The following is a 57,671-nucleotide window of genomic DNA, read 5'->3' as shown; positions in this document are numbered from 1 at the left end:
ACCAAACATCCGGTGATTGATATTATGGAAGAACAAAAAAATATTACCCACATGGGCGGAACCATGAGGCTTGGAGCCTGGGATTGTAATCTTGCTGAAGAATCAATCATCAAAGAAGTTTACGGGAAAGATGAAATTAAAGAAAGGCATCGCCACCGCTATGAGTACAACAACAAATACCGGGAACAGCTGGAAAAAGCGGGAATGGCAGCAACGGGCATTAATCCGGAAACCGGCCTTGTGGAAGTAATTGAACTAAAAGAACATCCCTGGTTTGTGGGCGTACAATATCATCCCGAGTATAAAAGTACGGTGGCCAGCCCGCACCCTTTATTTGTGGCATTTGTAAAAGCCGCACACGAACATTCAAAAATTAAAAGTGCCAAGTTGGCACAAAAATCATAATTGGTCATTTTTTTGACTAAAGCCAAGCTATAGCAAATTAGAATGGAAGAAAAGAAAATAGATATTCAATCCATCATTGGATTTTTACTTATTGGCGGAATCCTGTTGTGGATGTTGTACAACAATTCTGCGGAAGAAGCACAAATTGAAGAAAAACAGGAGTCAGAACAGGTAGAAGTAAACCCGGCGGAAAACACCCCTGCTCCTGAAGAAGAAGAAATTACCTATACCGGGCAGGATTCCACAGCCCTGGCAGCTGCACAGCAGCGTTTAGGCGCTTTTGGTTATTCCGCTACCCTGCCCTCGGCTTCTAAGAATACCACCACTATTTCCAATGATGTCCTAGAAATAAAGGTGGATAACAAAGGGGGGTATATTTCTGAAGCAAGGTTAAAGAATTTTAAAACCTTCGATTCCATCCCCGTTTACCTTATTAAAGACGGAAATGCATCCTTCAACCTTAATTTCACGACCACAGACGGCCGCAGCCTCAATACCAAAAACCTCTTTTTTGAACCGGAACTTTCCAAAAGCGGGGAAAACCAGGTATTATCTATGAAGCTTAAAGTTTCAGAAAACGAATATCTGGAATATCGTTATGTACTCAGGCCAGGCGATTATATGATGGGCTTCAGTATAAAATCTCAGGGATTAAGTGATGTTTTTGACAGCAATCAACAAATTAACCTGGACTGGAAATTAAAAGGTTACAGGCACTCCAAAAGTATTACCTATGAAAATCGGTATACACAGCTTAATTACGGTTACGAGGGCGATAATGACGGTGACCTTGGACGTGGATCCCTTGAGGAAGATGAAGAAGATAATGTTGACTGGGTGGCTTATAAACAGCACTTCTTTACTTCTATACTTTTAACGGATACTCCTTTTGAAACCGCAAATTTTCGTTCAGAAAATCTGGTGGAAGATGAAGAAGTGGATACGCTTTATACCAAAGCATTTGCCACCAGTGTGCCACTTCAACTCCAGGGCGGCGAGCTTACTTATAACATGAACTGGTATTACGGGCCAACAGATTATAAAATTCTTGATGATTACGGCAGGAACCTGGATGAAATTGTACCACTTGGTTGGGGAATCTTCGGCTGGATAAACAGGTATATCTTCATCCCGTTTTTCGCGTTTTTAAGCAGCTTCCTCCCAAGCTATGGGCTGGCGATTATTGTAATGACCATCGTGGTGAGAATTATACTTTCTCCGGTAACCTATAAATCTTATATGTCCCAGGCTAAAATGAGGATTTTACGCCCTGAGATTAATGAAATTAATGAGAAGTATAAGGACAACGCAATGAAAAAGCAGCAGGAAACCATGAAGCTGTACAGCAAGGCCGGGGCGAGCCCTATGAGCGGTTGCTTGCCGGCTTTAATGCAGATTCCTGTTTTTTACGCGCTCTTCCAGTTTTTCCCGAGTGCCATTCAGCTAAGGCAAAAAAGCTTTTTATGGGCAGATGACCTTTCAAGTTATGATGTGGTAGCCAATTTACCGTTCCACATTCCATTTTACGGAGATCACGTGAGCCTCTTCCCTATCCTGGCTTCCATCGCTATTTTTATTTATATGACGATGACTACCGGGCAGAATATGCAGGCCAGCCAGCAACCGGGAATGCCTAACATGAAATTTCTCATGTACCTCTCACCATTATTAATGCTTTTCTTCTTTAATAACTATGCCAGCGGGCTTTCGTTATACTACTTTGTCTCCAACCTTATTACCATTGGAATTATGCTGGTAATTAAAAATGTTATTGTAGATGATGAGAAAGTCCATGCAAAAATCCAGGCGAATAAGCAAAAACCGAAAAAGCAAAACCGTTTTACCCGCAAAATGCAGGAAATGATGGAGCAGGCAGAAGAGCAGCAAAAACGCGGCAAAAAATAATATTTTTAAGCTAATAAAGTAAAGGTGCGTGGAATAACAGCTATTTTCGCACCTTTATTTTTTTTAGGCATTTCTTCCTGAGAATACTAAAACCATAATTTTACAGTTTAATACCCAACCGCAATCTTATGAAATACCCTGTGTTCATTTTTTTAACCGTTCTGGCTTTTCAGAAATCTATCTGCCAAAAAACTCTAAATGCTTATGATGATAATGGAAACCGTCACGGGCATTGGAAGGTTTATTTTGAAGGGACGGAGCAATTAAAATTTGAAGGAAATTTTGATCATGGGCAGGAAACGGGTAAATTCAGTTTTTATAAAGAAGGTTTTCCCAAACATCCTTCTGCTATCCTAGATTTTAAAAAAGGCAATGATACTGTTGTGGCAACCTATTACTCCCAGAAAGGAGACCCCATAAGCACCGGCCAATTATTGAATAAAAAACGAGAAGGAAGTTGGGTGTATTACCACCAGGCTTCCCGGGATACCATGATGACGGAAGAATACAAAAAGGACCAGCTTAACGGCCTGCAGAAAACCTACTTTAGAAACGGCCAGCTAACCGAAAAAACCATGTACAGGGATGGCTTAAAGAATGGAGAAAGTTTTGTATATTCTGAAGGGGGGCGGTTATTGCAGGAACTTTATTTTAAAAATGGGGAACTGCATGGTCCTGCAACATATTATAATGCCAAAGGAGAGAAAATTATCGAAGGGCAATATAAAGAAGATCTCAAATCTGGAACCTGGTATTATTTTGAAAATGGGGAAGTTAAGGAAGAAAAACATTATCAACCTTAAAAAATTTTATACATTTAACCCTTAAAAACAACCTATTATGAAGAAGATATTTTTATTAGTGCTATCGCTAAGCCTTTTTATTTCCTGCAGTGATGACGATGATGCCGGAGGGAATGATGATATTCTGGGAACCTGGCATTTAGCTGAAGTTAATGGTACAGGCAACCTACCCTTTGAAGTAAATGAATGTACCACGCGGTCCAACATAACATTTAATAGTGATAATACTGCATATTCCGAATACTATGCTGAAAGCGATGACGTATGTGAATCTGATGCTGAAGAAGGCACCTGGAGCAATGAAGGACAATCAAAATACAGTTTTAGTATTCCTATCCTTGGACGCCAGCAAGGGAACGTGAATTTCACAGGTGATTCGCAATTCACTTTTGAACCTGATGTACTTCCCGGAATAAGTATCGTCTTCGAAAAGAGATAGAAAATCCTAAAAATACAAATATAAAGGTGGCTTTCGCCACCTTTTTTTATTTCGTAATTTTGCAAAACATTTTTCGACTTTAAAGAAGAATTATAAAGGAAGCAGGAGTATTGGCCGCTCACAATCTCTAAGTTTCTCCTGCGAGGTTTTTAAACCTCGTAGGTATTAATGCGAAACTTAAATAGGTTATGCCAGTATTAATATGTTGTTATCACAAACAACAACTGGTAAATTGGTAATACTTCCTAAAATTAAAATGGAAAAATAGTTATGAAAAAAGTAGTTGTCGGGCTATCCGGAGGTGTAGATTCAAGTGTATCAGCCTATCTCCTGCAGCAGCAGGGTTACGAGGTAATAGGCCTTTTTATGAAGAACTGGCATGACGATTCGGTGACTATTTCAGACGAATGCCCCTGGCTGGACGACAGCAATGATGCCATGATGGTTGCCGATAAGCTGGGCATTCCCTTCCAAACCGTAGACCTTAGCGAACAGTACAAAGAAAGGATTGTGGATTATATGTTCAACGAGTATGAAAGAGGCAGAACGCCAAATCCAGATGTTCTCTGCAACCGCGAGATCAAGTTTGATGTTTTTATGAAAATTGCCCTTTCCCTGGGTGCAGATTATGTGGCCACAGGCCATTATTGCCGCAAAGGTGAACTTCAGCAAAATGGTGAAACGATATACCAGCTTTTGGCGGGAAAAGACAATAATAAAGACCAGAGTTATTTCCTTTGCCAGTTAACCCAGGAGCAACTGGCCAAAAGCCTTTTTCCAATCGGGGAATTGCAAAAATCTGAAGTCCGTAAAATCGCTAAAGAACAAGATCTTGTTACGGCAGATAAAAAAGATTCCCAGGGATTATGTTTTATAGGAAAGGTAAGGCTTCCGGATTTTCTTCAGCAGAAATTACAGCCTAAAGAAGGAAATATTATAGAAATTGAAGCCAAAAAAGATTGTTTTTCCGCAGAAAAGAAAACCGATTTCACCTCAAAAATTGAGGAATTACAGCACCTGTCCCAAAAATACCAATATTCCGCTACAGATGGCAAAGTGGTGGGAAAACACCAGGGCGCCCATTATTTTACCAAAGGCCAACGCAAGGGGCTGGCAGTTGGTGGCACCCCGGAACCGCTTTTTGTAATTGATACCGATGTGGAAGAAAACATTATCTATACCGGCCAGGGAAAAAACCATCCCGGGATTTACAGGAAAGCGCTTTTTGTGAACAATGATGAAGTACATTGGGTAAGAAAAGATCTTGCATTGCAGGCCGATGAAGAACTGGAGGTAAAAGCCCGCATTCGTTACCGCCAGCCATTGCAGGATGCAAAATTATATCAGACTGAAAATGGGATGTATATCGTTTTTGAAGAACCCCAGGCTTCCATTACAGAAGGACAGTTTGTCGCCTGGTATAACGGAGATGAACTGCTGGGTTCCGGAGTTATTTCTTAACTTCGGGGAAATTTCAACTTTTATGTCCCGCAACCGGATAACTAAACTTTTTAATATACAATATCCCCTTATCCAGGCAGGAATGGTTTGGGCCAGCGGCTGGAAGCTGGCCAGCACCGTTAGCAATGCCGGCGGACTGGGAATTATTGGAGCCGGCTCCATGTACCCTGACGTTTTAAGGCAGCACGTAAAAAAATGCAAAGAGGCGACAAAAAAAACTTTTGCCGTAAATGTTCCCCTGCTCTATCCTAATGCAGAGGAAATAATGGAGATTATTATTGAAGAAAAGGTGCCGGTTGTATTTACTTCAGCCGGAAATCCAAAAACCTGGACCAGGCATTTGCAGGAACATGGAATAATAGTGGTTCATGTAGTGAGCAGCCTGAAATTTGCTTTAAAATCCCAGGAAGCAGGCGTTGATGCTGTGGTTGCTGAAGGTTTTGAAGCAGGTGGCCATAATGGCCGGGATGAAACCACTACTTTTACCTTAATCCCTATGGTAAGGGAAAAACTTGAAATCCCGCTGATTGCCGCGGGGGGAATTGCTACCGGCCGCGGAATGCTTGCCGCCATGGTTTTGGGAGCAGATGCCGTACAAATTGGCAGCCGGTTTGTGGCTTCTAACGAGGCTTCTTCCCACCAGAAATTCAAGGAGCTTGTGGTTAATTCGCAGGAAGGAGATACCGTGCTTACTTTAAAGGAACTGGCACCCGTGCGACTTCTAAAAAATAAGTTTTACCAGGATATCCAGGAGTTATATCTTCAAAATCCTCAAAAAGAAGATCTTATTAAGTTGCTTGGCCGTGCCCGCGCAAAAAGGGGAATGTTTGAAGGTGACCTGGAAGAAGGCGAACTTGAAATTGGACAGATTTCAGGATTGATCCATGACATAAAACCCGCTGCCGAAATTGTAAAGGAAATAATGGAAGATTTTGAAAAGGCAAAAGCTGAAGTAGCCGGTCTTTAATTGGCGTAAGCCTGGTATTTATCAAGTTCCTCTTTTACAAAATCCCGCCACTCCAATTCGGCTTCCTTTATTTTGCTGTGATTGGTTTCCTTATCAAACTGCTGCTGCATTTCCTCGAGTTTTCTTCCATACAAATTATAAAGTGCAACAAGCTCTTTCTTTACGTTTATGCCAATTTTATATTCTGAAAGCGCTTTGCGCAGCATCCTTGCATGAAGTTCCGCTATATCAAAATGCAGTTGTTCATGCGCAAGTAAAAATTCTTTTTCTTTAACAACCTTCTTCCAGGACAGTTGCGGATAGAAATAACTTTCTGCCGTATATTTTAATTCCTTATCGCTCCCATTTTCGCTATAGCTCCATGAAAAGCTAATCCCGGCATTGGTATTTGCCTTAAAAGGACTCAGTGGCGCCGGATTTCCTTTAAAATCGCTCCAAACCAAAGGCCTGTCTTTGTCCCAACTGATCTTTTCCCTTTCTTTTTGAGCAAATCCATTAATGCTGAAAATTAAACCGAATAGAAGAAGGAATAACCTGCGCATTAATGATAATGAAAGCTGATATTTTTTACAATATCAGGATGAAGGCTGTATAATACCGGGCAATTTCTGGCAGTATTTTCAAGGATTTTCTTTTGCTTTTCTTCAAAATCACCTTTAAACTCAATTACCACTTCAATTTGGGAAATCCGGCGTGGCTCGGCTGCCATGGTTTTAGTTACTGAAGCCGTAGCCCCGGTGATATCAATTTCCATAGCTTCAGCCTTAATACCCATTACGGTTAGCATACAGGTAGCCAGTGCAGTGGCAACAGTATCTGTTGGAGAAAAAGCTTCTCCTTTTCCATGATTGTCTACGGGCGCATCGGTAATCATCTTCGCACCGCTTTGCAGGTGTTCTGCCTGGGTCCTTAAACCGCCCTGGTATATTACTCTAGAAGTCATTTTCAACACTTAAAGTTAGATCGGGATTTATACGCATAATATACACGGCGTCATTATGAAAACCTCCACCTGATTTTGGCAAATAATGGAATTTATTTTCATAATATTCGGTGTAGCCTTTAAAGCGCTCAAAAGAATCATAAAGATCTTCTGAAGCAGCAAGCCTTAACAGCACATCAAGAGTAAGATCATATCCTCGCACCGCATATTGATTAGGATTCACACCATACTTCTCTGTATATTCTTCTATAAATTCTTTTGAAGCAGTATCGTTAAATTCTTTATCTACGGAAGGATAACGGAATTTTAGCCTGGCCAGATGTTCATTGGCCACATTATCATTATCATACCCGTTTCCTTTGCTGGTGGTAAGAAGGCTGATATTTTTATTTCTGGCAAGGCGGTTTAGGCCGGAAGTCACACTGCTTAATACCCCAACATTATCAGATTCCAAAATCACCCAGTTTTCCCTGTTAGGAGCTAAAGCGGCGTCCATGGCACTTTCAGAAACATATCCTTCAGAAGGATTTACAAAACGCGCATTGGGAAGAATCTGGCCCAGCCTGCTTTTTATTTCATAATTTTTGCCATCTGCTATAACCACCACATTTTTATTCTGCGCGTTCTTTTGCAGGTAATTCAGCATGGCATCCACCAGCATCTCATCTGTAGGACGGGATTGCAGCAGGTTCATATACGGCCTCATCGCTTTGTTGGAAAGCGGACTAATAACTGGAATATTTTGCGAAGCCAGCCTTGCCGCAGCAGCCTCTAAGGCAGCCTGGAAAAAGGGGCCTATAACTGCATTTACATTGCTAAAGTCATGAGTATTAATAATATTGTTTACTTCACGGGCACCATTGCTTGTATCATATTTGGTATCGTAAACTCTTAAATTTGTAGAAATGCCTAACTCTTTAGCCTCTTCCACAGCCATAAGCACTCCACTGTAGAAATCTAGAGAAATGCGAAGCACCCTATCATTTAAGATGGCATCTTTGTAAGTACCTATAGAATCACTTTCTATTTTATCCAGATTGTAAGGAAGCATAACTACCAATTCTTTGGTTTCATAATTGGCAATGGCATCTTTTAGGTGTACGCTTTTTCCGGCAGCTTCTTCAAAATTATCTATGTTCAAACCGCTGGTGTTGGTATCGGGATCTGCAGGAATTTTTAAAACCATACCGGATTTTACCCCGTCTACAAGTGCGGGATTGAGTGCGATAAGGGAATCTTTATCAATGCCGAACTTTTGCGTTAGCCTGAAGAAATTTTCCTTTGGCTTCACCTCGTAGAATTCAAAAGTTTCATCGGTAATAATTACAGAATCATCAAGCACATTTGTTCCTACTTTCAGCATCACCCCTGGCTGCAGCACGCCAACTTTTGGGTTCATTTCTTCCAGTTCCTGTACGGTAAGGCCATATTTACGAGCGATGCCATATTTAGTTTCCTTTGGAAGCACCACGTGTTCCCGCGTATTACGGGTATCCTGCGGCCGGATTTGGCTATTTGTTCCTGAAGGGCTGGCTGCAGCAGCATTATTTTGTAACGGGGGAGTTTTTGCCTTTACCGGAATTCGAATTTCTTCCCCGGTTTGAAGTTCTTTGGAATACAATTGCTTGTTATAACGCTTAATATCCTCAATCTCCACATTGTATTCCTGGGAAAGACCAAAAAGCGTTTCCTTTTTGGCAACTTTATGCGTAATAAAAGTTACCGCCTCATCATTAGCAGGAGCTTCTGTAGAAGTTAGAGGAATAACAAGTTTTGCTGAAGCATCTATCCCGTTTTTTGCATCGGGATTATACTTATAAATATCTTCTTTAGTAATGTTATAGGTACGGGCAATACTGCTTACCGTCTCCCCGGGAGCAACAGTGTGATATTTGTATTGCTGGGCCAGCGCTTCAGAAGTAAAAACCTGAAACAATAAACACAGCGCCAAAAGGTATTTCATCTTCAATATTTTTTATTGTCCAAAACAGCAACAGCTATTCCCATTCTATGGTGGCAGGCGGTTTTGAACTGATATCATAAACTACTCTGTTAACGCCCTTCACCCTGTTAATTATTGTATTGGAAGTTTTTTGCAAAAATTCATAAGGTAAATTTACCCAGTCTGCCGTCATGCCATCGGTAGATTCTACCGCACGCAAAGCCACTACCTGCTCATAAGTGCGCTCATCTCCCATCACTCCAACAGATTGCACGGGAAGCAGGATCGCTCCTGCCTGCCACACTTTATCATACAACATCCAGTCCCTCAAACCTTGTATAAAGATATGGTCTACTTCCTGTAATATCCTCACCTTTTCTTCAGTAATATCACCAAGGATCCTGATAGCAAGTCCGGGGCCGGGGAAAGGATGCCTTCCAAGCAGTTCAGGATCTATTCCCAGTTCTTTTCCCACTCTCCTCACCTCATCTTTAAACAGCATTCTAAGCGGCTCTACCACCTTCAGCTTCATAAAATCTGGCAATCCGCCTACATTATGATGGGATTTTATGGTAACTGACGGGCCGTTAACCGAAACGGATTCAATCACATCAGGATAAATAGTGCCCTGGGCGAGATAGGTAACATCTGTAATTTCATGCGCTTCATCATCAAAAACCTCAATAAACGTATTTCCTATGGCTTTCCGCTTTAATTCAGGATCGCTTATTCCTGCAAGTGCATCCAGAAACCGTGCCGAAGCATCTACTCCCTTCACGTTTAGCCCCATATCTTTATACTGATGAAGAACGCTATCGAACTCGCCCTTCCTCAGCAACCCATTATTTACAAATATGCAATAAAGATTTTTCCCGATGGCCTGATTTAACAAAACGGCAGCAACGGTGGAATCTACCCCCCCGCTCAAGCCTAATACCACTTTGGCATTCCCTATTTTTTCCTGCAGTTCTGAAACTGTTAAATCTACAAATGCTCCCGGCGTCCAGCTTTGCTCCACCCCGCTTATTTTAACGAGAAAATTTTCCAGTAGTTGCTTCCCATCAGTAGAATGGTAAACTTCAGGGTGGAACTGGATGGCAAAGGTTTCTTCTCCTTCTATACGGTAAGCCGCATTAAGAATATCGGTTGTACTGGCAAGGCGCACGGCATTTTCAGGCAAATCTCTAATCGTATCGCTATGGCTCATCCAAACCTGGGAATTCTCCAGGATATTTTCGAAAAGCGGTTCTTTGTCTTTTATTACTGAAAGATTCGCGCGGCCATATTCCCGTGTTTCAGAAGGTTCTACTTTTCCGCCATGAAAATGAGCAAAATACTGGGCACCATAACAAACTGCCAAAATTGGCAATTTCCCCCTGACGTTAGATAGATCGGGATGTGGAGCATCTTCAGCCCTTACTGAAAAAGGGCTTCCCGAAAGAATAACCGCTTTAAAACCCGAAAGATCATCGGGAACCTTATGGAAAGGATGGATTTCACAATAAATGTTTAATTCTCTAACCCGTCTCGCGATTAGCTGAGTGTATTGCGAGCCGAAATCCAGGATAAGTACGTTATTTTGCATGTGCAAAAGTAAGAATTTGAGGTAAAAATAAAACAGCAATCTGATTATTTTATACCTTTATTACGATCTACTTTCCCCGTAATTATGAAATACATTAGCGCGATTATTTTTTCTGTGGCCATTGTTTTGGCTGCTATATTTTTGGGCAACTCTTATGTAAGCAGGGCCAATCCCGATGGTACTATTTCGGTTACCGGGTCTGGCAGTGAAAATTTCACTTCAGATCTTATTGTTTGGGAAGGGCAGTTTAGCCGCATGAGCCCCAATTTGGAGCAGGCCTACAAAGAATTGAACAGTGACAAAGAAACGGTAAAACAGTATCTCATCAACAAAGGGATTAAGCCTGAAAACATTGTTTTTAATTCGGTTCAAACCAATGAACAGAGGGAAAACCAGTACCAAAACGGGAATTATGTGGGCAGCATTTTTAAAGGTTATGAACTAGTTCAAACCGTGAAAATTGAATCTGCAGACGTGGAGCTTATTGAAAATGTATCCCGTGAAATAACAGAATTGCTCAATAAAGGAGTACAGTTTAATTCTACTCCTCCTAGATATTACTACACAAAAATTGCCGATTTAAAGATTGAAATGATTTCCAAAGCTACCGAAGACGCTCGCCTGAGAGCAGAGAAAATTGCCGAGAACAGTGGCGGCAGCCTTGGGGAGTTAAAAAGAGCAGATATGGGTGTTTTCCAGATCACCGGCCAAAACAGCGGGGAAGATTACAGCTGGAGCGGTGCTTATAATACTGCTGACAAGAAAAAGACAGCTTCCATAACCATGCGGCTGGAATACGAGATAGATTAACCACCCCGGACTGCGGCCAACCGACTTTGCCATTCAATCAAAAAGCTCCTTCCCATTTAAGGGAAGGTGGATTTATCTTCGGCAGAAGATAAAGACGGAAGGGTAAATCTGGGGCAATGCAATTTCTTCAATTTAGATTCATGTTTCTTTAAAGTTCTAAATTTCTGCAAATACCTCCCCGGCCTACGGCCAACCTGCTCGACTTTGAGGCGGGCCCTCCTTTTTAAGGAGGGAAGCAAAAACAGCTCCTTCCCATTTAAGGGAAGGTGGATTTATCTTCGGCAGAAGATAAAGACGGAAGGGTAAATCTGGAGCAATGCAATTTCTTCAATTTAGATTAATTTTAAATTCTGCAAATACCACCCCGGCATACGGCCACCTATCCTTAAAAGGAGGGGAACAAAACAATCAAAAAGCTCCTTTCGTTAACCTTAAACTTTCAACTTTAAAACTCTAAACTCTTTTTTACTCCATCGTATCAAGGATTAGATCTATATCCTCTTCAGTAGTATCGGGATTGATAAAGCAAAAACGGGAAACGGTTTCATTTTTCCATTTAGTGGGAGTGACAAGAGCAAATCCGTCACTATGGTTTTTATAGGTCCAGTCTTTATATTTTTCCGGACTCCATCCTTTTCTACGGAACAAAACAACAGATAAACCCGGTGGCCTCACTAACTCTAAATTTTCCCTTTCCTTTATCTTTTTTGCGGCTATGTGCGCCAGTTCAATTCCACGTTCAATGGCCTCTTTGTATTTATTTGTTCCATGCATGGCAAGGGAAAACCAAAGAGGCATCCCACGAATCCTTCTGGTAAGCTGAATTTGATAATCTGCCGGATTAAATCCCTGCGCGCCTTCATCCTTAAAGATTTCAAGGTAAGAACCTTCCTGGGCATGGGCATTTTTTGCCAGTTCCAGGTTTTTATAGATTACCGCGCCGCAATCATAGGGTGAAAAAAGCCATTTATGAGGGTCTATGGTTATACTGTCTGCCCGCTCTATCCCTTTAAAAAGATGCCTTACCGAATTTGCCGCGAGTGCTCCCCCGCCGTAAGCGCAATCTACATGAAACCAGACATCTTCCTTTTCACAAACATCTGCAATACTGTGCAGTTCATCAATAATACCGGCATTTGTGGTACCGCCGGTCGCCACCACTGCAAAAAGCCTTTTCCGGTCTTTCTCTTCCAGTTCGTTCATGGCATTTATCAGCTCCCGGCCGGTCAGGTTTTCTTCTTTACAATCTATCATTACCACATCGGCATCAATAACTTTAGCCATCGCCTGGATAGAACTGTGGGCTCCATGAGAAGTAAGCAGCAATGCCTTTACTCCAACATTTGCCGAATTCCTTGCCCGCCATTCTTCCCTGGCCGCCACCATGGCTGATAAGTTAGCTGCTGTACCGCCACTGGTAAAAACCCCAAAAGCACCATCTGGCAGGCCGGTAAGGGAAACCAGCCACTTCATTGCCTGGTTCTCACAAAAAATTCCTCCGGCGCCTTCCATCCAGTAGGCTCCGTGAATACTGGAGGCTGAAGTAACCAGATCAAACATTATTGCAGCCCTCGTAGGCGCTGCCGGTACAAAGGCCAAATGCCGCGGATGGTCTATGGGAACAGTGGCTTTTACCAGCACATCCCGAAAAAGCTTAAAAGCGTTTTCTCCGCCTATCCCTTCAGGAGTAATAGTATGGCCAACAATTCTTAATAATTCTTCTTCTTTTTTTGGAGACCCCATCTCCGGGGTGACATTAGAGATACGGTCTATAGTGTACTTCATGACGTCCAGCGTCATTTCCACCAGGTCCATATCTATGGTATGCATTTTATTCTTATTCTTGTCCAAAAGTCAAAATTTTAAAGTTTTCGTCTAACGGATTTAAAGTTTCAGCCAGAGTAGCGATAAAGGTTTCACCGAATTCAGCGTAAAATTCTGAAAAATTTGCCTGCCGTTCCTGTAGTCCCTCATTGGGAAACAAAGCATTCTGAAGCTGTGAAATCCTGGTGACTTCATTTTTTAACTTACGCTTTTGTGCCTTCAACAGGCGCTTTTCCAGGTTTTCCAAACCTTTAATTTGCTTCACTTCCTGGGCTTTTACCGCCCCCAGAAAGGATTTATCGGTTTTTTCAGCTAAATTATACAAGTTGCGGAATTGCTCTTTTAGATGGTTCTTCTGCGGAGTAAAATCTATGTCTATATCTGAAATTTTACGCACCTTCCGGTTTATAAGTTCATGCTGTTTTAGGAATAGTTCTTTGTTGGAAATATTCAATTTTTCACGTTTCCTTTTTTGCTTCTGTGTTTGAATTAAGGCAGAATTTCTAAGCAACAACATGGGAAAAGGCACATTTTCAGCTTCAAAATAAGATTTTAATTCCAACCAGTACGCCAGCTCGCCCCCGCCTCCTATGTAGCAAAGATTGGGCAGGATAAGCTCCTGATATAAAGGTCGCATGACCACATTTGGGCTAAAACGCTCAGGATTTGCTTCCAGTTCTGCCAAAAGTTCTTCCCTGCTCCACTTAATATTTTCCCGTTCATGTACATAAAAAATCTGGTCACGCTCTATTATTCTTTCGCGGAATTCTTCGGTTAAATAAAAAAGATTTATCTCCCGCGGATTTACCTGAATATTATACCCAAAAGCGCTTAGGGCTTCTGCTGTTTCTGAAGTCTTCACATGGGAAACCTGCTTTAAAAGTTCATTTTCAGCATGTGGTGCAAATAATTGTTTCAGCCTTTTTTCCTGGGCGTCAATAATTACAAGCCCATATTCCTTAAATAGTTCATTGGCTAAAAACCGGGTGGCATCGGTTAAATTTTCATGTTCCAGGTATGCCTGCCGGAATAAGAGTTTTAAAAAATCGGCATCTTTACCCACTCCAATTTCTGCGGAAAAAAGTTTATAGACCTCCTGCAATCCTTCCGTAGAAAGATATCCCACTGCAGTTTGCCCCGCTTTTTTCTGCGCACTGTTCCATTTGAACTTTTTCCCCTTTAAATTGAAGTAATTAATTTCCTCAAAATCATGATCTTCTGTGGCCATCCAGTACACCGGCACAAAATCATTTTCGGGATACTTTTCTTTAAGCATCCGGGTGAGGTTAATGGTAGAAATTATCTTGTAGATAAAGTAGAGCGGGCCAGAAAACAAATTAAGCTGATGGCCGGTGGTTACGGTAAAGGTATTTTCCCTGCCAAGCGCTTTTATATGCTCTGCCGTTGCCTCTGAAATCTGAATGTTTTGATACTGATTCTCCAAGACTTCAAGCAAAACCTTTCGGTTTTCTTCTGGAAATGAATTTTTCTTTTCCTGAATCTGCTCTTTAAAATTTTCAATTTCAGGGTAGCGGCTGTAAAAAGCTTTTAATTCTTCTTTTTGATTGAGATAATCAAGTATCAGTTTTGAGAAGTAATTGGTTTCGGAATACGGAATACATTCTGATGGCATGCGCTGGAACAATTTTTTCGTAAAGATAAGGCCTTTTGTACAGGAATATAAAATCTCTTGAATTTAGAATTTTCTTAACTAAAATTTCAACCAGCAGGTTAGAAAATTTGCTACTTTCAAAAGATTAAAATCTGTCTTTATGCGGAATCTGATAATGCTGTTTCTGCTATTAGGCTTTCTTAGTATTTCCAGCTGCAGCTCTTCTGATGAAGATCAAAATACTACAGGCAGAACCTATGAAGATATAGAAGCCGATTTCCTTGCGCTGGAATTAAATGCCGGCATAAATGACGTTACACTTAACAACGCAAACGGAGACCCCTGGACTTTCAGAATTATAATGCCGGCCGACGCTTCAGAAACAAATAAACGGCCGCTGGTAATTACCCTGCATGGCGCTTCCGGCTGGAATCCTAACGCCCATAAAAGCACCGCCTGTTATGCTGAACCAGGTTTTGAAGCCCTAGATGCCATTATCATTAGCCCCAATGGATTAAATATGCAGTGGTGGGAGCCTTATAATCAGGATATGATACTGTCCCTTGTAAAACTGGCTTCGGAAAACTTACCTGTAGATGCTTCTAAAATCGTGGTGAACGGCTATAGTGACGGTGGCAATGCCAGCTGGTATTATGCTGAAGTCTGGGATCAATATTTTTCGGCAGGTATCCCTATGGCCAGTTCTTATAATACCTATAACACCAATGGCCAGCCCAGGAAGATCGATACTCCTCTATACGTAATTCATGGCGAAGATGATGAACTTTTCCCTCTGGAACAAACCAGGGAATGGGTGGAAGCCACCCGGGAAGCGGGAACAGATATTACCTTTGAAATTGCTCCCGGCCTGGAGCACGATGAACCGTGTGAATATGTGCCTTATTTAGAGCATGCCTCAGAGTGGCTGATGAATGAAGTGTGGAATTAATCATAAAGCGAATTTTTATACAATTTCTGAAATCACCCCCCTTTTTTTTCTATTTCCTTCTAAATTTTGTGCTCATTAAAGCATGCTGCACTATATTTACGGCAGTCATTAATCCTTTTTATCATATATGAAGAAATTATTACCCGTTTTCGCGTTCTTGCTTATTTCCCATATTTTACCGGCACAACAATCTCCAGAAGAATTTCTGGGTTACCAGTTAGGCGCCAATTTTACCCGGCATGCCGATGTTGTTAATTATTTTAAGCAGGTGGCAGAAGCTTCACCTATGGTTCAATATCAGCAATACGGAAAAACAAATGAACGCCGCCCTCTCACTTACGCCATTATCTCTTCAGAAGAAAACCTTCGCAATATTGAGGAAATAAGGGAAAAACATTTGCAAAGTGCAGGTATAAGCCAAAACTCCTCTTCCGCAGGAACAGATAAAGCCATTGTGTGGTTAAGTTACAATGTACACGGGAATGAAGCTTCCAGTACAGAAGCTGCCATGGCTACCTTATACAGTTTAATAACAGAACATAAAGACTGGCTGCAAAATACCGTGGTGATTATAGATCCCTGCGTAAATCCCGATGGGCGGGACAGGTATGTTAACTGGTACAACCAGGTAAAAGCCAATCCTTATAATCCTTTACAGGCTGCTACAGAACATCATGAGCCATGGCCTGGGGGAAGGCCCAATCATTACCTTTTTGATCTAAACAGGGACTGGGCATGGGCTACCCAGGTGGAAACCCGGGAAAGACTTAAACTATATAACCAGTGGATGCCTCATATTCATGTAGATTTTCATGAGCAGGGGATTAACGAGCCTTATTATTTTGCTCCCGCGGCAGAACCATTTCATGAAATAATAACTCCTTTTCAGAAAGAATTCCAGACGAAAATTGGAAAAAACAGCGCTAAATATTTTGATGAGAAGGGCTGGTTGTTTTTTACAAAAGAACGTTTTGATTTGCTTTATCCCAGTTACGGCGACACCTACCCTACTTATATGGGAGCAATAGGGATGACTTACGAGCAGGCAGGGAATGGCCGCGCAGGCTTAGGTATAGTTACAGATGAGGGCTATATACTCACTTTAAAAGACAGGGTAGCCCATCATTTTACCACAGGAATCTCTACTGTTGAAGTTGCTTCCCAAAATGTGGAGGAGCTCAGCGACCAGTTCAGCAATTATTTTAAAAATAATGATAATGGTGATTTCGAGTATAAAAATTATGTTCTTAACGGCAGTGAAGACCAGCTTACCGCGGTAAAAAACCTCCTGGACCGCCATGAAATAAAATATGCTTACGCCGGGCAACAGCGTATAAAGGGCTACAGTTACACCACTAACAAAAATGAAAGTTTAAATGCTTCAGAAAATGCTTTGGTGGTGAGCAGCAACCAACCTAAAGGGAAAATGGTTAAAGTCTTACTGGAGCCGGCCACTAAACTTAACGATTCCCTTACCTACGATATAACCGCATGGAGCCTTCCTTATGCTTACGGGCTGGATGCCATTGCCAGTGACCGCAGCGTTTCCACTATTTCAAAAACGGTAACGGAAAACGTGAATAATATCCCTAATCCTTCAGGAGCCGGGTATATCTCCAAATGGGGCAGTATGCAGGATGCACGGTTCCTCACAGATTTAATTAAAGCAGAAGTAAAAGTTCGTTTTTCTGAAGTACCCTTCAGCAGTGAAGGAAAACAGTTTGACCGCGGAAGTTTAATAATTACCAAAAGTGACAACCGCAGCCTGGAGAATTTTGATCAAAAAGTAGTGGAGCTTGCCAATAAACATCACAGGCAATTAACTGCGGCCAGCACCAGCTTTGCCGGCAGTGGCCCGGATTTTGGTTCTCCCGAAGTAAAACTTATAAACCAGCAACGCATTGGAGTTTTAAAAGGAGACCGTACCTCTTCTTTAAATGTTGGTGAAATCTGGCATTTCTTTGAACAGGAATTGGAATATCCAATTACCCGTTTAGATACCGACTATTTTGAAGATACAAACCTCTCTCAGTTTGATGTCCTCGTAATTCCTGAAGGATACTATGGCAGCATATTTGATGCCGTTGTGCTGAATAAAATAAAGGAATGGGTTAAAGCGGGTGGAAAACTCATCGCCATTGGCCGGGCCGCCGGTTCTTTTGCAAATAAGGATGGATTTTCCCTAAAGAGCAAAGAAGCTGCAACTTCTAAAGATACCGCTGCAACAGGAAACCTGGTTCCTTACAACCAGCGGGAAAGGGAAAGCATAAAAAACACGATTACGGGAAGTATAATTAAAACTAAAGTAGATAACACCCATCCTATGGCCTTTGGCTATAAGGATACCTATTTTAGCCTGAAGCTGGACAGCGACAGTTACCAATTGCTTGATAACGGCGGCTATAATGTGGCCTATATACAGCAACCGGAGGTAGTGGCAGGATTCGTGGGAAGTGAAGCTGAAAAAAACCTGGAAAATTCGATGGTTTTTGGAGAAGAAAGGATGGGCAGCGGCAGTATTATTTATCTTATCGATAATCCGCTTTTCAGGGATTTCTGGGAAAATGGAAAACTGTTTTTTGTAAATGCCGTTTTCTTTGTTAATAACAATAAGTTCAGATTATAACATTAAAATTATCATTGGGAAATGAGAATGTCCAAATATTTATTCATGATCTTTTTTACTTGGGGGATCAACGTTTTTGCGCAGGAGAACGGAGAAAAATTCAGCGTAAACTTTGAAACTTTTACCTTAAAGAACGGTTTAAACGTGATCCTGCATGTAGACGAATCGGACCCGGTAGTTGCCGTGGCACTTACTGCGCACGTAGGTTCTGCCCGTGAAAAGGAAGGCCGCACAGGCTTTGCTCATTTATTTGAGCATTTGCTCTTCCTGGAATCTGAAAATTTAGGAAAGGGAGGACTGGATAAGATGAGTGCCAGGATTGGCGGCTCCGGTGCAAACGGTTCCACCAGCCGGGACCGTACCAATTATTTCCAGACCGTGCCTAACGATGCCCTGGAAAAAATGATCTGGGCAGAAGCCGATAAGCTGGGATATTTTATCAATACGGTAACCGAACCTGTACTTGCCAAGGAAAAAGAAGTGGTGAAAAATGAAAAAAGGCAGCGGGTAGATAATGAACCTTACGGGCATACCATGTATGTAATAGACAAAAACCTTTATCCTGAAAGCCATCCCTACAGCTGGGAAGTGATTGGATCTTTAGAAGACCTTCAGAATGCCACTTTACAGGATGTAAAAGATTTTTACAATAGATGGTATGTACCTAATAATGTTACTCTCACCATAGCAGGAGATTTTGATAAGGCACAGGCAAAGGAATGGGTACATAAATATTTTGATGAAATTCCTTCAGGAGAAGAAATTAAGAGGCAGGAGAAACAGCCGGTAAACCTGCAGGAGACCAAAAAACTGTATTATGAAGATAATTTTGCAAACCTGCCACAGCTAACCATGGCCTGGCCTACGGTATATTCTTATGCTGAAGATGCCTATGCCCTGGATTTACTTACCACCTATCTTTCTGAAGGAAAAAACGCGCCGCTTTATCAAAGCCTGGTGGCAGACAAACAACTTACCAGCAGGGTGCGCATGTATAATTATACTTCTGAACTTGCCGGCCAGCTGATGCTTCAGGTAACCGCTTACGATGGCAAAGATTTGGATTCAGTAAAAGCCGCGATAGAAGAAACCTTCAAAAAATTTGAAGAAGAAGGCATTCCGCAGAAAGATTTAAAACGCATAAAAGCGGGCCAGGAAACCAGTTTCTATAACAGTATTTCCAGCGTGTTGGGGAAAGGATTTCAACTGGCCCAATATAAAATTTTTGCTGATGATCCTGATTACATAAATAAGGAAGTAGATAAAATTCTTGCCGTTACACAGGAAGACGTGATGCGGGTATATGAAAAATACATTAAAAACAAGCCATTTGTGGCTACCAGCTTTGTACCAAAAGGACAGGTAGCACTGGCACTGGAAGATTCTGAAGAAGCCGAAGTGGTTGAAGAAAAAATAGTAGAAGGAGCTGAAGGTGATTTTGATCTTAACAAAGACGTGGCTTACGAGAAAACTCCTTCTTCATTTGACAGAAGCGTGGAGCCTCCCTACGGAGCTAAACCTGAACTAATTGAGCCCGAAATATGGAAAACCAATTTGCCTTCCGGTTTAAAAATTCTTGGAATCAGCAATACCGAAGTGCCACTGGTGAAATTTTCCCTGGAAATTCCTGGCGGACTTCTGCTGGAAAATAAAAATAAAGTTGGTGTTTCTAACCTGCTTGCCGAAATGATGACCAAAGGAACCGCAAATAAAACTCCGCAGGAACTGGAAGAGGCTATAGAACTCTTAGGTTCAGACATACGGGTGAACGCGGGAGACGAAAAAATTACCTTAAGCGGCAGTACCCTGGCAAAAAATTATGACAAGACCATTGCCCTGCTTCAGGAAATATTACTGGAGCCAAGATGGGACGAAGAAGAATTTAAACTTGCCAAACAACAGGTGCTAAGTGAAATTCAGCAAATGCAGGCAGACCCCAACAGCATTGCCAGCAATGAATTTAGAAAGGTTATTTATGGAAAAAATAATATTCTATCCCACAATAACATGGGCACAAAAACTTCAGTAGAAAGCATTAGCCTGAATGATCTTAAGGACTATTATAACAATTATCTTTCCCCTTTAAATTCTTCCTTTCTTGTAGTGGGAGCGCTTGAGCAGCAGGAGGCAGTAGCGCCATTAAAAGGAATTGGGGCTAACTGGAAAGTAAAGAATGTATCTATTCCAGAAGTACCTGAACCTAAAATTCCTGATCAGTCCCAGGTTTATTTTTATGATATTCCCGGCGCAAAACAATCTGTCTTCCGTTTTGGAACACCTGCCCTCGCTGCAAAAGATGAAGATTTTTACCCTGCCGAAGTGATGAACTACAGGCTGGGCGGCGGTAGTTTTGCCTCCCAGCTCACCCAGGAACTCCGGGAAGGAAAAGGGTATACCTATGGAATACGCTCTGGGTTTTACGGAGATACACACAAAGGTCCGTTTATGATTTCTACCGGGGTACGTTCTAATATTACAGGGGATGCGGCCAAACTTATACAGGAAATCCTGCAAAAATATCCTGAAAATTTTGACCGCAAAGACCTGGAAGTTACCAAAGGCTATATGATTAAAAGCAACGCCAGGAAATTTGAAACACTAAATTCCAAACTGGATATGCTTAGTGATATTAACAACTACGGCCTTGCCAAAAATTATGTGAAGCAACGTGAGCAGCTTGTTGAGAACATGACGCTGCAGGACATTAGAAATCTTGCTGAAAAATATGTAGACCCAGACAGGATGTATTATGTGATTGTTGGTGATGCCGAAACGCAACTGGATAAATTAAAGAACCTGGGGTATGGGGAACCTGTACTGTTAAACCCCGGGGAAGAAGAGTAAGAAAAAAATCCTAAGAAAAGCGGGACAAAATTTATGTTCCGCTTTTCTTTTTCTAAAAATTGAAAATATTGCAGGCCAATAGCTTTTCTTCTGGAATTTAAACTTTCTTTATAAAGCTTATCGATATCTTTTTAGTAGCTTTAAAAGAAAAATTTCCAGGCATTTTGGAGCAATCAACATTGCCAAAGTACATTTCTTTTATCCTTTCCGGCACAATTATTCTGGGACTCGTCCTTTCTTATTTCATTTTTCCTTCTTTTAAAGCTTTTACAGACCATACTGTAGAAATTATTATAAATGCTGATACGCAGGAAACGCACCGCTATTTCCGGCAGTTTGGGATTTGGGGCCCCATAGCGATTATTCTCTTTATCATCATCCAGATGTTCCTGATTTTTTTCCCGTCCTGGTTGCCCATCATTATTGCGGTTATGGCTTATGGGTTTTGGTGGGGTGTTCTTATAGGAATGACAGGTGTTATGCTGGCTTCTGCAATTGGGTATTACGTGGGAACAAAATTGGAAAATGTAGTGCGTAAAATCATTGGGGAAGAAAAACTTCAAAAAATGGACTTCTGGATCACCAATTACTCCTTCGTTTCGGTTATCCTGTTCAGGATTTCTCCTTTTCTCTCGAATGATTCCATCAGTTTTATCGCGGGAATTCTGGAAATGAAATTCAGGAAATTCATGCTGGCAACTTTTACCGGTATGCTTCCACTCTCTATAGCCATCGCATATTTTTCAGAAGATATAGATACCCTGGAAGATGGCATGTACTGGATTGGAGGCGCAGGCCTGGTGGCCTATGGGATTTATATTTTTATAGATGTGAGAAAAAGAAAGAAGAAAGGGATTTCGAATTCCTGACCTTCATTTTATGGTTTTTTTATAATTCTGTAGTTGAGCTTCTCCTTGTAAAATACTTAACTTCAGGCTACAACCAAAAACCGAAGAAGATGATTTCTGTGAAGACTGACGCAAAGGATTTGGAAAAATATTACCATCCCTTAAACGATTCCGAAGATCTTGACCCGCTGCTGGAGAATATTGGGAATTCAAAATATGTTCTTTTAGGTGAAGCGAGCCACGGGACGCATGAATATTACACCTGGCGGGCCAAAATCTCGAAGCGGCTTATCGAAGAAAAAGGATTTTCTTTTATCGCTGTTGAAGGCGACTGGCCCGATTGCTACAAGATCAATAAATGGATTAAAAATTATCCAGATTCCGAAGAAGATATACAGGATGTACTTAAGGAATTTCACCGCTGGCCAACCTGGATGTGGGCAAACTGGGAAATTGCCGCGTTTGCCAAATGGCTAAAACAACATAACCGCACCCGGGAAGAAAGCAACAAAGTTGGATTCTACGGATTAGATGTTTACAGCCTCTGGGATTCTATGGAAATTATTGTGGATTACCTGGAAAAAGAAGATCCCGATACGGCAAAACTGGCAAAAAACGCTTTTCAGTGTTTTGAACCGTATAAAGCCAGGGACTCGTATGCATCGGTTTTTAAGTCGGCTAAAGAAGGCTGTAAAGATGAAGTTATAAAGCTGCTGAAAGAAGTTCGCCAAAATGCCCATAAATATGATACAGAAAAGGAAGCCGATCTTAATGCTGAAATAAACGCTCTGGTAATGGCCAATGCTGAAAAATACTACGAAGCCATGGCCGGCTTTGGAGATGATTCCTGGAACGTAAGGGACCGGCATATGGTGGAAACCTTAAACACGCTGATGGATTATCATGATGACAATGCTAAAGTAATTGTATGGGAACATAATACGCATATTGGCGATGCCCGGGCCACAGGAATGGCTTCCAGCGGTTTGTTGAACGTGGGCCAGCTGGTAAGGGAACAACATGAAAAAGATGGAGTGGTTTTGGCAGGATTCGGTTCCTATAAAGGTTCCGTAATGGCGGGAAGCAGCTGGGGTGCTCCCATGAAAGAAATGCGAATGCCCGAAGGAATAGAAAACAGTTTAGAAAGCCTGCTTCATCAGGCAAAACCTAAGGATAAACTGATCATTTTTAATCAAAATAAAGAGTTAGCTGAAACCTTTTCAGAAAAAATAGGCCATCGGGCCATAGGCGTAGTTTACGATCCCGGTTGGGAAAGGGGGAATTATGTGCCCTCAAAAGTTTCAGAACGTTATGACGCTTTTCTGTTTTTAGATGAAACAAAAGCTTTACATCCTCTCAAATTAAAACCAAATGGTGAACTTACCCCGGAAACTTATCCCTTCGGAATTTAAATTAAAGCAAAATAAAATTAGATAAAATTATGAGCAGTACAGAAAAGATTAGAGAAATACTCGGCAAAGACGCAGATTATTACCTGGATTATAAAAGTGAAAAAATCAGCAAAGACCGGTTGGAAATTCCCGGGCCTAATAGCGTGGATAACTTCAGGGAAAGTGACCGCAACCCGCAGGTTCTAAGAAGCCTTAACCATCTCTATAACCATGGCGCATTAGGCGGCACGGGTTACATTAACATCCTGCCAATTGACCAGGGAATAGAACATTCGGCTGCTTTTTCTTTTTACAAAAACCAGGATTATTTTGATCCTGAAAACATTGTAAAACTGGCCATTGAAGCCGGGTGTAACGGGGTTGCCTCCACTTTTGGAGCTTTGGCCCTGCATTCCAGGAAGTACGCCCATAAAATCCCTTTTATCGTTAAGATTAACCATAATGAACTGCTCACCTATCCCAATAAATACGACCAGATTCCCTACGGAACGGTAAAAGAAGCCTGGAATATGGGGGCCACAGCGATTGGCGCCACCATTTATTTTGGGTCGCCGGAAAGCAACAGGCAAATCCAGGAAATAGCCGCTGCCTTTGAAGAAGCACATCAGCTTGGAATGGCGACAATCCTTTGGTGTTATACCAGGAACAATGATTTTAAAACCGATGAAGAAGATTTCCATACTGCCGCAGATCTCACGGGGCAGGCCAATCATATTGGCGTGACCATAAAAGCCGATATCATCAAACAAAAATTGCCAACCACCAACTTTGGCTTTAAAAAGATCAAATTTGCCAAATATGATGATGAAATGTACGAAAGCCTGGCCACAGACCATCCCATAGATCTCTGCCGGCTTCAGGTGGCCAACTGTTACATGGGAAAAATAGGACTGATTAATTCCGGCGGTGGTTCTAAAGGAGAATCAGATTATAAGGAAGCGGTTAGAACTGCAGTTATCAATAAGCGTGCAGGCGGCTGCGGACTTATAATGGGAAGAAAAGCCTTTCAGCGTCCTTTGAAAGACGGAGTGGATATCCTGCAAAGCGTACAGGAAGTATATCTGAATGATGAAATTAGCATCGCCTGATTTTTGTTGAAAATAATAAACAGGTAATTACTCTATTTTCATAGTCCTTCCAGATTTTACGGGAGGACTTTTTAATGATACCATGGAAGGTTCAAGTTTGATTCAAAAGTGAATCCAGCCTTCAGCTTTTCAATTTGTTTTGTTAATAATTAATGAAAACCTACAAGAAAAAATACCTTGCAGGTGAAATTGCTAAACCGTTCTCACCTGCAATTCTTTTCTTGCGGGCTTTTCAGCAGAAAAATTTACCGGTTCCCCGTACAGGTCAAAGTCGGCAGCATCGGTAATTTTTACCTCATAAAATTCTCCTGTTTTCAGGTAAATGGAAGTCGCATCAATTAAAACTTCATTATCAACATCGGGAGAATCGGCTTCTGTCCTTCCAATAAAATAATTTCCTTCTTTGCGGTCTATCACCACTTTAAATATTTTCCCAATTTTCTGCTGGTTAAGTTCCCAGGAAATCTGCGACTGGATTTCCATAATCTCGTTCGCCCTTTGCTGCTTCACTTCCTGGGGCACATCATCTTCAAGATTATAAGCATGGGTGTTTTCTTCATGGGAATAGGTAAAACAGCCAAGCCTTTCAAAACGCATTTCCTGCACCCATTGCTTCAGCTCCTGGAAATGTGCTTCGGTTTCTCCGGGATAACCTACAATTAAAGTGGTTCTAATGGCCATTTCAGGAACAATTTCCCTAAACTTTCTAAGAAGTTTTGTCGTTTTTTCGTGGGTTGTGCCGCGGCGCATGGACTTTAGTAAATCATCTGAAATATGCTGAAGAGGAATATCCAGATAATTGCAAATTTTAGGCTCCCGCTTCATTACTTCCAGCACATCCATAGGAAAACCGGTTGGAAAAGCATAATGCAGGCGAATCCACTCAATTCCTTCCACTTTCACCAGATTTTCAAGAAGTTCAGCTAAGTTGCGTTTCTTATAAAGGTCCAGGCCGTAATAGGTAAGATCCTGGGCGATCAATATAAGTTCCTTCACCCCGTTGGCAGCAAGTTTTTTAGCTTCAGCCACAAGATGTTCTATAGGAGTAGATTTATGGCCGCCGCGCATTAAAGGAATGGCACAAAACGAACAAGGCCGGTCACAGCCTTCAGCAATTTTTAGATAAGCATAATTTTTAGGAGTAGTGGTTAAACGTTCCCCAATAAGCTCATGCTTATAATCGGCTTCCAGAGCTTTTAATAAGCCGGGTAATTCTGTAGTTCCAAAATACTGGTCTACATTGGGAATTTCCTTTTGAAGATCTGGTTTATACCTTTCGCTCAAACATCCCGTAACAAAAACCTTATCTAACTCTCCCTGTTCTTTCTTTTCAACAAATTCAAGAATAGTGTTTACCGACTGTTCTTTGGCGTTATCAATAAAACCACAGGTGTTAATTACCACAATATTCCCATCTTCTTCGTGCACCACCTCCTTATTGTTGGCTTTCAACTGCCCCATAAGCACCTCACTGTCATACACATTCTTGCTACAGCCCAGTGTTACTACATTTATCCTGTTCTTCTTAATCGACTTCGTCCTCATTGCATCCTTAATTTGGAGTGCAAAAGTAATGAAGATGAATGACATAGTCTCATGTTCCGGAATTTTTAAGAGGAATAGCCATCCCGCCTTGCCCTACAGCACAGAATTGATGAATTTTATCCTATTTTTGACGAACCAAATTTTAATAAAGCTATTATGTTTTTGGACAATCTTCGTAGCATTCAGATTAAATATTATTTTCTTGCAATTTTAGGAATTAGCGTTTTCTCCTGCAAAACAAGCCAGGGAACGGGAACGCAAACTGAAGCTGTTGCCCCTGAAGAAAATCTGCTATCAGAACAGCTGGTGATGAGCACCCTCTGGTTCCAGCATTCCCTTGAAGCCAAACAACTTTATATACGATGTTATGAACTGGCAAAGGTGAAGCTTCTTGCCAATAATACACCTGCAGAAAACGGGAAACCTAATGCCGTGGTGCTGGATATTGATGAAACTGTGCTGGATAACAGTGCTTATGAAGCGCGCCTCATAGAAAATGGCGAAAATTATGCTTCAGATACCTGGGCAAAATGGGTAAATGAAGAAAATGCACCCGCACTTCCCGGGGCGGTTGAATTTATAAATTTTGCGCAGGATAACAATGTACAGGTCTATTTGGTTTCAAACCGTATTGAAAGCACTTTGGATGCCACTTATAATAACCTTAAAAAAGTAGGGATTAACGTGGAAAAAGATCAAGTGCTTCTTAAAACCACCACTTCTAACAAAGATGCCAGAAGGGATAAGATAAATCAACATTACAAGATCATCCTTTTTATAGGAGACCAGTTAACCGATTTTTCCAGCGTATTTGACCATCCTGCGGAAGCCGAAGAACTGCTGAAAAATGATGAAAGCGGCCTCCAAAATAGATTGGAGCAGGAATTTATACTGCTTCCCAACCCCATGTATGGAACTTTTGAGCAGGCGGTATATCCTGAAGGAGATTTGACCAACGAACAAAAAAGTGAAGCCAGAAAAAAAGCCCTTGACACCAAAGGGCTGTAAATTTTTCTGGAATTTAAAAATATCCCGCGGCTAAAATTTTAGCTACGGGATATCCTGTTTTGTTGAGCTTATTATTGCTTTTCTTCTTCCTTTACTTCTTTCAGCAATTCTTTTACGGCTGCCTGTATTTGAGTGTCTTCCCATTTTAGGAAAAGCTTTATTAAGAAGCGGAATAAGATTTATTTCAGCTGCTGAAATAACGGCTGGCAAAAGTAAGGCCTTACTCCTAATTTAGTGCACCTAACATATTTTTGTCCTAATGGAACGGTTTAGCCGAAGAGCTTTAAGCAAGCTTTTACACAATTTTAGAGTTGATAATGTAAAAACAGCATCAGGTCCTTTTCAAAATATCTTATAGCACCTACCACTATAGCTCCTGTAATAATATAGATCCAGCTGTATTTTTTTCTCTTCAGAAGAAAACCTCCCCAAATGATAAAGCCCACATAGGGCAAACAGAGGATTAAATTAGCGTCCAGCCACGCGCCCTGCATCATCGCCAACAGCTTCATGATAATATAAAAGATGCTGTAAAAAAAGATAACTTTACAAAAGATCTGGCGGTAATTTTCGGCCAATAATTTACTGGTCATAATTTTCGGGAGATTTTCGGCGCCGGGAAACCTCTTCATAGGCTTTAGCCCAGTTTAGCAATTCCTGCTCTTCAAAAGGTTTTGCAAAAAAGGTAATGCCCTTTGGCGCACCATTCTCTGCATAGCCCATTGGTACGGTAATAGCCGGGTATTGTGCTACTGCCGCGTATCCTGCATGATAATTATTAATAGATACTATCCCGTCCAGGTTATACTCCTGCATGGGAGCATCAAAAAACTGCTTCCCGTTGGTTTTAAGCGTGTCCTTAATTGCGGTAAATTCTTCAGGGCTGGCAGAATCTTTCATAATCCCTTCAAATAAGGACTGGCCGTAGGGAGCCCTGGTAGAAGGTACCTGGGAATTATAATGGTACACATCTCCCACATTGCTCACTTCAAGCTCCCCGCCATAATTCCTGAAATAATCTGGCAGGTCTTTTTGCATATCCAGGTTTAGCAGGCGGGTAAAATTTGGCAAATCGATATCTTCAGCTTCAAATTCCACCACCTCAGCCCCGGCTTGTTTTAGGTCACTTACTGCACGCGCATACAGTGAATCTTTCATTAAAGCTTTTATAGCACCAAAGCGTTTTCCTTTTAAAGAAGCAGCCCCCAATTCTTTTTGATAATCTGAAATTACTTTCACATTTTTTGTTGCAGGGTCTTTAGCATCCTCCCCCGTCATTGCAGAAAGGAGAATTGCGTTATCTACAACATTTTTCGTTATTGGCCCCGGCGTGTCCAGGGTGCTGGAAATAGGAACAATCCCGCCCCGGCTTAATACCCCAATTGTTGGCTTAAGCCCTACCAGGGAATTTTGGCTGGAAGGAGAAAGTATAGAACCTGAAGTCTCTGATCCTACGGCTACCGGGGCGAAATTTGCCGCCACAGCCACCGCACTTCCCGAGCTGGAACCTCCGGTATCAAAAATTTTCCTTCCGTAAGGGTTTAAGGTTTGCCCCCCTACGGCAGAATAGCCGCTTGGGCAGTCCCCGCAAAAGAAATAAGCCCATTCGCTAAGATTTGCCTTACCAAGAATAAGCGCACCATTTTCCTTTAATTTTTTAACTATAAAAGCATCCTCAGTAGTATTGTTTTGCAGTGCCACCGCTCCGGCGGTGGTAGGCATATTTCGAGTGTCTATATTGTCCTTCAGCAAAACAGGAATACCGAATATTGGATGTTCCCTGCCTGATTTTTTTGCATCTTTCTCCCTTGCCTCCTCAAGTAAATTTGGATTTAAAGAAATTACAGAATTTAATGACAGGTCGTTATTACGGTCAAATTTCTGAATACGCTTCAGATAAAACAGCGAGAGTTCCTCATAACTAAGTTTGCCTGCCGCGATGGCCTCCTGAATTTCAGGGATACTTTTATCAAAGATTAGAGATTTTACTTCAGCATAGCGGGCATCAGGAAATTGAGAGATCGCCTCTGCAAAAGGGGCCATAAGGGAATCCTTTTGTATAAATTTTGAGTCCAGCACCTTAAATTCCATCTCTTCAGGGGCGGCCACTGTATCCTGAACCGGGGTTGCTTCCTGATTTTCCTTTTTATTATCGGCACAGGAAGTTACTGTAAGAAAAATAACGGGAAGAATGGAAAGTAAAAGCTTTTTCATCTGAAATATTTTTATGATTATTTTCTATTGATATTGTAGAGATATCCTTAACGAATAATTCTGCCGGAAGTAAAAACTGGATATTGAAGAACAGTTCTTTATACTATTTAAAGAAGGAATCTACAAATTCGTACTTATTAAAAACCTGTAAATCTTCCACTCCCTCTCCTACTCCAATATATTTTACCGGAATCTGGAACTGGTCGCTTATTCCAATTACCACACCACCTTTGGCTGTACCGTCCAGTTTGGTTACGGCAAGGGCAGTAACCTCTGTAGCCGCGGTGAATTGTTTTGCCTGTTCAAAAGCATTCTGGCCGGTAGAACCATCCAAAACTAATAGAACTTCGTGCGGGGCATCGGGTATCACCTTTTGCATCACTCTCTTTACTTTAGTGAGCTCCTTCATAAGATTAACCTTATTATGCAATCTTCCCGCGGTATCTATTAACACCACATCTGCATTTTGTTTTACGGCGCTCTGAACAGTATCAAATGCCACAGAAGCAGGGTCACTCCCCATGCTCTGTTTTACAATGGGAACATCTGTTCTTTCTGCCCAGATTTGCAGCTGGTCTATGGCCGCAGCCCTAAAAGTATCTGCAGCGCCAAGAACCACCTTTTTTCCTGCATTTTTAAACTGATGGGCCAGTTTGCCGATAGTAGTGGTTTTTCCCACCCCATTTACACCTACTACCATAATCACATGAGGCGTGGCCGTTTTGGGAATATGAATTTCTGAAGCTTCCCCGCTGTTGGTTTCTGAAAGCAAACCCGCAATTTCTTCTCTAAGAATCTTATTAAGTTCTTCTGTTCCCAGGTACCTGTCCCTGGCAACCCTTTCTTCAATCCTTTTAATAATTTTTATTGTGGTTGCCACACCAACATCGCTGCTCACCAGCACATCTTCCAGCTCATCCAGTACCTCATCATCCACCCTGGACTTCCCGGCAACAGCTTTACTCATTTTAGAAAGAAAACTGCTTTTGGACTTTTCCAGTCCTTTATCCAGGGTTTCCTTCTTTTCTTTTGAAAAAAACTTTTTAAATAAACTCATTTTATGGTAGGTTTAAAATCACAAAATTCCGGAAGTACAATCCAGAACGAGAAGTGTAAATATAAACAAAAAGAAAAAGCCGTCCAGAATAACCCGGGACGGCTTTTTTAAATTATACAAGGAAAAATTCCGATTATTTTTTATTTAAAAAATCGTTTACATCCTCAGGAGTCATGATTGCTTCCACAAAGGTATAGGCACCTGTCTTTGGAGATTTCACCATCTTTATTGCCTTGGTCAATCTTTTAGACCCTGTTTGTAATGCTGCTACTGATTTCTTTGCCATGACTCTATATTATTTAATTTCTTTATGAACCGTCATCTTTTTAAGGATAGGATTGAATTTCTTCAATTCCAGCCTGTCTGGAGTGTTCTTTTTATTCTTTGTAGTAATATATCTTGAGGTTCCAGGTTTACCTGTTGCCTTGTGCTCTGTACATTCTAATATAACCTGTACACGGTTTCCTTTCTTTGCCATTTCGTTCTGTTTTTTTACTTAGGACTTATTTCTTCATGAATCCTTTTTCTCTAGCCTCTTTAATTACAGCAGAGATGCCTTTCTTATTGATATTTTTAAGCGCTGAGGTAGAAACTTTTAAAGTTACCCATCTATCCTCTTCAGGAATAAAAAAACGTTTTTTAACCAAATTGGCATTAAATTTACGTTTGGTCTTGTTCATTGCGTGAGAAACATTATTCCCGACCATCGCTTTTTTACCCGTAAGTTCACAAACTCTTGACATTGCTCTATTCTTTAAACTCGTTATTTAAAACAGGCTGCAAATTAACGATTTTTTTACCAAACCGCCAACAGAAATTAAAAATATTTACCAGAGCCTGCTTTTAAGAGGTTTCCATAGTTAAAGCAGTACCTCAGGAGCTTTTGCGGCTTTAAATTCTGGTTAATTCCTTCAGAATCATTTCAAAAGCTTTATTCACGGTCTTTTTCACCACCTGCTCCCGGCTATTTCCAAAAATATATTTTTTAGAAAACAGCTTATCAGGAGTGGCCAGTGCAATAAAAACAGTGCCTACCTCAGCATCACTTTCCCCTTTCGTAGGGCCGGCATTTCCAGTGGTAGCAATAGCATAATCAGACTTAAACATTTCCCTGGCATTTTTAGCCATTTTCTCGGCCACCTGTGCGCTTACCACACTATGCTCTTTAATTAAGGCTGAAGGAATCTTTAAAATTTCTTCTTTGGCCTGGGTGGCATAAGAAACAATGCCGCCTTTAAAGCATTTTGAAGCGCCCGGGTTTAAGGTAAATTCGGCCGCCAGCTCTCCTCCGGTACAACTCTCTGCAGCAGAAAGAAACTGGTTGCGGGAAGTGAGGATTTTACTAATGGTAACTGCAATATCATCATCTGCAGCAACAGAATCTGCCACAATATCTTCAATAAGAGGATACAGCTTTTCAAATTCTTTTTCTATGGCTTGTTTAAGTTCGTCTTCCTTTTGTCCTTTGCCAGATAATCTAAGGCGTACATTGCCAAGGTCTGGCAAATAAGCCAGCTTTATAAAATCTGGAAGGTTATTCTCCCATTCTTCAATCCTTTTGGCAATAGCACTCTCTCCCAGTCCATAAGTGCGAATGGTTTTGTGGTAAATAAACGGACGATCAAATTCTTCCTTTAAACGCGGAATAATTTGCATTTCCATGAGCTTCTTCATTTCAAAAGGAACTCCCGGAACAGCAATGTAAACGGTTTTCTCTTTTTTTATCCACAATCCCGGAGCAGTACCAAATTTATTGTGCAGCACGGTGGCTTTAGAAGGCACCATAGCCTGTTCCCTGTTTAAATCTGAAAGCTGGGCGTTCTCAATTTTCCTAAAAAGTTCTTCAATATGCTTCAGCACCTCTTCATTGAGCTGCAAGGTATCTTCAAAAAACTCACAGAGGGAATATTTGGTAACATCGTCTTTAGTGGGGCCAAGGCCACCGGTAATAATTACCACGTTCGCACGGCTTCCTGAATCCTTCAGGGTTTGGAGGATATGCTCTTTATCATCTTCAATAGAAATAATCTGGTGCACCGCGATGCCAATCTGGTTAAGTTCCTGTGCAATATGTGCGGAATTGGTATCTACAATTTGACCAATCAGGATCTCGTCACCAATCGTAATAATTTCAGCCGTCATTATAAATTGAAATCGCGCTTTAGAGCAATGCTCGCCACATTAACTTTTTTGGTTATTAGAGCTGCTGCTTCCGGCACCTGATCTTTTAACTGTCCTTTTTTAGACCATGCCTCAATCACCTGGATCTGGTCCATTAGGTTTAATCCAAAAAGTTGCAGATTGGGTTTCATTTTATGGGCAAACTGGTATGCCAGCCCCGGATTGTCATTTTCTATAGCCTCATTCATTGCCTCCACATCTGGCGGGATTTCTTCCAAAAAGGTTTGTACCACCACCATCATAAAATCTTCATCCCCACCGGCCATTTCTTTTACTTCGTCCAGGTTATAGTTGTTCATAGGTTATTTGATTTGGATTCTAAAAATTTCTTCTTGACCAATAAAGCCGGTTAGCCTGTCATTTACTTCCACTTTTCCAACACCAGACGGAGTACCGGTAAAAATCACATCTCCAATTTTAAGCGTAAAAAAGGTGGAAACGTAAGCAATTAGCTCATCAATCTTCCATAGCATTAGGGAAGTATTGCCGCTTTGCACGGTTTTATCATTTTTCAAAAGACTAAAGTTAAAATTATTTATGTCTTTTATCTCCTTTTTATTCAACCATTTTTCTCCTATTACAGCGGCACCGTCAAATGCTTTCGCCTTTTCCCAGGGCAGCCCTTTTTCTTTTAATTTCTGCTGAAGGTCCCTGGCAGTAAAATCTATTCCCAGCCCAACTTCATCATAATATTTATGGGCGAATTTTTGCTGAATATGCTTTCCTACTTTCTTGATTTTTACCAGCACCTCCACTTCGTAATGTACCTCATTTGAAAAATCAGGAATAAAAAACGGTTGTTTTTTTAACAATATCGCTGTATCGGGCTTCTGAAAGATTACCGGCTCTTCGGGTTTTTCATTTTTTAATTCAGAGATATGTTCTGTATAATTTCTTCCAATGCAGATAATTTTCATGCTGCGGCGGTTAATTGGTTAAGGTTATTTTGAATGCCGGCGCGGGAATTTCACCTTTAAGCACCGGATTGGAATGATCTAAAATATTCATTTTTTTCCAACCATTGGTGTCTTTAAAAAAGGAATTACTGCTATTGCCCTCCTCCTCCAGCACTCCTTTAAAAACCGGCAGGTATTTTACTATCTTCAAGTCTTTATAAACTACCGTGTCTTTTTCCCGGTAAATGCGGTAGTCTTTTTCTTCAACATATTTATTTTCTTCAATAAACAAGTGTTCCACTGCTACAAAAAATCCTTCTTCAGGAATAAAAATTTCGTATTCCAGAAGCGGGATTTTAATTTGGAACCGATTAGGTTTTTTGGTAATAATAAGATCCGCTTTTAATAAATCTTCTCCGGGAAATCCATTTTCATCAACAGCGAGTATCCTTAATCTGAATTTTGCGCCCCTGCGAGAGTTTGCACCTGTAGAAAAGAAGCGTACCTCCACTTCCTTAAGAAAGCATCCTTCTTCAAACTCTTGCGGTCTCGCATAATACCTCGCGATGGTACTTGGAAACTGGCCGCCACTAAAATTCCCCAGCCCCACATATTCTTTCCCCCTGAAATCGTTTATTTTTTCAGCATGTTCTTCAGTAATATTATATAGCAGCACTTCAGACAAAACATTAATCTCCGGCTGCATCTTTATTACTTTATTCTGAAGGCCGGCAAGCGAAACCCTTTTGGTTTTAAAACCCACGTAACTAAATTTTAGCAACGTATTGCTGTTTACACCCTTCAGCAAAAAAGAAAACCTGCCCTGCCCATCTGTTGAAGTACCGCGGTGCCCTTCTTCAAGAACAATATTTACGTAGGGCAACGGCTCTGAAGTAACGGCATTCACCACCTGTCCCACAACATGGGTCTCCTGGGCCGTTGTAAGATAAAAGCACAGCATCACCAGGGCGAGAGGAAGCGGTTTCATCCTTCTTAGGAAAGCTTGTTGTTAAGCCTTCTAAGTTTAATGGCGGTAAGTACTTTTTTGGTATAGAGCGGAAATTCGGCATTCTGTATCCAGCCAAAATAGCCTGGTTCTTCTTCCAGCACTTTTTCCACCAGTTTTCCTTTATATTTTCCAAAAGAGAATATTTCCTGCCCTTTTTTGTCATAACAAATAAACCCTGCAAAATCTGCAAACCTTCTTCTGGCGCTATATCCGGCCAGCCATTTTATATCATTGGTAAGATCTTCATACCGATCCAGTTGAGATTTAAGCACTTCATAGGTGGCATGGGTATCGGCTTCAGCGGCATGGGCGTCTTCGAGATTTTTTCCGCAGTAGAACTGATAGGCTGCAGAAAGGGTGCGTTGTTCTTTTTTATGGAAAATAGTCTGTACATCTACCGCATACATATTTTTCATTTCAAAATCCACTTCTGCACGAAGCATTTCTTCTGCCAGCAAAGGAATATCGAACCTGTTAGAATTATACCCACCCAGGTCACATCCTTTTATGATCTCATAAATTTGAACTGCCAATTCTTTAAAAGTAGGTTCGTTAGCTACTTTTTCATTAGAAATCCCATGTATGGCCACCACCTCTTCAGGAATATTCATTTCAGGATTTACCAGCCAGCTCCGGCTTTCCTTATTGCCATTAGGGTAAACCTTTAAGACCGCGATTTCCACAATACGGTCTTTTACAAGGTTGGTCCCTGTGGTTTCCAGATCAAAAAAACAAATAGGTTTGGTGAGTTTTAATTCCATGAAATTATTTTTTCCAAAGATACTATAAAATAAGAAAGCCATGGATTTCTCCACGGCTATCTCATGTTCATATTGGCGGGTTAGCATGAGCTAATTTAGTCGGCAAAGACGTCCCTGGTTGGTTCAACTACAGAATTTACAACGTGAATGATCCCGTTTTTGGCATCAATATCAGATTTTACCACTTCTGCTCCCCCAACATAAATTACATTTCCACTCATTTCTGTATCTATGGTAATTTCTTCTTCTGAAGAAGTTTCTATGGCCTGTGAGCTGTTAAAATCTACAGCGTTAACCTTGCTTGGTAAAATATGCCGTTGAATAAACCTGGCTAATTGCGCTTTGTTACTGGGGTCTGTAAGCATGTTAAATTTCTCCAGCGGCATGTCCTGGAAAGCCTGATTGGTAGGGGCAAATACGGTTACCGGGCCTGTAAAATCCAGCTTCATATCGATATTGGCCATTTTAGCCAATGCTGCAAAAGTAGAAAGGTTCTTATCCATTCCCACCAGGCTAATAATGTCATAATCCTCTGTGTCTACACCTCCGAACATATTATCGTAATCCATTTCTGTAGCCGGGTAAGGCAAAGCGCCAAGGGTATTTGTAGTCCTGCCCTGTTCATAATTATCATCGGCAGATCCCGTTCCTGAAGTTCCTCCACATCCATATAGAGAGAGTCCTACAACGGTTACAAATGCAACTAAAACAGATTTTAAATAAAGCGTTTTCATATTATTTCGGTTTTTAGTGTTAACAATTTTTTTCCTGAAGCTTACGCCCTGGTTTTCTATTAACTTTAAGATACAAATTGCCGCACATCTTAACTATTTTAAAAACAGAACTTTAACACCTATAATTAAACTTTAAATCTTTTTAAGAATCTTAGCAACATTTACTTTAGTTCCTGGAAATAAAAAAGCCGCAGATGATTTCCGCGGCTTATAAATTAACTTGAAATTTTCACTTTAAATTTCCCTCTCTTTATCAAAATCTTCCAGATACTGTGCCACCCGTTGCACAAACTGGCCGCCTAGAGCACCATTTACCACACGATGATCGTAACTATGAGAAAGGAACATTTTATGGCGGATTCCTATAAAATCCCCATCGGGAGTTTCTATAACTGCCGGTACTTTTCTAATAGCGCCCAGAGCCAGGATGCCCACCTGCGGCTGATTAATAATAGGTGTTCCCATTACACTCCCAAATGTACCCACGTTGGTCACCGTATAAGTTCCTCCCTGGATCTCGTCTGGTTTTAGTTTGTTCTGCCGGGCACGTGCGGCAAGATCGTTTACCGCCTTTGCCATTCCAACAAGATTCAGCCTGTCGGCATTTTTTATTACCGGAACAATAAGGTTCCCATCCGGAAGCGCGGCGGCCATTCCTAAATTGATATTTTTCTTTTTAATGATTTTATCCCCATCCACTGAAATATTGATCATTGGAAAATCCCGGATGGTTTTTGCAACCGCTTCCATAAAAATTGGCGTAAATGTGAGTTTTTCGCCTTCCCTTTTTAAGAATGCTGCTTTATGTTTATTACGCCAGTTCCAGATGTTGGTAACATCTACCTCAATAAAGCTTTGTACGTGTGCCGATTTTTGAACGCTGTCCACCATGTGGTGGGCAATCATTTTACCCATACGGCTCATCTCTATTATTTCATCTTCACCAGACCTTACCGGGGTTTCCTGTTTTGCTACTGCAGGTTCCAAACGGGAAGTTTCCACTTTTTCTCCCTGGGGAGCCTGTTTAGGCTTTTGAGCAGCGGAAGTAGAACCATTTTCAACATAAGCCAGGATATCGTGCTTGGTGACCCGGCCATCTTTTCCTGTGCCACTGATTTTTTCAAGTTCCTCAAAACTTATGTTCTCTTCCCTGGCAATATTCTTCACCAGCGGAGAATAAAAACGGGAAGAACCTGAAAAATCTTCAGCGGACGTTTGCTTTGCATTTTCAACGCTTGCTTCTACTTCTTCCACAAAAGTTTCTTCGTCTTCCGGTTCTTCTTCAAAATCGAAAGAATCATCGCTATCAATTTCTGCTTCAGTTTCAATTATAGCAATTGTCTGCCCCACCTGCACCACATCATCTGCTTCAAAAAGTTTTTCCACAAGTTTGCCATCCACTTCACTTGGCACTTCACTGTCTACTTTATCTGTGGCAATCTCTAGCACCGGTTCATCTGCTTCTATGGTCTCTCCCACTTCTTTTAACCAGCTTGTGATAGTAGCTTCAGCAACGCTTTCCCCCATTTTGGGTAACTTCAGTTCGAATTTTGCCATATTTATAATTGAAAGATGTTTTTGATTAAATCGTTTGCGAATTTACTCAAATTATCAGTCTGTTAATATTAAAAAATCAATAAAATTCAATTTTACTGAATTTCTTCATTCTAACAGACTTAAGGAGCCTGGGGTAAAATTACAATTTCAACTGCTGAATCTAAAAAGAATAACATGTTTTTAAGTTGAAACAGCATGAACAAACCACATGGTTACTCCAGGTAATATTAGTTTTTCATTGAATTTTCAAAGGGTACACGGTTGGTAATACTTCTTCCCAGCGTAACTTCATCTGCATACTCCAGCTCATCCCCCACCGAGATTCCGCGGGCAATAGTTGAGGTTTTAACAGGCGTAGCCTGGAGCTGTTTAAAAATGTAAAAATTAGTGGTATCACCTTCAAGGGTGCTGCTAAGAGCAAAAATGATTTCTTCCACTTTGCCGGCTTTTACTTTTTCCACCAGCGGCTTAATGGTAAGCTGAGACGGCCCAATCCCGTCCATAGGGCTTATTTTTCCTCCCAAAACATGATAATGCCCTTTATATTGTCCTGTATTTTCTATAGCCATCACATCGCGAATATCTTCCACCACACAAACAATTTCACTTATCCTGCTCTGGTTAGCGCAAATTTCACATAGTTCCGTATCACTAATATTGAAACAGTTGCGGCACAGCTTTATTTCTGTCCTTAATTTCTTGAGGGCAGCCGCAAGTTGTTCGGTTTGGGCTTCGGGCTGTTTTAAAAGGTGAAGCACCAGCCTCAGGGCGGTTCTTTTTCCAATTCCGGGTAGCTGGGACATTTCATCTACCGCCTGTTCCAGTAATTTTGAAGAAAAATCCATTTTGCGAATTTAGTCAATTTTCAGTGATTTCTTTCAAGCCTCTCGTTTCTTCATTCCAAACCCAATCCCTCAACTTTTCACGCTATTTTCACTCTTCACTGTTTCCCGCAGATCATGCAAATTGACGCAGATATATTCGCTGAACTTGAACCTTCCCTCTTTCACTGTTTAACTCTTTAACTCTTTCCCGCATTTACTTCCTAAATTCGTAATTTCGCACCCATAATTCATATTTCATGCAGCCATACCAGATTTTGCTCCTTATTGCCGGATATTTTGGCGTACTTATATTAATTTCTTACTTGACCAGCCATGGCGGCAGCAATGCAGAATTCTTTAAGGCAAACCGCCAGGCGCCCTGGTATCTTGTAGCCTTCGGAATGATTGGCGCCTCGCTGAGCGGGGTTACTTTTATTTCTATTCCAGGTACTGTAGAAAGCCAGGGCTTTAGTTACTTCCAGGTGGTGCTGGGATATACTGTGGGTTATGCCGTAATTGGCCTGGTGCTGCTTCCTCTTTATTACCGGCTTAACCTTACTTCCATTTACACTTATCTGGAAAGCCGGTTTGGCAAATATTCTTATAAAACCGGGGCTTCTTTTTTCTTATTATCGCGTGTGGTAGGCTCCAGTTTCCGGCTATTTTTAGTAGCCAATGTTTTGCAACTTATCGTTTTTGATGCCATGGGCGTCCCGTTTTATGCCACGGTTTCCATCACCATTCTGCTTATCTGGCTTTACACGTTTAAAAGCGGGATCAATACCATTGTATGGACAGACACTTTGCAAACTTTGTTTATGCTCCTCGCTTTGGGAATTACTATAGTTTTTATTTCTGAAGACCTGGGCTTTTCCGCAGGAAACCTTCTGAATTATCTTGCGGAAAGCGATATGTCCAAAATGTTCTATTTTGAAGACTGGAAGAGCAGGGACTTCTTCTTTAAGCAGTTTATTTCAGGAGCCTTTATCGCAATTGTTATGACGGGGCTGGATCAGGATATGATGCAGAAAAACCTTACCTGCAGGACACTGAAGGATGCGCAGAAGAACATGTTCTGGTTTACCATTGTGCTTACTATTGTGAATTTTTTCTTTCTTGCCCTGGGAGTGCTTTTAACCAATTATGCCGATATAAACGGAATTACCGAAACCCGGGATGACCTTTTCCCCGCAATTGCCACCAGCGGGAATTTGGGAATTGGAGTAGCCATTTTCTTTATTTTAGGCCTTATTGCCGCGGCCTATTCCAGTGCAGACAGTGCCCTAACCGCGCTTACCACCTCTTTTAGCATCGATATTCTGGATATTGAAAAAAAATATTCCGAAGAAAAACAGGTGAAGATTAGGAAAATGATCCATATAGGCATTTCCCTGCTGCTTATTCTGGTGATGCTTATCTTTAAGTACGCTATTGCCGATAAGAGCGTGATCAATAAACTATTTGAATTTGCCGGCTATACCTATGGCCCCTTGCTGGGACTTTATTCCTACGGGCTTTTTACCAAGTGGCAGGTAAAGGATAAATTTGTTCCTGTAGTGGCGATTCTTTCCCCAATAATTTCTTACATAATAAGCATAAACAGCCTGGTGTGGTTTGGGTTTGAATTCGGATTTTTTATCCTTATCCTGAACGGCCTGCTGACCTTCCTCGGATTAATACTGGTTCGTGCCCAGCATAATTAATGTACAGGCCACTTCAACTTCAATATTTTCCTGTTGCAACAGTTTGTATAATTCAGGGTTTTCAGTGCCGGGATTAAAGATTACCCTGTTTGGCTGCAGGGACAGGATGTATTCGTAATATTCCGGTTGTCTCTTCGGATTAATATATAAGGTAATGGTATCTATATCTTCAAAAGGCAGCATCTCCTTTTTAATTTCCACACCGGCCACTTCTCCCTGCCTTAAACCTATGGCTACCGTAGGCTGCCCATAAGAAATAAGGCGATTTATCGCCATAAAAGAATACCTGGCAGGATTGGTTGATGCTCCTATTACTAATGTTTTTTTCTTCATAATACTAAAGTAGAATTTCTCTTCTGGTGTAACAACTTTTAAATTATAAAGTCTTTATAATAGAACCGGTTCTGCAGGATTACCCTATAAACTCTTGTGATGGTTAGTGTTAGAAGGTAATTCTGTGAGGCCTGCAACTCTTTGTAGAAATGCAGGCCTTTTTTTATACAAATTTGTGTAACATTTTATTTTTTGGCTCGTCTTTATAATAGAGAAGGTTCTTTTTTTGCATTTCATCACAACTATCTATTATGCATTACAAAGTATCTTGTTATATCATTAACCATCAAAATCAATCAGAAAATGAAACAGTTATTTTTTATTATTACGCTTTTTACAATAAGTATAAGCCACGCGTTTAATGAACCTCTCGGGAAAATTACGGGTTTGGTAATAGATGCGGAACTACAGGAGCCCATTCCCTACGCTACTATCATTATCAATGATGCGGAAGGAAAGCTGGTAACGGGAATTACCACCGGGGACAACGGGAGTTTTACCATTAATAAAGTAGACGACGGCAGTTATCAGCTAAAAGTCCAGTTTATTGGTTATAAAACCTTTACAAAAGATCTTGATATTTCTTCAGGAAACCGAAACCTGGAACTTGGGGTGATTGCTCTGGAACCGGAAGTAGCCCAGCTAAATGATGTGATGGTAGTTGCTGAACGTACCACCATAGAGCAGCGTATTGACCGGAAGGTTATAAACGTTGGGAAAGACCTCACCACTACGGGAGCAAGCGCTTCAGAAATCATGAACAATATTCCTTCTCTTAATGTAGACCAGGATGGAAATATTGCGATGCGGGGCAATTCCAACGTACGGGTTCTAATAGACGGGAAACCTACTAATATGGATCCCGCCCAGCTCCTGAAGCAAATTCCTTCCACTTCCATTAAAAGTATCGAACTAATTACCAATCCTTCTGCTAAATACAATCCTGAAGGGATGAGCGGGATCATTAATATTATTCTCTACAAAAATGCCAATGATGGTTTTAACGGCAACCTGAACACCGGCCTGACCGTAGGCGAGCATACAAGGTTTAATGGTTCCCTGGACATGAATTACAGGAAAGGAAAACTCAATTTTTACGGAAATTTTGGGACAGACCTTGGCCCAAGAGCTAATCTTGGCCGTATCTGGCTGCCGGAACAGGACCTGCTGCAGGCCTTTGATATTGATAATAAACGGGAATCGTATTTGTATAAAGTTGGAGTGGATTTTTATTTGAACGATAAGAATACTTTTTCATTCTACACCAATCAGAATTATTATGAAGGCGGGCCTGAGGGGGCGCTGCGGGTTATCTATGAAAACAATCCTGCACAAAACCTCACCCAGATCCTGGACATGAATTTTGATAATATCAACTCCACTTACAATTTTGTGTATGACAGGAAGTTTGAAAAAGAAGGCCATACTATGCAGGCAGAGGTCAATTATAACAATTTTGATGAAGAAGAAAATTCATTCTTCAGCTTTGAAGGCGCCACAGATGGATTCACCTCTTATGAAGACCTGGTAAAAGAAAATAGGGAAAATCTTATTACCAACGTAGATTATGTAAATCCGCTAAATGAAAAAACCAAGCTGGAAATGGGCCTCGAAGCACGCCTTCTTGATACCGATAATGACTATAATACCACCAACGCGAATTTCCAGGATTCAAATTATCAATACAACCGGGATATTTATTCTTTCTATACCACCTACGGCCAGAATTTCGAAAAATGGTCTTACCAGGTAGGGGCACGCCTGGAAAATTTCCAGGTAGACGCCATCTATAACGGCGATAAGGTTTTTGAAGACGATTATTTGACTATTTATCCTTCAGGTTTTCTAAGCCACACGCCAGATGAAAAAAATACGTACCAGTTAAGTTACAGCAGGCGGGTAGACCGTCCCGGATTTGGCCAGGTAAATCCCATTAGAGAAGTGAGCAGCCCAAGGCTTACCGTTACCGGGAATCCTGAACTTAGGCCGCAATTCACCAATTCCGTAGAATTTAATTACACCCGTAATTTCATCAATAAAGGAAGCATTACCGGGGGCGTCTTCTTCAGAAATATTAATGATGAAATCAACCAGGTGATCGTGGAAGATCCTAATGAACCGGGTTCCTTACTGCTGGGGTATGAAAATTTTGAAGATAATAACTCTTATGGACTTGAACTTTCGGCTAATTACAAATTTACCGACTGGTGGAGCACCAATACCAGTTTTGAAGCTTACAGCCAGCAGTTGAAAGGAGTGGTGGGAACAGAATATCTGGAAACCAACAATACTACTTTTAATTTCAGAACAAGCCATTCCTTTAAAGTTACAGATGACCTTACATTTCAAATATTCGGATTTTACCGCGGATGGGATGAAGGCCTCCAAATGAGGATGAAGCCAATATATTTTATGAACCTTGGTGGCCGTTACTCCTTTCTTGAAGACAAGGCAACCGTGAGCCTGAACTTAAATGATATCTTCAACACCCAGGAATACCAGTTTGTAGATGGAAGGCCATTCCCGCAACGCGGAAGGTTTAAAGGTGAAACCCAAACCGTTTACCTTGGATTTTCCTATCGCTTTGGAGGCGGAAAAAATAAAGCACTTAAACGGAAAAATCGTGATAATAATGAAGCCGGAGGCGGCGGCATGTTTTAACGATTTTGAGTTTCCTCCGAATGTTCAGGTTAAAAAAGAAAAAGAGCTAAAAAGGTGAAAAATATGGCTCAACGTATTCTTTAAAATACCTGTGAAGCAAAAAACAATGGATTTATAAATTTTATCAGTTTTATTTCTTTGAATTAGCCAAAGTAAAAAGCCCGAATCAAGTTGATCCGGGCTTTTTTAATTTTATTGGTCATCAGGAAAATTTATACCTCTACTCCATACATTTTCTCCCGCTGTTCCCTTATCTTCTTATCACTCATATATTCATCAAAAGAAAGGTAGCGATCAATAGCCCCGTTCGGGGTTAATTCAATTACACGGTTTGCTAAACTTTGGGCAAATTCATGGTCATGAGTGGTAAAAAGAACAGTTCCCTTAAAATTCTTCAGCGAATTATTGAAGGCGGTAATAGATTCCAGGTCCAGGTGGTTTGTGGGTTCATCCAGCATCAGCACGTTGGCCCTTAACATCATCATTCGGCTTAACATACACCTCACCTTTTCCCCTCCCGAAAGTACCCGGCAGGTTTTTAAAGCTTCTTCCCCGCTAAAAAGCATTTTACCCAAAAACCCGCGAATATAAACTTCTTCCCTTTCCTCTTCGGTTTTCGCCCATTGGCGCAACCAGTCCACAAGCGTAAGATCATTATCAAAGAATTCCGCATTATCCACGGGAAGATAGGATTGATTAGTGGTTACTCCCCAGGAATATTTTCCGGAAACCGCTTCCTGCTTTCCATTTATAATTTCATAAAATGCGGTAGTGGCCCTGGAATCTCTTGAAAAAACAACCACCTTGTCCCCTTTGGCCAGGTTTACGTTTACATTTTTAAAAAGTGTATCCCCTTCAATAGAAGCTTCTAAAGCTTCGATATTTAGGATCTGGTCTCCCGCTTCACGCTCTCGTTCAAAAATAATGGCCGGATACCTCCTGCTGGAAGGCTTTATTTCTTCAATATTTAACTTCTCGATCATCTTTTTACGGGAAGTAGCCTGCTTGGATTTTGCTACGTTTGCACTAAAACGCTGGATAAATTCCTGTAGTTCCTTTTTCTTCTCCTCGGCTTTTTTGTTCTGTTGAGACCGCTGCCTGGCGGCAAGTTGCGAAGATTCGTACCAGAAAGTATAGTTCCCGCTATAGTGATTTATTTTGCCAAAATCAATATCCGAAATATGGGTACAAACAGAATCCAGGAAGTGACGGTCGTGAGAAACCACAATCACCGTATTATCATAATTAGCCAGGAAATTCTCCAGCCAGGTTATGGCTTCATAATCCAGGTCGTTGGTAGGCTCATCCATAATAAGCACATCTGGGTTTCCAAAAAGCGCCTGCGCCAAAAGCACCCTTACTTTTTGCTGCCCGTCCAGGTCCTGCATCAGCATATAATGTAAGTCTTCTTTAATACCAAGGCTTGAAAGTAAAGAAGCGGCACTACTTTCGGCATTCCAGCCGTCCATTTCTTCGAATTCTACCTGCAGAAGGCCTACTTTTTCTCCATCGGCTTCATTAAAATCTTCTTTAGCATAAATCTCTTCCATCTCCATCTTGATCTTGAATAGTGGCTTATTACCACGTATTACCGTTTCAAGAACAGGATATTCATCGTAAAGATTATGATTTTGTTCAAGAACAGACATCCGCTTTCCCGGTTCCAGATGTACGTGCCCTGAAGTGGGATCTGATTTTCCTGCCAGGATTTTCAAAAAAGTTGATTTTCCGGCACCATTGGCGCCAATAATTCCGTAGCAGTTCCCCTGGGTAAAAGTGGTGTTCACTTCATCAAAAAGAACACGTTTCCCAAACTGGACTGAAAGATTTGAAACTGAGAGCATAAGCTAAATTTTAGATCTAAATTTTTGCAAAAATAGCCAATTATGCAGTCTTTTCTAAGAATTAACGTTTTGAAAATTCCTTTTAACGCCCGGTTAACACTACTCCCTCTTATCAGCTTCTATATTTGACCTGATCTTTTAATACCGAAAACCGAAGTCTTTTCCTTAGATGAGACACTATCTAATTCCTATTATCTCAGTAATTTTACTGGGTACAGCCTGTAACAGGTCTTCCAATTCATCCGGTAGTACCTACATAGGAGGAGAAATTGTAAATCCCAATGTAGACTATGTGGTTTTGTCCAGAAATAATAGAGATTTGGATACCCTTCCACTAGATGAGGATAACCAGTTTGGAAAACATCTGCAAGGTCTGGAAGCCGGAATTTACACCCTAAAGCATCCTCCGGAAAATCAGATATTATATCTGGAGCCAGGGGACAGCCTGCTAATATGGCTAAACACCCTTCAATTTGACCGCTCTTTAAACTTTAGCGGAAGAGGTGGCGAAAAAAGCAATTTTCTTCTGGACATGTTCCTCAATAATCAAAAAGATAATGACCTTATACTTTCAAATTTCAAGGTAAAACCTGAAAAATTCGCTCAAATTACCGATTCTATCCGCCAGGCAAGGCAGCAAAAATTTGAAAAACTTGAGCAAAAACAAAAATTTTCAGATGAATTCAAACAGATTGCTCACACGGTAATTAATTATGAATTCTATGACCTGAGAGAACGATATTCTTTTTTGATCAACAAGTATTACCACAGCCTTATAGCTGAAATTCCTGAAGATTTTCACGATTACAGAGACAGTATAAATTTTAATAATAAAGAGCTACAGCGGTATTATGTATATACCAACCTTATAGATGATTATTTGCGCTCCAAATCTATAGAAGATTGTGATACCCTTGCGCCCTCTGCAAATAATTGCTATAATCTCTCAAGCTATCGCAATATAAAAAGACGCATTATTCTAATAGATTCTCTTACTTCTCTCCGGGAGATGAAAAATGAATTCCTGGACCGTATGGCTGCCCGTGGCATTACCATGGCCAACACCCAGGAACGTGTAGATTCCATTATACAGGTATTAAAGGAGGTAAACTATGAAAACATTAATCAGGCTAAGGAATTAGCTACCATTCACCGCAATTATTTCGTAGGAACTTCTGTAAACCAGAATAAGCTTTTAAACACCTCTGGAGAGGTGACAGATTACCGGGAAATTCTTAGAAAACCTACTATTGCTTTTGTATGGTCCATACATGCACCTACACACCATATGTGGCAGCACAAGAACATACAGGAGCTGCGCAGAAAATATCCCGCCATAGATTTTATTGGAATTAATATAGACGAAGGGGAAACTTCAGAATGGCTGCGTACGCTTGAAGCCAGCAACTATAACAAAAAATTTGAATACCAGATCACCAACCGCAATATAGATAAAGAAGTTTTTAGGAAATACATCTACAAGATCTTCTTTATAGATCCTTCAGGAATAATCGTGGACGGCGATGCAAAGATCCAAAGCCCTAATTTTGAAACGGAAATTCTGGAATTCCTCAACCGTTGATTTCTAACAGCACAATTCCATTCAACCAATTTTGAAATTAATGATTTTACAAATATGCTTAGAACAGTTTAAGAAACTGAGATAAGCATTACTTAAGGCCGGAGCCAAAAAATTTTCCTGCATCCATTATTCTGTCTTTGCATTCCCGAGAGCATTTTCCATATGTTCACTTTCGGTATCCATCCACCGGTCCCAAAATGTAAAGTAGAGCCCGTAATTGGTCTTAAATTCGGTATGATGATAATGGTGATGGGTGGCGCCAATAAATTGTTTGCCAATGTTGCTTTGCAGAAAGCGCTTCGGATAAATTTCAATATCCAGATGGTTCACCACGCTGCTAAGCGTCATCAGCAAAAGATAAAATCCCAGTACATAAATATTAACAGGAACAATGAGGAGGATTATGGGAAGAATTATGGCTTCCAAAACAGATTCCCAGGGATGAAAAGAAAAAGAAGTCCATGGCGTAGGAGTAAAACTATCGTGATGTACCTTATGCACCTTTCTGAATATCTGAGGATTGTGCATCCAGCGATGTACCCAGTAATAATAAGTTTCATGAAGAAAAAGCACAATAGCAAGGCTAAGCGGCAAATACCATAATTCGTAAGCGTTAATATCAAGATAAATGGCAGTAAAACCATTTTGCCAAAGCCAGTACAGTATTGCCCCGGAAACGGCAAAAATGGCCGAAGACCATATACTCCACTTAATTTCGTTTTTTAACTGGCCTTTCCTCAGCTTCCTCCTGCTCAGGCGCTGGTATTTCTTTGGATGCTGCACATAATAATAGTAGTAGAACATTCCTGCGGCCACGAGATACCTGAACAGCACGGCAACAAAAAAGATCAATATACAAACCAGGAATAGTTCCGGCCTATTTACATCCAACAGCATCACACTTTTTTAATTCTAAGATACAAATATACTTTTCTTCCTGTAATTGTAAGCAGCGGGAGCTAATCATAAGAATTTCTAATACCACATCAGAAAAAAATATTATTAAACAAACGTTTAATTTAAACAATCGTTTAATTTTGCATAGCAATTAAAACAGAAATGGAGTTAAACGAAAAACAAATTCAGATCCTAAAGGTGGCAGAAAAGCTTTTTGCTGAAAATGGCTTCGATGGGACTTCAGTAAGGAACATTGCCAAAGAAGCCGGGGTAAACCTGGCCATGATTTCCTACTATTTTGGTTCTAAAGAAAAACTACTTAGCACGCTGCTCCTTTATAGGATGGCAGATTTCAAGATCCAGATCAATACGGTTTTAAGTGAAGACAGGGGGTTTATTGAAAAAGCTGAAGCTATTGTAGGCCTGGCCATAAAACGCATTCACCGTAACCGGCGCATGTATAAAATCGTGCACTTTGAATATTCCAATCTTAGCCGGAATGTGAATTTTAACCAATACGTAGAAAAAAAGAAAGAAAATTTTAAAGTTATCGAGGTTTTCATCAAAGAAGGCCAGGAAGCAGGTGTGTTTTCTAAAAATGTAAATATCCCGCTTATGTTTTCTACCATTACCGGCACTTATTTTAATTTTTACTATAACAAAAGGTTCTTCCAGGACATGCACAACCTGCAGGGAGAAGCCTCTATAGACGATTATATTTTCAACATTTTAACCCCACACGTACAAAGAACAATAAAAGCACTTTTAACTTATGAGGAGTAAATTCTTATTGCTTTTCGCGCTGTTTATTTTTGCTGCGGAAGGTATTAAAGCCCAGGAAAAAAAATTAGACCTGGAAGAAGCGGTAAACCTGGCACTTAACAACAGTGACGAAGCTAATGCAGCGGAAGCCAGGGTAACTACTGCTAGCCATGAACTACAAAGTATTAAAAACAATCAGTATCCAGATTTTGAAATTTCAGGGCAGTACATGTACCTTACCAATGCCGATGTAAACCTTCAGCTTTCCACCGGAAATGGAAATTCTGAAGACCCTGAAACTTCGGAAGGTGCAACTACAGAAGCGGCCACTCCGGAAATTAATCAGCTGTTGCTGGGGCAGGCCAGTATTTCTTTACCGGTATTTTCAGGCTTTAAATTGAAGAATTCTATTAAAGCCGGTAAAAATCAATTCAATGCCGCGCAATCCAATGCTGAAAATGATAAAGAACAGTTGGCGTTGCAAACCATTCAGAATTATTTAAACCTTTACAAGGCCAGGAAAACGGTAGAATTAATTGAAGAAAGCCTGAAAACCGCCCAACAGCGGGTAAAAGATTTTACCGCCATGGAGCAAAACGGCCTTTTGGCAAGAAATGACCTTTTAAAGGCCCAGCTTCAGGAATCCAACGTGCGCCTTAGTTTGCAGGAAGCCAGGAAAAATGCTGAAATTCTTAATTACAGGCTGGTCCTTAACTTAAAACTTCCTGAAGATACCAAAATTGGTATTAATGAAGAGGAAGTTGGCGTAGCAGCCCTTCAGCAAACTTCAGCAGAATTGAGCAGGAGTGACCTGGAAGCGCTGGAATTTCAGAAAGAAGCGGCCAGGGATAATATAAAAATCGCGCAGGGAAATTACTACCCTTCTATTGGGTTGACCGGCGGTTATATTGCGCTGGACCTGGAAAATGCTCTTACCGTATCCAACGCGATGAACATTGGCGTGGGTGTGTCTTATAACCTTGCCGATATTTTTAAAAATAAGAGCGAGGTTAAAGTTGCCAAAAGCAGGGCTCAGGAACTGGAATATCATCTTAATATGATGGAAGACCAGGTGAAATTGCAGGTAGAAAATGCGCAGGAAGACTATAACCTGGCCATGGAAAAACTTTCGGTTTATTCGGAATCTGAAGAGCAGGCAATGGAAAATTACAGGATCGTAAAAGACAAGTATGATAATGGGCTTCAGGACACCAACGATCTTTTAGAAGCCGATATGCAGCAACTGCAGTCTAAAATAAACCTTGCCGTGGCCCGGGCAGAAATTTCAGAAAAATACTTTGAATTGCTTAGGGCAAAAGGAATACTAATCAACAAATTCAGCAAATAACAAATCATTTTGACAAAAATGGAACAGAAGAAAAAAACAAATAAGAAATTCATTAGCATCATTGCGGTTCTGGTAGGGATTGGGCTTATTTACGGCGGATATAAGTTTATTCATTCCCTTTCTCATGAAGAGACAGACGATGCCCAGGTAGAAGCCAATATGACTGCTATTATCCCTCACGTAGGAGGTTATGTGGAGCATGTATACGTAGAAGATAACGAACAGGTAAAAGCAGGCGACACTTTATTTATAATAGATAACAGGGACTATCAGGTTAAACTTCAGCAGGCAGAGGCAAACCTTGCCGCAGCCACCAGCCAGCGTGGTGTAGCCGAAGCCAGCATTGGTTCCTACCGTGCCAACGCGGCCGCTTCCAACGCGCAGGTAGGCTCTGCTTCTGAAAGTATTGAAGCCGCAAAAATTCGTCTTTGGAGGGCTCAGAATGATTTTAAACGCTATGAAAATCTTTATAATAACCACTCTATTACCGAGCAGCAGTATGAGCAGGCTTTAGCTGAAAAACAACAGGCAGAGCGGCAGCTGGAAGTTCTTAAGAATCAGCAGCAGGCCACCGCAAGCCAGCGGAATGCTGCAAATTCGCAAACAGAAATCTCTGAAAAACAGGTTTCTGTTGCTGAAGCTAATATTAAAAGCGCACAGGCTGCCCTGGATGCCGCAAAATTAAACATGGATTATACTGTGGTTACCGCACCTATAGACGGACAGCTATCTGAAGTTGATCTACAGGAAGGCCAGTTTGTACAACCCGGGCAGGCTTTATTTTACCTGGTGAATACGAAAGAGAAATGGGTAGTTGCTAATTTTAAAGAAACCCAGCTGGAAAAGATGAATATTGGCCAAAAGGTAGGAATTGAAGTAGATGCTTATCCAGACATGGAATTTGAAGGAAAAATAAGCGCATTCTCTCCGGCAACCGGTGCAAGATTCTCTCTTTTACCTCCGGATAATGCTACAGGAAACTTTGTAAAAACAGTACAACGTCTTCCGGTAAAAATAGATTTTACCGAAACCAATGATGCGCAAAAATTGCAAAAACTGCGTTCAGGGATGAATGTAGAGGTAGATGTACATTTAAACTAAATTATGCAGCAAGAAGAAAACAACCTGGTAGAATATGGTTTCAGAAGGGTAATTATTACTATTACCGCAATTTTATGTGCTCTTCTTGAAATTATAGATACTACCATTGTAAACGTGGCGCTAAATGACATGCGCGGTAGCCTTGGCGCCACTCTTACAGATATTGCCTGGGTAATTACCGCATATGCCATTGCCAATGTTATTATTATTCCTATGACCAGCTGGCTTTCCAAGCAGTTTGGCCGGCGGAATTATTTCGCAGCTTCCATCATTATTTTTACCATCGCCTCTTTCCTCTGCGGAAATGCAACTAACATCTGGGAGCTTGTTGCCTTTAGGTTTATCCAGGGTATGGGTGGTGGCGCACTGTTGGTTACCGCCCAGACAATCATTACGGAGAGTTATCCGCTTAAAAAACGCGGGATGGCCCAGGCTATTTATGGAATGGGCGTTATTGTTGGCCCTACCCTTGGCCCTCCTTTGGGAGGATATCTGGTAGACCACTTCTCCTGGCCTTATATCTTTTATATTAATATTCCTATTGGGATCCTGGCAACTTTCCTTACCCTAATTTATGTTAGAAGTCCTAAATATGGTGAAAAATTAAAGGTAAATCAGGTAGACTGGTGGGGTATTGTCTTACTGGCAACTTTTATTGGTTCCCTACAGTTTGTGCTGGAACACGGGCAACAGGACGATTGGTTTGAAGACTCCCTGATTGTAAGCCTTAGCCTCACATCTTTATTTGGGTTAATCCTCTTTATCTGGAGGGAGCTGGTTTATAAACACCCCGTGGTAAACCTGCGGGTACTAAGGGACAGCAATCTGGCCATGGGAACGGTGATGACCTTTATCCTGGGATTTGGCTTATTTGGATCCACTTTTATTATTCCAATTTACACCCAGTCCATTTTAGGCTGGACAGCCACCGATGCCGGATTGTTGCTCATCCCAAGCTCGATTACCACCGGTTTAATGATGCCCATAATTGGAAAACTACTGGAACGCGGGGTACCCCAAAAATACCTTGCCGCAGCAGGATTTAGCATCTTCTTTATTTACAGCTACTGGATGTATAATCTTATGACGCCAGATACAGGCTCAGAATTAATGTTCTGGCCATTGGTGGTAAGAGGTGTTGGATTAGGGTTGTTATTTGTACCAATTACCACATTATCCTTATCCACCCTACAGGGAAAAGATATAGGAGAGGGTGCTGCTTTTACGGGAATGATGCGCCAGCTGGGAGGATCCTTTGGAATTGCCATTATCACCACTTTTATTTCCAGGCTTAATCAGCAGCACCGGGTTGACCTTATCCCCAATATTTCCAGCATAAATTTCCAGGTACAGGAAAGGATCGCTGGTTTAAAACAAATGTTTATAAGCAAAGGGTATAGCGCTAACGAGGCCCTTAGCCGGGCTTACGAAGTGCTAAACGGTAGTATTATGAAACAGAGCACGGTCCTCTCCTATATGGATATCTTTCTATACCTGGGAATATTGTTTTTAATTTGCGTGCCCTTTGTACTGCTTATTAAAAAAGGCGCAGGAAAAGTAGATACCTCCTCTGTACATTAAATCTCCCCCACTGTAAGTTGATAGAGCGGATTTTTCTTACGCAGGGAAATCTGCTCTTCTTTTTCTTCAGAGAATTAACGAAGGTGAAGGCTATAAGCTATAAACTGCTTAAACAGTTGCTTTAGCGCGACTATATAGTTACCTTTAACAGAAACAAGCTATGAAACGGTTTTTTCTTTTACTTTTGGTATTCTCTCTTGCCGGATGCCATTCTGCAAAAATAGTGAATACTCAAAGCCCGGGAAAAATGGAGGACCGTATCCTGAGGGACGCGGTCATTATAGGAATTACTTCCGAAACTCAGGCCGGAAGCTATTTTGAAAACCGTTTGGAAAAAACTTTGGAAAGAGAAGAGGTACATGCGGTATCGGGTTATGATTCTTTAACTTATTCCTTCCAGAACATGAGGGCAGCTGAAGAAGCACTGGAAAAAACAGGAACAGATCTTCTGGCAAAAGGCTATAAAACCGTATTGATAAGCAAAATTGAAGATGTGGAAGAAAGGCCCAACTTCTTTCAGTTCCTTGGAAATGTATGGGGAAGTAATCAGGAAGTGCCTGAAGATGCCAATATGGAAAAAAAACCGGCCCCGGTTGAGAATGATGCCGGAAGCAACAAAATTTACCATTCCAATACAGAAGTTTATGCCTTAACCGAAAATGGTAAAACGTTAATCTGGAGCTGTTCCCTAGAATTAAAGAATCCAAGGAAATTTAAGAGTAGCGTAAAAAAATATATTAAGGCACTCACGCGGGCCATGGAAAAAGATCATATTCTTCCGGAAGATTAAAATTTTATATTTTTCTCTGTTCTTTAAAAAACCCATTCCGTTTGGATACCAGTTCAAAAACCAGTATTCTGGATTTTCAATCAATCTTTGTAATATTACAGCGGGGTTTTCATTTCAGAAATAAGCTGGTTGAGATTTTCAGCAGATTTCATGAGATCTTTTTCGATTCTTACTTTTAGGCAGGATTTTCCTTTTATCTTCAATGGGAATCGCACATTTGCCAATCAGCCTTTCAAAAAAAGATCCTCCTGGAAAAATAGCCTTGTTTTCCTTGGCCGTGAGGCAATAAAGCGCTGTCTACATATTATCTGAAGAACATCGCCTTTCCGGATATTATAGAAGAACTCAGGGTAGTAAATTCCATATTTTACCAATAAGCCACTGAAAAACATTTTCTTAATAAATTAAATCATCATATGATGGCAATTATTTTTGCTAATTTTAAGCAAGGGAGTCAATAATGTTAAGTTGAATACTATTGAGGATGGTTTGGCCGAAATGGATGAAAATTAGATTTTTCAGAAGTACTATTTTTCCAGGCCATTCTGTTTCCTTTCAATCTAAAGCCAAAGCAGTATGAAAAAGATACGGATTCTTTCGCTGGACGGGGGCGGGATAAGAGGCATTCTTCCAGGCACCATAATTACTTATTTAGAAGAACAAATTCAGCAAAAAACAGGGAACAGCAATGCTGCCATTGGAGAATATTTCGATTTTCTCTCCGGTACCAGTACCGGAGGCATATTATCGCTCATCTACCTGTGTCCCGATAAGGAAAAAAATCACAAATTCAGCGCAAAAGAGGCTTTGAACCTATACCTTAAACTGGGAGGTGAAATTTTTAATGTAAGCCTGAAGAAAAAAATTGAAAGTATGGGCGGCATCTGTGATGAGAAATATGAGGCAAAAGACCTGGAGTATGCCCTGGACCAGTATTTTGGAGAAAAAGTGCTGAGTGAACTCCTAAAACCCTGCCTGGTTTCCAGTTATGATATACGAAACAGGAAAGCACATTTTTTTACCAGCCTGGATGCCAAAAGCGAACTTTACAATTATCGGCTAAAAGATGTGGCCAGGGCAACCTCTGCCGCGCCAACTTATTTTGAACCGGTAAGGATAAATTCCCTCTACGGCACCCCTCATGCCCTGGTAGATGGAGGGGTATTTGCTAATAATCCCGCTTTATGCGCTTATGCCGAAGCACGCACCATCCGCTTTTCTGAAGTCCTGAATACTGCTGAAAAACCCGATAAACCATCGGCAAAGGACATGTTGATTGTTTCTGTTGGAACGGGATCTGTAAAGCAGCCTTATCCTTACGAAGATTATAAAGATGCCGGGGTTTTAAAATGGATCAACCCGCTAATTGACATTATGATGAGCGGTAATTCTGAAACAGTAGATTATCAGTTAAAAAAAATATATGATACGCTTCCGGTTGAAGATTGTGAAGATTATTACCGCATCCAGCCGGAGTTAATACACGCAGATAGCGCTATGGACAATGCCAAACCCGAAAATTTAAAAGCTTTACATGAAGATGGACTGGCAGCCGTAGAAAAAAACAAAGAACAGCTGGATGAAATTGTGAAAAAGCTGATTGAGAATCATTAAAGGAGTTGTCCCTGATATTTCTGTAGAACTTTTTATCTTAGAAATAAATTACAGGAAGTGGCAGCTATCATTTCACTATTAATCATTATTTCCTTTTCCCTGCTTACCACCCGTATCGGCAGCCTGGCATTAATCCACACCGGCCTGTCTAAGGAAACTGCAAATTTCCAGGCACGTTCGGCTTATTTGGGAGTTGGTTTTACCACAAAAGAATCTGAAATGGTGGTAAACCACCCGGTAAGGAGAAAAATACTTACCGTACTTATTTTTCTTGGAAATGCGGGAGTTATCACCACCATATCTTCAGCTATTTTTAGTTTCATTTCCCTGGAAGATTCCGGATTCTTCTCCTGGGAGGTGCTGGTATTATTTCTAGGGCTTGGCTCCCTTATATTTTTGTCGCAAAGCAGGTGGGTGGATAAAAAGCTATCGGTTATCATCAATAAAGCATTAAAAAAATATACCAGCCTAAATGTAAAAGATTATTATAGTTTGCTCCATTTATCTGAAGATTACCGCGTAACCGAGATCAAGGCACGGGAGCACGACTGGATTACCGGAGCCCCGCTTAGCCAACTCGAATTACATACTGAAGGTTTACTTGTACTGGGAATTAAGCGTTCAAACGGGGAATATACAGGTGCGCCAACAGGAAAAACGAAAATCAACAAAGATGATGTGGCGATTATTTACGGGTCCTCTTCCCGTCTCCAGTCTTTAGACGAAAGAAAACAAGGACCCCTGGGGGATGAGGAGCATAGTAAAGCCAAGCAAGAAAACTCTGAAGTCCTTCATGAGCCTGGAGAAAGGGACTAGAAAAATTTCAGGAATTCTCTTCCCGGAGCAACTTTATTTATCTGAAAAATGATGTTTTAAGAGTACAGGATTAATGATAAGCTGTATCCATGCCCAGTTATTGGTATTATCAGTGCTCCTCCCTGCCTTGATAAGGCTCATACTTTCTGAAGCAAACATATGGGAATATCCAATATTCATTTGCACATCCTGCAGGATCTTTTGGGTATACACCGCATCCAATTCAGTTCCCAGGTATCGGTCTGCATTTTCAATTAATTCAGCATTTGAAGAAAAATAATGGCCTTTAAGAAGCAAAGAAGATTTTTCACCGGTTCTAAAAACAATCTTTCCATAAAAATCATTTAAACCAACGCTATTTGCATGATTTCCTACGTAGAAATAATCCATAAATCCATTAAACTTATGATTGGTCCCATACAAGGGGAAAAAAGAATGGTTTTCTCCTGTAGCGTTTTGGCCTGTTCCACTTAAAATTTCCATTCCCATACCAAAAAGCGTCTTTTGAGGTTTATAAGAAGCATCTAAGGCAAACTGGTAGGCGCTTAAATCCCGGGAAGGAGAGGCTTTGCCAAATTGATAATATGCGCTTCCTGAAAATTTTAAATCCTTTAGCGGAAATTCAAAATAGGTTCCCGCCGTCTGCCGGTTGTAAACCCCGTCTGCCAGTTCATTATTCTCATCCAGAAATTGCTGAAAGCCATTATTGAGGAACAATAAACTTAAAGCCGAATTTTGCCAGTTTTTGCTGAAGTGTACATATTGCATGGTTTTATAGCTAAAAAACCCTGAAATTGTATAAAGTGTGCCCAATTGCCGTTGGTTTTCCTGGCTGTAAGCAAACCCAAGATCTAGTTGAAGCCCTTCCCTGCGATATTTAAGCAAAGCGGCATCATGGAATCTCCCCTGCATTGCCCAATCCAGCCCGCCAAAAATCCGCTGATCGTCATAAGATATTACTTGCCTGCCCAATTTGGCAAACCAGTGTTCACTTAATTGCACTTTGGCCCATGCCTGGAACAAAGAAAAGGAATCATTGGCATCATAATCCAGGATTTGCCGTGTATCTCCCCAGGTACTTACGTCCTGCAGACTTAGAAAAACCTGCAGCCTTTCTGCTAAATATCCCAAATTAAGGCGTGATCGCTGTACTACAAAGGCTGCAGGATCTGCATCATCAGGAAAAAGGTTTCCAAACCCATGCCGGTATTCAAAACGGGGCCTTAGATCTACATCTATAGAAAAGCTCTGGGAATTTGCTGTTGTTACAAGAAAAAACAGGGATAGGAAATAATAGTTATTTTTCATGGTTGGAAGTTTAGATGAAGGTCAAAAATATCAAAATCTCTCAAAACTAAGTATAATTACTTAATTTTATTTTTATTTTTAAGTACTAATACGGTATATTTGAAAAACAGAAGACGGTATATATGATTCCGGTAAAAGAAGCCTTGGCATTGATAGCACAATGGACACCCCACCTAAAGATCATTGAAACCGATCTTATGGACGGAATAGATATGGTACTGGCTAAGGATGTTTATTCCCCCCTTAATATGCCTCCATTCCGGCAATCTGCCATGGATGGTTATGCAATTAAATGGAGCAACAAAGAGAATTATAAAATTATTGGAGAGTCAAAAGCCGGAGATAATAGGCAATTTCAACTTAATGAAGGAGAAGCGGTACGCATATTCACCGGGGCCATGGTTCCAAAAAATGCCGATACTGTTGTTATCCAGGAACACGTAGAAGAAGCTTCTGAAAGAATAAGTATTAAAAAAATGCCTGCCAAAAGAGCCAATATTCGGGCAGAAGGAGAGCAGATACTTAAGGGGGTAAAGGTTTTAGAGAAAGGAAGCCAGGTAAATGAGGCTTCTATAGGCCTGCTTGCCGGCCTTGGTCTTAAACAAATAAAGATTTTTAAACCTCCTGAAATTGGGCTGATGGTAACGGGAAATGAACTTGAACAGTTGGATGAGCCCCTTGCGCCTGGAAAAATATATGAAAGTAATTCCCTTATGCTAAAGGTAGCCTTGAAAAGGAACAATTTCCCGAAGGTAAAATTTTACCAGGCAAAAGATAATGCCAAAGAAACTGCCAGACTTATAAAAGAAGCTTTAGCAAATAACGATGTATTATTGATTTCAGGAGGTATTTCTGTTGGGAAATATGATTTTGTACAACAGGCACTTCTGTCTAACGGAGTAAAGGAAATTTTTTATAAAGTTAATCAGAAACCGGGAAAACCATTGTGGTTCGGGGCTAAAGGCGAAAAGAGGATTTTTGCCCTGCCAGGCAATCCTGCCTCCATGTATATATTAATATAGAACTACCCCACATTTCAATTTAAAAGTATACCACTTATTACCAACTTGAACGTCCAACCA

Annotated in this window: 50 protein-coding genes (1 of these 50 running past the window's edge); 25 read left to right on the top strand and 25 right to left on the bottom strand. The window is 40.9% G+C overall.

Annotated features, from left to right (window positions below; genetic code table 11):
* The 6 genes from pyrG to AB8M93_RS14625 all read left to right on the top strand — a co-directional run.
* On the top strand, window positions 1-405 hold the final stretch of the coding sequence (pyrG, locus tag AB8M93_RS14650; RefSeq protein WP_373058997.1) for a CTP synthase. 1,236 nt of this gene lie to the left of the window's left edge; the window shows 405 of its 1,641 coding nt (coding positions 1,237-1,641); its start codon lies off the left edge, out of view; it ends in the stop codon at window positions 403-405.
* Window positions 406-447: 42 nt separating this feature from the next.
* Window positions 448-2,310, top strand: coding sequence for a membrane protein insertase YidC (gene yidC / locus AB8M93_RS14645; protein ID WP_373058995.1), 1,863 nt, complete (start codon window positions 448-450; stop codon window positions 2,308-2,310).
* 128 nt (window positions 2,311-2,438) lie between these two features.
* Window positions 2,439-3,113, top strand: coding sequence for a toxin-antitoxin system YwqK family antitoxin (locus tag AB8M93_RS14640; RefSeq protein ID WP_373058993.1), 675 nt, complete (start codon window positions 2,439-2,441; stop codon window positions 3,111-3,113).
* 37 nt (window positions 3,114-3,150) lie between these two features.
* Window positions 3,151-3,552 carry a lipocalin-like domain-containing protein gene (locus AB8M93_RS14635; protein ID WP_373058991.1) on the top strand — a complete coding sequence of 134 codons (402 nt, stop codon included), beginning with the start codon at window positions 3,151-3,153 and terminating at the stop codon, window positions 3,550-3,552.
* Window positions 3,553-3,822: 270 nt separating this feature from the next.
* Window positions 3,823-5,013 carry a tRNA 2-thiouridine(34) synthase MnmA gene (mnmA, locus tag AB8M93_RS14630; protein ID WP_373058989.1) on the top strand — a complete coding sequence of 397 codons (1,191 nt, stop codon included), beginning with the start codon at window positions 3,823-3,825 and terminating at the stop codon, window positions 5,011-5,013.
* Window positions 5,014-5,035: 22 nt separating this feature from the next.
* Window positions 5,036-5,980, top strand: coding sequence for an NAD(P)H-dependent flavin oxidoreductase (locus tag AB8M93_RS14625; protein WP_373058987.1), 945 nt, complete (start codon window positions 5,036-5,038; stop codon window positions 5,978-5,980).
* Here AB8M93_RS14625 and AB8M93_RS14620 read toward each other — a convergent pair.
* Genes AB8M93_RS14620 through guaA form a run of 4 tightly spaced genes read right to left on the bottom strand, consistent with a single transcriptional unit; the run spans window position 5,977 to window position 10,450 of the window.
* Window positions 5,977-6,522, bottom strand: a complete 546-nt coding sequence (locus AB8M93_RS14620; RefSeq protein ID WP_373058985.1) for a DUF922 domain-containing protein — start codon at window positions 6,520-6,522, stop codon at window positions 5,977-5,979. The two genes, AB8M93_RS14625 and AB8M93_RS14620, sit on opposite strands and share 4 nt — an antisense overlap.
* On the bottom strand, window positions 6,522-6,923 hold the full coding sequence (locus AB8M93_RS14615) for an OsmC family protein (RefSeq protein WP_373058983.1): 402 nt from the start codon (window positions 6,921-6,923) through the stop codon (window positions 6,522-6,524). The genes AB8M93_RS14620 and AB8M93_RS14615 overlap by 1 nt, the downstream gene beginning before the upstream one ends.
* The gene (locus AB8M93_RS14610; protein WP_373058981.1) at window positions 6,913-8,886 is read right to left on the bottom strand and encodes a LysM peptidoglycan-binding domain-containing protein; all 1,974 of its coding nucleotides are present in this window, start codon (window positions 8,884-8,886) and stop codon (window positions 6,913-6,915) included. Before AB8M93_RS14610 ends, AB8M93_RS14615 begins: the two co-directional genes overlap by 11 nt.
* A gap of 34 nt (window positions 8,887-8,920) precedes the next feature.
* The gene (gene guaA, locus AB8M93_RS14605) at window positions 8,921-10,450 is read right to left on the bottom strand and encodes a glutamine-hydrolyzing GMP synthase (protein WP_373058979.1); all 1,530 of its coding nucleotides are present in this window, start codon (window positions 10,448-10,450) and stop codon (window positions 8,921-8,923) included.
* 84 nt (window positions 10,451-10,534) lie between these two features.
* On the opposite strand from guaA, the gene AB8M93_RS14600 reads away from it, so the two are divergent.
* Window positions 10,535-11,260: an SIMPL domain-containing protein gene (locus AB8M93_RS14600; RefSeq protein WP_373058977.1), complete on the top strand. Its 726-nt coding sequence runs from the start codon at window positions 10,535-10,537 to the stop codon at window positions 11,258-11,260.
* 465 nt (window positions 11,261-11,725) lie between these two features.
* Here AB8M93_RS14600 and AB8M93_RS14595 read toward each other — a convergent pair whose 3' ends face one another.
* Window positions 11,726-13,090 (bottom strand): pyridoxal phosphate-dependent decarboxylase family protein, encoded by a 1,365-nt coding sequence (locus AB8M93_RS14595; protein ID WP_373059138.1) that lies wholly within the window; start codon window positions 13,088-13,090, stop codon window positions 11,726-11,728.
* Between the two features lie 7 nt (window positions 13,091-13,097).
* A complete protein-coding gene (bshC, locus tag AB8M93_RS14590) occupies window positions 13,098-14,717 on the bottom strand; it encodes a bacillithiol biosynthesis cysteine-adding enzyme BshC (protein WP_373058975.1) in 1,620 nt (539 codons plus the stop codon).
* A gap of 139 nt (window positions 14,718-14,856) precedes the next feature.
* On the opposite strand from bshC, the gene AB8M93_RS14585 reads away from it, so the two are divergent.
* From AB8M93_RS14585 to AB8M93_RS14560, 6 genes are all read left to right on the top strand, one after another.
* Window positions 14,857-15,645 carry a carboxylesterase family protein gene (locus AB8M93_RS14585; protein ID WP_373058973.1) on the top strand — a complete coding sequence of 263 codons (789 nt, stop codon included), beginning with the start codon at window positions 14,857-14,859 and terminating at the stop codon, window positions 15,643-15,645.
* Between the two features lie 127 nt (window positions 15,646-15,772).
* Window positions 15,773-18,271 carry a M14 metallopeptidase family protein gene (locus tag AB8M93_RS14580; RefSeq protein WP_373058971.1) on the top strand — a complete coding sequence of 833 codons (2,499 nt, stop codon included), beginning with the start codon at window positions 15,773-15,775 and terminating at the stop codon, window positions 18,269-18,271.
* Window positions 18,272-18,316: 45 nt separating this feature from the next.
* A complete protein-coding gene (locus AB8M93_RS14575; RefSeq protein ID WP_373058969.1) occupies window positions 18,317-21,115 on the top strand; it encodes a M16 family metallopeptidase in 2,799 nt (932 codons plus the stop codon).
* Window positions 21,116-21,279: 164 nt separating this feature from the next.
* The gene (locus AB8M93_RS14570; protein ID WP_373058967.1) at window positions 21,280-21,984 is read left to right on the top strand and encodes a TVP38/TMEM64 family protein; all 705 of its coding nucleotides are present in this window, start codon (window positions 21,280-21,282) and stop codon (window positions 21,982-21,984) included.
* Between the two features lie 98 nt (window positions 21,985-22,082).
* A complete protein-coding gene (locus AB8M93_RS14565) occupies window positions 22,083-23,375 on the top strand; it encodes an erythromycin esterase family protein (RefSeq protein ID WP_373058965.1) in 1,293 nt (430 codons plus the stop codon).
* Window positions 23,376-23,404: 29 nt separating this feature from the next.
* The gene (locus AB8M93_RS14560; protein WP_373058963.1) at window positions 23,405-24,463 is read left to right on the top strand and encodes a class I fructose-bisphosphate aldolase; all 1,059 of its coding nucleotides are present in this window, start codon (window positions 23,405-23,407) and stop codon (window positions 24,461-24,463) included.
* A gap of 192 nt (window positions 24,464-24,655) precedes the next feature.
* On the opposite strand, the gene rimO is transcribed toward AB8M93_RS14560, so the two are convergent.
* Window positions 24,656-26,008, bottom strand: a complete 1,353-nt coding sequence (gene rimO, locus AB8M93_RS14555) for a 30S ribosomal protein S12 methylthiotransferase RimO (RefSeq protein WP_373058962.1) — start codon at window positions 26,006-26,008, stop codon at window positions 24,656-24,658.
* Between the two features lie 156 nt (window positions 26,009-26,164).
* Between rimO and AB8M93_RS14550 the strand changes: the two genes are divergently transcribed.
* Window positions 26,165-27,016, top strand: a complete 852-nt coding sequence (locus tag AB8M93_RS14550; protein WP_373058960.1) for a 5'-nucleotidase, lipoprotein e(P4) family — start codon at window positions 26,165-26,167, stop codon at window positions 27,014-27,016.
* Window positions 27,017-27,321: 305 nt separating this feature from the next.
* Here AB8M93_RS14550 and AB8M93_RS14545 read toward each other — a convergent pair whose 3' ends face one another.
* The 14 genes from AB8M93_RS14545 to recR all read right to left on the bottom strand — a co-directional run bounded on the left by AB8M93_RS14545 (window position 27,322) and on the right by recR (window position 38,270).
* The gene (locus AB8M93_RS14545) at window positions 27,322-27,609 is read right to left on the bottom strand and encodes a hypothetical protein (RefSeq protein WP_373058958.1); all 288 of its coding nucleotides are present in this window, start codon (window positions 27,607-27,609) and stop codon (window positions 27,322-27,324) included.
* Window positions 27,599-29,230, bottom strand: coding sequence for an amidase family protein (locus AB8M93_RS14540; RefSeq protein ID WP_373058956.1), 1,632 nt, complete (start codon window positions 29,228-29,230; stop codon window positions 27,599-27,601). The genes AB8M93_RS14545 and AB8M93_RS14540 overlap by 11 nt, the downstream gene beginning before the upstream one ends.
* Before the next feature lie 103 nt (window positions 29,231-29,333).
* On the bottom strand, window positions 29,334-30,287 hold the full coding sequence (ftsY, locus tag AB8M93_RS14535) for a signal recognition particle-docking protein FtsY (RefSeq protein ID WP_373058954.1): 954 nt from the start codon (window positions 30,285-30,287) through the stop codon (window positions 29,334-29,336).
* 133 nt (window positions 30,288-30,420) lie between these two features.
* Entirely contained in the window at window positions 30,421-30,573 is a 153-nt protein-coding gene (locus AB8M93_RS14530) for a DUF4295 domain-containing protein (protein WP_373058952.1), read from the bottom strand.
* A gap of 9 nt (window positions 30,574-30,582) precedes the next feature.
* Window positions 30,583-30,765, bottom strand: a complete 183-nt coding sequence (gene rpmG / locus AB8M93_RS14525) for a 50S ribosomal protein L33 (protein ID WP_311535136.1) — start codon at window positions 30,763-30,765, stop codon at window positions 30,583-30,585.
* 25 nt (window positions 30,766-30,790) lie between these two features.
* The gene (rpmB, locus tag AB8M93_RS14520) at window positions 30,791-31,030 is read right to left on the bottom strand and encodes a 50S ribosomal protein L28 (protein WP_311484497.1); all 240 of its coding nucleotides are present in this window, start codon (window positions 31,028-31,030) and stop codon (window positions 30,791-30,793) included.
* A gap of 148 nt (window positions 31,031-31,178) precedes the next feature.
* Complete coding sequence (locus AB8M93_RS14515) at window positions 31,179-32,429, bottom strand: competence/damage-inducible protein A (RefSeq protein WP_373058950.1); 1,251 nt, start codon at window positions 32,427-32,429, stop codon at window positions 31,179-31,181.
* Window positions 32,429-32,767 carry an Hpt domain-containing protein gene (locus tag AB8M93_RS14510; protein ID WP_373058948.1) on the bottom strand — a complete coding sequence of 113 codons (339 nt, stop codon included), beginning with the start codon at window positions 32,765-32,767 and terminating at the stop codon, window positions 32,429-32,431. The genes AB8M93_RS14515 and AB8M93_RS14510 overlap by 1 nt, the downstream gene beginning before the upstream one ends.
* A 3-nt stretch (window positions 32,768-32,770) precedes the next feature.
* Window positions 32,771-33,385 (bottom strand): fumarylacetoacetate hydrolase family protein, encoded by a 615-nt coding sequence (locus AB8M93_RS14505; RefSeq protein WP_373058946.1) that lies wholly within the window; start codon window positions 33,383-33,385, stop codon window positions 32,771-32,773.
* A gap of 10 nt (window positions 33,386-33,395) precedes the next feature.
* The gene (locus AB8M93_RS14500; RefSeq protein WP_373058944.1) at window positions 33,396-34,352 is read right to left on the bottom strand and encodes a carboxypeptidase-like regulatory domain-containing protein; all 957 of its coding nucleotides are present in this window, start codon (window positions 34,350-34,352) and stop codon (window positions 33,396-33,398) included.
* 5 nt (window positions 34,353-34,357) lie between these two features.
* A complete protein-coding gene (locus AB8M93_RS14495) occupies window positions 34,358-35,134 on the bottom strand; it encodes an exonuclease domain-containing protein (protein WP_373058942.1) in 777 nt (258 codons plus the stop codon).
* Between the two features lie 95 nt (window positions 35,135-35,229).
* Complete coding sequence (locus tag AB8M93_RS14490; protein ID WP_373058940.1) at window positions 35,230-35,868, bottom strand: fasciclin domain-containing protein; 639 nt, start codon at window positions 35,866-35,868, stop codon at window positions 35,230-35,232.
* A gap of 234 nt (window positions 35,869-36,102) precedes the next feature.
* The gene (locus tag AB8M93_RS14485; protein WP_373058938.1) at window positions 36,103-37,425 is read right to left on the bottom strand and encodes a dihydrolipoamide acetyltransferase family protein; all 1,323 of its coding nucleotides are present in this window, start codon (window positions 37,423-37,425) and stop codon (window positions 36,103-36,105) included.
* Between the two features lie 227 nt (window positions 37,426-37,652).
* Window positions 37,653-38,270 (bottom strand): recombination mediator RecR, encoded by a 618-nt coding sequence (gene recR / locus AB8M93_RS14480; protein ID WP_373058936.1) that lies wholly within the window; start codon window positions 38,268-38,270, stop codon window positions 37,653-37,655.
* Window positions 38,271-38,506: 236 nt separating this feature from the next.
* On the opposite strand from recR, the gene AB8M93_RS14475 reads away from it, so the two are divergent.
* Window positions 38,507-39,952, top strand: a complete 1,446-nt coding sequence (locus tag AB8M93_RS14475) for a sodium:solute symporter (protein WP_373058934.1) — start codon at window positions 38,507-38,509, stop codon at window positions 39,950-39,952.
* On the opposite strand, the gene AB8M93_RS14470 is transcribed toward AB8M93_RS14475, so the two are convergent.
* Window positions 39,923-40,285, bottom strand: a complete 363-nt coding sequence (locus AB8M93_RS14470; RefSeq protein WP_373058932.1) for a CoA-binding protein — start codon at window positions 40,283-40,285, stop codon at window positions 39,923-39,925. The two genes, AB8M93_RS14475 and AB8M93_RS14470, sit on opposite strands and share 30 nt — an antisense overlap.
* Before the next feature lie 303 nt (window positions 40,286-40,588).
* Between AB8M93_RS14470 and AB8M93_RS14465 the strand changes: the two genes are divergently transcribed.
* Window positions 40,589-42,946, top strand: a complete 2,358-nt coding sequence (locus tag AB8M93_RS14465) for a TonB-dependent receptor (RefSeq protein ID WP_373058930.1) — start codon at window positions 40,589-40,591, stop codon at window positions 42,944-42,946.
* Window positions 42,947-43,158: 212 nt separating this feature from the next.
* Here the strand turns inward: AB8M93_RS14465 and AB8M93_RS14460 are convergent, their stop codons facing one another.
* Window positions 43,159-44,790, bottom strand: a complete 1,632-nt coding sequence (locus AB8M93_RS14460) for an ABC-F family ATP-binding cassette domain-containing protein (RefSeq protein ID WP_373058928.1) — start codon at window positions 44,788-44,790, stop codon at window positions 43,159-43,161.
* A gap of 169 nt (window positions 44,791-44,959) precedes the next feature.
* On the opposite strand from AB8M93_RS14460, the gene AB8M93_RS14455 reads away from it, so the two are divergent.
* On the top strand, window positions 44,960-46,372 hold the full coding sequence (locus tag AB8M93_RS14455) for a TlpA family protein disulfide reductase (RefSeq protein WP_373058926.1): 1,413 nt from the start codon (window positions 44,960-44,962) through the stop codon (window positions 46,370-46,372).
* Window positions 46,373-46,498: 126 nt separating this feature from the next.
* Here the strand turns inward: AB8M93_RS14455 and AB8M93_RS14450 are convergent, their stop codons facing one another.
* A complete protein-coding gene (locus AB8M93_RS14450) occupies window positions 46,499-47,269 on the bottom strand; it encodes a sterol desaturase family protein (protein WP_373058924.1) in 771 nt (256 codons plus the stop codon).
* A gap of 162 nt (window positions 47,270-47,431) precedes the next feature.
* Between AB8M93_RS14450 and AB8M93_RS14445 the strand changes: the two genes are divergently transcribed.
* From AB8M93_RS14445 to AB8M93_RS14415, 7 genes are all read left to right on the top strand, one after another.
* Window positions 47,432-48,052, top strand: coding sequence for a TetR/AcrR family transcriptional regulator (locus AB8M93_RS14445; protein ID WP_373058922.1), 621 nt, complete (start codon window positions 47,432-47,434; stop codon window positions 48,050-48,052).
* Window positions 48,042-49,379 (top strand): TolC family protein, encoded by a 1,338-nt coding sequence (locus AB8M93_RS14440; protein WP_373058920.1) that lies wholly within the window; start codon window positions 48,042-48,044, stop codon window positions 49,377-49,379. The genes AB8M93_RS14445 and AB8M93_RS14440 overlap by 11 nt, the downstream gene beginning before the upstream one ends.
* An 18-nt stretch (window positions 49,380-49,397) precedes the next feature.
* Complete coding sequence (locus tag AB8M93_RS14435; RefSeq protein WP_373058918.1) at window positions 49,398-50,480, top strand: HlyD family secretion protein; 1,083 nt, start codon at window positions 49,398-49,400, stop codon at window positions 50,478-50,480.
* 3 nt (window positions 50,481-50,483) lie between these two features.
* Window positions 50,484-52,061: an MDR family MFS transporter gene (locus AB8M93_RS14430; protein WP_373058916.1), complete on the top strand. Its 1,578-nt coding sequence runs from the start codon at window positions 50,484-50,486 to the stop codon at window positions 52,059-52,061.
* Between the two features lie 160 nt (window positions 52,062-52,221).
* Window positions 52,222-52,851 carry a hypothetical protein gene (locus AB8M93_RS14425; protein WP_373058914.1) on the top strand — a complete coding sequence of 210 codons (630 nt, stop codon included), beginning with the start codon at window positions 52,222-52,224 and terminating at the stop codon, window positions 52,849-52,851.
* A 576-nt stretch (window positions 52,852-53,427) separates the two neighbouring features.
* Window positions 53,428-54,465 (top strand): patatin-like phospholipase family protein, encoded by a 1,038-nt coding sequence (locus AB8M93_RS14420; RefSeq protein WP_373058912.1) that lies wholly within the window; start codon window positions 53,428-53,430, stop codon window positions 54,463-54,465.
* 57 nt (window positions 54,466-54,522) lie between these two features.
* The gene (locus AB8M93_RS14415; RefSeq protein ID WP_311535108.1) at window positions 54,523-55,281 is read left to right on the top strand and encodes a TrkA C-terminal domain-containing protein; all 759 of its coding nucleotides are present in this window, start codon (window positions 54,523-54,525) and stop codon (window positions 55,279-55,281) included.
* 33 nt (window positions 55,282-55,314) lie between these two features.
* Here the strand turns inward: AB8M93_RS14415 and AB8M93_RS14410 are convergent, their stop codons facing one another.
* Window positions 55,315-56,589 carry an alginate export family protein gene (locus AB8M93_RS14410; protein ID WP_373058910.1) on the bottom strand — a complete coding sequence of 425 codons (1,275 nt, stop codon included), beginning with the start codon at window positions 56,587-56,589 and terminating at the stop codon, window positions 55,315-55,317.
* Window positions 56,590-56,711: 122 nt separating this feature from the next.
* Between AB8M93_RS14410 and AB8M93_RS14405 the strand changes: the two genes are divergently transcribed.
* Window positions 56,712-57,611, top strand: a complete 900-nt coding sequence (locus tag AB8M93_RS14405) for a molybdopterin molybdotransferase MoeA (RefSeq protein ID WP_373058908.1) — start codon at window positions 56,712-56,714, stop codon at window positions 57,609-57,611.
* Window positions 57,612-57,671: the final 60 nt, after the last annotated feature.

Source organism: Autumnicola aciditolerans (assembly GCF_041679265.1).
Lineage (GTDB): Bacteria > Bacteroidota > Bacteroidia > Flavobacteriales > Flavobacteriaceae > Autumnicola.
Note: the sequence above shows the minus strand (reverse complement) of the source record. Positions and strands in the feature narration are given on the sequence as shown.

Bases quoted from the DNA above. Each gene is read 5' to 3' on its own strand.
- AB8M93_RS14460 (WP_373058928.1), bottom strand. From the start codon at position 44,790: ATGCTCTCAGTTTCAAATCTTTCAGTCCAGTTTGGGAAACGTGTTCTT.
- AB8M93_RS14420 (WP_373058912.1), top strand. From the start codon at position 53,428: ATGAAAAAGATACGGATTCTTTCGCTGGACGGGGGCGGGATAAGAGGC.
- recR (WP_373058936.1), bottom strand. From the start codon at position 38,270: ATGGATTTTTCTTCAAAATTACTGGAACAGGCGGTAGATGAAATGTCC.
- AB8M93_RS14530 (WP_373058952.1), bottom strand. From the start codon at position 30,573: ATGGCAAAGAAATCAGTAGCAGCATTACAAACAGGGTCTAAAAGATTG.
- AB8M93_RS14610 (WP_373058981.1), bottom strand. From the start codon at position 8,886: ATGAAATACCTTTTGGCGCTGTGTTTATTGTTTCAGGTTTTTACTTCT.
- AB8M93_RS14475 (WP_373058934.1), top strand. From the start codon at position 38,507: ATGCAGCCATACCAGATTTTGCTCCTTATTGCCGGATATTTTGGCGTA.
- AB8M93_RS14465 (WP_373058930.1), top strand. From the start codon at position 40,589: ATGAAACAGTTATTTTTTATTATTACGCTTTTTACAATAAGTATAAGC.
- AB8M93_RS14545 (WP_373058958.1), bottom strand. From the start codon at position 27,609: ATGACCAGTAAATTATTGGCCGAAAATTACCGCCAGATCTTTTGTAAA.
- AB8M93_RS14625 (WP_373058987.1), top strand. From the start codon at position 5,036: ATGTCCCGCAACCGGATAACTAAACTTTTTAATATACAATATCCCCTT.
- AB8M93_RS14510 (WP_373058948.1), bottom strand. From the start codon at position 32,767: ATGAACAACTATAACCTGGACGAAGTAAAAGAAATGGCCGGTGGGGAT.
- rpmG (WP_311535136.1), bottom strand. From the start codon at position 30,765: ATGGCAAAGAAAGGAAACCGTGTACAGGTTATATTAGAATGTACAGAG.
- mnmA (WP_373058989.1), top strand. From the start codon at position 3,823: ATGAAAAAAGTAGTTGTCGGGCTATCCGGAGGTGTAGATTCAAGTGTA.
- AB8M93_RS14410 (WP_373058910.1), bottom strand. From the start codon at position 56,589: ATGAAAAATAACTATTATTTCCTATCCCTGTTTTTTCTTGTAACAACA.
- AB8M93_RS14575 (WP_373058969.1), top strand. From the start codon at position 18,317: ATGATCTTTTTTACTTGGGGGATCAACGTTTTTGCGCAGGAGAACGGA.
- AB8M93_RS14550 (WP_373058960.1), top strand. From the start codon at position 26,165: ATGTTTTTGGACAATCTTCGTAGCATTCAGATTAAATATTATTTTCTT.
- AB8M93_RS14435 (WP_373058918.1), top strand. From the start codon at position 49,398: ATGGAACAGAAGAAAAAAACAAATAAGAAATTCATTAGCATCATTGCG.
- AB8M93_RS14450 (WP_373058924.1), bottom strand. From the start codon at position 47,269: ATGCTGTTGGATGTAAATAGGCCGGAACTATTCCTGGTTTGTATATTG.
- AB8M93_RS14540 (WP_373058956.1), bottom strand. From the start codon at position 29,230: ATGAAAAAGCTTTTACTTTCCATTCTTCCCGTTATTTTTCTTACAGTA.
- AB8M93_RS14490 (WP_373058940.1), bottom strand. From the start codon at position 35,868: ATGAAAACGCTTTATTTAAAATCTGTTTTAGTTGCATTTGTAACCGTT.
- AB8M93_RS14580 (WP_373058971.1), top strand. From the start codon at position 15,773: ATGAAGAAATTATTACCCGTTTTCGCGTTCTTGCTTATTTCCCATATT.
- AB8M93_RS14585 (WP_373058973.1), top strand. From the start codon at position 14,857: ATGCGGAATCTGATAATGCTGTTTCTGCTATTAGGCTTTCTTAGTATT.
- AB8M93_RS14445 (WP_373058922.1), top strand. From the start codon at position 47,432: ATGGAGTTAAACGAAAAACAAATTCAGATCCTAAAGGTGGCAGAAAAG.
- AB8M93_RS14620 (WP_373058985.1), bottom strand. From the start codon at position 6,522: ATGCGCAGGTTATTCCTTCTTCTATTCGGTTTAATTTTCAGCATTAAT.
- AB8M93_RS14505 (WP_373058946.1), bottom strand. From the start codon at position 33,385: ATGAAAATTATCTGCATTGGAAGAAATTATACAGAACATATCTCTGAA.
- rpmB (WP_311484497.1), bottom strand. From the start codon at position 31,030: ATGTCAAGAGTTTGTGAACTTACGGGTAAAAAAGCGATGGTCGGGAAT.
- AB8M93_RS14635 (WP_373058991.1), top strand. From the start codon at position 3,151: ATGAAGAAGATATTTTTATTAGTGCTATCGCTAAGCCTTTTTATTTCC.
- yidC (WP_373058995.1), top strand. From the start codon at position 448: ATGGAAGAAAAGAAAATAGATATTCAATCCATCATTGGATTTTTACTT.
- AB8M93_RS14500 (WP_373058944.1), bottom strand. From the start codon at position 34,352: ATGAAACCGCTTCCTCTCGCCCTGGTGATGCTGTGCTTTTATCTTACA.
- AB8M93_RS14595 (WP_373059138.1), bottom strand. From the start codon at position 13,090: ATGCATACCATAGATATGGACCTGGTGGAAATGACGCTGGACGTCATG.
- AB8M93_RS14640 (WP_373058993.1), top strand. From the start codon at position 2,439: ATGAAATACCCTGTGTTCATTTTTTTAACCGTTCTGGCTTTTCAGAAA.
- bshC (WP_373058975.1), bottom strand. From the start codon at position 14,717: ATGCCATCAGAATGTATTCCGTATTCCGAAACCAATTACTTCTCAAAA.
- guaA (WP_373058979.1), bottom strand. From the start codon at position 10,450: ATGCAAAATAACGTACTTATCCTGGATTTCGGCTCGCAATACACTCAG.
- ftsY (WP_373058954.1), bottom strand. From the start codon at position 30,287: ATGAGTTTATTTAAAAAGTTTTTTTCAAAAGAAAAGAAGGAAACCCTG.
- AB8M93_RS14560 (WP_373058963.1), top strand. From the start codon at position 23,405: ATGAGCAGTACAGAAAAGATTAGAGAAATACTCGGCAAAGACGCAGAT.
- AB8M93_RS14515 (WP_373058950.1), bottom strand. From the start codon at position 32,429: ATGACGGCTGAAATTATTACGATTGGTGACGAGATCCTGATTGGTCAA.
- AB8M93_RS14430 (WP_373058916.1), top strand. From the start codon at position 50,484: ATGCAGCAAGAAGAAAACAACCTGGTAGAATATGGTTTCAGAAGGGTA.
- rimO (WP_373058962.1), bottom strand. From the start codon at position 26,008: ATGAGGACGAAGTCGATTAAGAAGAACAGGATAAATGTAGTAACACTG.
- AB8M93_RS14405 (WP_373058908.1), top strand. From the start codon at position 56,712: ATGATTCCGGTAAAAGAAGCCTTGGCATTGATAGCACAATGGACACCC.
- AB8M93_RS14455 (WP_373058926.1), top strand. From the start codon at position 44,960: ATGAGACACTATCTAATTCCTATTATCTCAGTAATTTTACTGGGTACA.
- AB8M93_RS14470 (WP_373058932.1), bottom strand. From the start codon at position 40,285: ATGAAGAAAAAAACATTAGTAATAGGAGCATCAACCAATCCTGCCAGG.
- AB8M93_RS14485 (WP_373058938.1), bottom strand. From the start codon at position 37,425: ATGGCAAAATTCGAACTGAAGTTACCCAAAATGGGGGAAAGCGTTGCT.
- AB8M93_RS14440 (WP_373058920.1), top strand. From the start codon at position 48,042: ATGAGGAGTAAATTCTTATTGCTTTTCGCGCTGTTTATTTTTGCTGCG.
- AB8M93_RS14425 (WP_373058914.1), top strand. From the start codon at position 52,222: ATGAAACGGTTTTTTCTTTTACTTTTGGTATTCTCTCTTGCCGGATGC.
- AB8M93_RS14495 (WP_373058942.1), bottom strand. From the start codon at position 35,134: ATGGAATTAAAACTCACCAAACCTATTTGTTTTTTTGATCTGGAAACC.
- AB8M93_RS14615 (WP_373058983.1), bottom strand. From the start codon at position 6,923: ATGACTTCTAGAGTAATATACCAGGGCGGTTTAAGGACCCAGGCAGAA.
- AB8M93_RS14600 (WP_373058977.1), top strand. From the start codon at position 10,535: ATGAAATACATTAGCGCGATTATTTTTTCTGTGGCCATTGTTTTGGCT.